The following is a 56,464-nucleotide window of genomic DNA, read 5'->3' on the forward strand; positions in this document are numbered from 1 at the left end:
AGATTTGGTGGCCAATATCTCACCAAAAGCGGATCGGGACGCTTTTGCCCGCTTTACTGAGCCTTTCTGGTCAGTCAAATGGGCGGTGATCGGTCATTTAAACAGCGAGAATATCACTTCAGCGTCTCAGCTTCGTGGTAAGCGGGTTGCTATTTTTCGTGATTATCAGCTGGCTAAAGATTTAACAGACCTTGTGCCCGGTACAGAGGTGACGACCATCACTGATTTAAGGGATGGTATCCGCTTGCTGCAGAATAACCGGGTTGATTTCGTGCTGGATTCGGTTGAAGCGGGCAGCCGGGCGTTAAAACAATCTAACGCGATTAATTTGAGGATGCAGTTAATTGACGATTTACCTGATTACCCATCATTGGTGGCGGTGCGTAGTGATTATCAGCCACTGGTGGCTATTTTAAATAAAGGGCTGCGTAGTATTGGTGACACTGAGCGGGAGCAGATTTATCAGCGCTGGTTTGATTTTGAAATAACTCAGGGAGTCGACCGCAAACGGCTGCATCAGATTATCTGGCAAGTGGTGGCTATTACCCTGGTATTTTTGATGGTGTTTGTGGTGTGGAATTTGTTTTTACGCCGTGAGGTTAACCTGCGCCGCGATGCCGAAGTCAAAATGCGCTACATGGCCACCCATGATGACTTAACGGGTTTACCCAACCGCAGCCTGCTGAAGGAGCGGATTGATCTGGCTCTGGAGCAACACGGCCGCCAGAATGAAATATTAGCCGTATTGTTTCTCGATCTTGATGGCTTTAAAGAGGTTAATGATCTGCATGGGCATGATGCTGGCGATGAGTTGTTGCTGAAACTGGCCGGTGTGCTGGAAACGTGTGTGCGTAAAAGTGACACAGTTGCCCGCTTTGGTGGTGATGAATTTGTCGTGTTGCTTACTGCACTGCTGCACCGGGATGACGCCGCCATTGTTGCAGAAAAAATTCTCTATCAGTTAAGCCAGCCATTACAGCTGTCATTTGGCAAAGTACAAGTGGGAGCCAGTATCGGTATTGCTATTTATCCGCACGACGCCACCACCAGCGGTGCATTATTAAAACAGGCAGACAAACAAATGTATCTGGCTAAACAACAGGGCAAGAATGGTTACAGTTTTACCGAACGAGAGTTTTCTTGAACGGGCAGTGACATTAAGGACTATTTCTATATAATTGGCGGTCATTTTACAGCGGCTGACCAAAGAGATAGAAGGAAGGGTTAATGCGTAGCCATTACTGCGGTTTTTTAACTGCCCAACATGCCGGGCAACAGGTTTCATTGTGTGGCTGGGTTAACCGGCGCCGGGATCTTGGTGGCGTTATTTTTATCGATTTGCGTGACAGGGAAGGCATGGTTCAGGTTATCTGTGACCCGGATTTGCCAGAACTGTTCGAGCTGGCATATACCTTACGCAACGAATTCTGTATTCAGATAACCGGTGAAGTCCGGTTGCGGCCGGCTACCCAAATTAATGCTGATATGGCGACTGGTGAAGTTGAAGTGTACGCCAGTGGCTTAACTATTTTAAATAAAGCTGCACCATTGCCACTTGATTTTAATCATGACAACAGTGAAGAGCAGCGCCTGAAGTACCGTTATCTGGATTTACGCCGGCCAGTGATGAGCGAGCGCCTGAAGTTCCGTGCCCGGGTCACCAGCTTTGTTCGTAATTTTATGGACAGCAACGGCTTCTTAGATGTCGAAACCCCCATTTTAACCAAAGCAACGCCGGAAGGCGCCCGGGATTATCTGGTGCCGAGCCGAACCCATAAAGGCCAGTTCTTTGCCCTGCCGCAATCTCCACAACTGTTTAAACAGTTGTTGATGATGTCTGGCCTGGATCGTTACTATCAGATTGTAAAATGCTTTCGTGATGAAGATTTGCGGGCCGATCGCCAGCCGGAATTTACCCAGATCGATATAGAAACCTCATTTATGACTGCAGAGCAAGTCATGGCGGTAACTGAACAAATGGTCCGTCAGTTGTTTATCCAGCAACTTGACGTTGACCTTGGCGAGTTTCCGCAAATGACCTTCCATGAAGCAATGCGCTTGTATGGCTCTGATAAACCGGATTTACGCAACCCGATGCAGTTTGTTGACATTGCTGACCTGGTAAAAGATGTTGAGTTTAAGGTGTTTTCCGGGCCTGCAAATGATCCGAAAGGCCGGGTTGTCGCGCTGAAGGTGCCGGCGGGTGCTGACAAAGTATCGCGTAAGGATATTGACAACTACACCAGTTTTGTTGGCATTTATGGTGCTAAAGGCCTGGCCTGGATGAAAGTCAATAATCGCAGTGCTGGTATTGACGGCGTGCAATCGCCGGTGGCCAAATTTTTATCTGCCGAAATTGTCAGCAATATCCTTCAACGTACCGGTGCAGCTGATGGCGACATGATTTTCTTCGGTGCTGACAGCTACAAAGTGGTGTGTGAGGCAATGGGGGCATTACGTCTGAAACTGGGGGAAGACCTGGGGCTGACGGTGCCAGGCTGGAAACCACTATGGGTAGTTGATTTCCCGATGTTTGAAGAGAATGACGATGGCAGTCATACTGCGGTGCATCATCCGTTTACTTCACCATTAGATACTAACGCGTTTTTAACTACCCCGGTTGAGCAGCTGGACCATACTAATTTATTATCAAATGCTTATGATATGGTGCTAAATGGTACTGAGTTGGGCGGCGGCTCAGTGCGTATTCACAGTGCTGAGGTGCAGGCAAAAGTATTCAAATTACTGGGCATCAGCGATGAGGAAGCAACAGAGAAGTTTGGTTTCCTGCTGGAAGCACTGAAATTCGGTACTCCGCCTCATGCCGGTTTGGCATTTGGCTTAGACCGGTTGGTAATGTTAATGACCGGTGCTACCTCAATTCGGGATGTGATGGCGTTTCCTAAAACAGCAACTGCGGCCTGTCCATTGACCGATGCACCGGGCGAAGCCAATCCTGCTCAGCTGGCAGAGCTCAGTATCCAGGTTGTCAAAAAACAATAATTCGCCAACAGTTGTAAACCTGCGGCAACACACAGTTGCCGCAGCATTTTGCCTTAAGCGAGGAGTTAAATATGGCCGGCCATAGTAAATGGGCGAACATGAAGCATCGAAAAGCCCGCCAGGATGCCAAAAAAAGTAAAATTTTCACCAAAATTATCCGGGAGTTAACCGTTTCAGCCCGCAGTAATCCGGATATCAGCGCCAATCCGCGGTTACGGTTGGCTGTCGACAAAGCCCTGTCTGAAAACATGACCCGTGACACCATTGACCGGGCAATTAAACGCGGCGCCGGTGCTACTGAAGGCGAAAATTACGAAGAACTGGTGTATGAGGGCTATGGCCCGAATGGTGTCGCTATTATTGTTGAAACCATGACCGACAATAATAAAAGAACGGTTGCAGATGTGCGCAATGCCTTTACCAAAAATGGGGGCAACCTCGGTACATCCGGCTCTGTTGCCTACTTATTTGCCCGACGTGGCGTGCTGTTGTTTGCCCCTGGGGTGGATGAAGATGCACTGCTTGAGGCAGCGCTGGAAGCTGGTGCTGAAGATGTGCAAAACCATGATGATGGCAGTATTGAAGTGTTTACCAGTCCGGAGCAATACAACGATATCAAAGACAGCTTAACGGCCGCAGGTTTCACGGCCGACAATGCTGAGATAGATATGATCCCATCCATCCGGGCACAGATAGATGCCGACAACGTCGGTCGCTTTTTTAAGCTGATTGATATGCTGGAAGATTCCGATGATGTGCAGAATGTCTATCACAATGCTGAGATCAGTGACGAGCTGCTTGGCGAGCATGGCTAACGGTGAATATTATTCTGGGCATTGACCCCGGTAGCCGCCTGACGGGTTATGGCGTGGTGCGCCAGCAAGGTAACAAGTTTGTCTATCTGGCCAGCGGCTGTATTCGGTTGGGTACTGATGAGCTGTCAGAGCGGTTATTGCGTATTTTTAACGGTATTTCAGAAATCATTAGCCAAACCCAGCCAACGGTGTTTGCCATTGAACAGGTGTTCATGGCTCGTAATCCTGACTCTGCACTCAAACTGGGGCAGGCCCGGGGCGCGGCTATCGTCGCAGCAAAGCATGCCGGGCTCGAGGTGTTTGAGTATTCAGCACGCCAGGTAAAACAGGCGGTGGTCGGTACCGGCGCTGCCGACAAAGCCCAGGTACAGCATATGGTACGCTCATTATTACAGCTAAGTGCCAGCCCGCAGGCCGACGCTGCTGATGCGCTTGCAGTGGCGTTATGTCACGGGCATACTCAGCAAAGTTTAGTGGCATTGGCGGGGCAGGCCAGTAAAACCGTGCGTCGCCGCCTGCGGTGAACCGCCCTCGTAAGTTACTACTTAATAAACTTAGAAGAAGAATCGGCTGATGATTGGACGTTTGCAAGGTGTATTACTGGAAAAACAGGCGCCTGATATCTTACTTGATGTGGCAGGCGTTGGTTACGAGGTGCAGTTACCGCTAACCAGCTTTTATCAACTGCCGGAGCCGGGCAGTCAGGCTACTATCTATACCCATTTTGTGGTGCGGGAAGATGCGCAGTTGTTGTATGGCTTTATTACCAGCACCGAACGCAGTTTATTCCGCCAGTTAATTAAAGCTAATGGCGTCGGGCCGAAGCTGGCGCTGACTATTTTATCCGGCATGACTGCCCAGCAGTTTGTCCATTGCGTATTGCATGATGAGATCACCACCCTGGTTAAGTTGCCCGGTGTCGGTAAGAAAACCGCGGAGCGATTAGTAATTGAAATGCGCGACCGTTTAAAAGATTGGGGGCAAGCCATACCCCGGTAACAGATAAACTAACGCTGGCTGGTGAGGACGCAATATTTGCGCCGCCCGCCAGTGCAGAACAAGATGCCTTAGGGGCCTTGCTGGCGCTGGGTTACAGTCAAGCGCAGGCCAGCAAAGCAGTGAAGTTAGTTAAACGCGCCGATATGAGCAGCGAACAGCTGATCATGGCTGCTCTTAAAAGTATGATATAGCCAAGATGATTGAAGCCGATCGTATGATCCAGGGCAACGCGACCCGTGAAGATGAAGTAATAGACCGGGCTATCCGGCCGAAAACCCTGGCCGACTATACCGGGCAGCAACATGTTCGGGAACAAATGGCCATTTTTATCGAAGCGGCACGTGGCCGGGGTGATCCGCTCGATCACTTACTGATTTTCGGGCCGCCCGGCCTGGGTAAAACCACCTTGGCAATGATTGTCGCCAACGAAATGGGTGTGAATATTAAAAGCACTTCCGGGCCTGTATTGGAGAAAGCCGGGGATTTGGCGGCTCTGCTAACTAATCTTGAACAGAATGATGTGCTGTTTATTGACGAGATCCACCGCTTAAGCCCGGTTGTTGAAGAAATATTGTATCCGGCGATGGAAGATTATCAGCTGGACATTATGATAGGCGAGGGCCCTGCTGCCCGCTCTATCAAGCTGGAGTTACCTCCCTTTACCCTGATTGGTGCCACCACCCGCGCCGGGGCATTAACTTCACCGCTGCGCGATCGCTTTGGCATCGTCCAGCGGCTGGAATTTTATAAAGTGGATGAGCTAAGCGATATTATTCAGCGCTCGGCGTTATATCTTAATTTACAGTTAGACAAAGCAGCGGCAACCGAAATAGCCAGGCGCTCGCGCGGTACGCCCCGTATTGCCAACCGACTGCTGCGCCGGGTACGGGATTACGCCCAGGTTAAGTCTGACGGTACGGTGTCAGTTGCGATTGCCGGTCAGGCTTTGCAAATGGTGGATGTGGATGCCGAAGGTTTCGACTATATGGACCGCAAGCTTATTCTGGCCATTATTGATAAGTTTATGGGCGGCCCGGTAGGCTTGGATAATTTGGCGGCCGCGATCGGCGAAGAAAAAGAAACCATTGAAGATGTAATTGAGCCGTTTTTAATTCAACAAGGCTTTATACAGCGCACGCCAAGAGGCCGCATTGCCTCACCTCGCGCCTATCAGCACTTCGGCTTCGACTTACCAAAATCAGACTAAATTATCGCATCGCATTCGCTAATTAGCTGGAGTGCCAAATAGGACACATCGTATTCGCTAACGAGTCGGTGCTGCAGCTAGGCGGCAAATGAGCGAGGCCCCATGAGCATAGTTACCTATGCGATTGGTGGCGAGGGAGTGAAGCCAACAACGCTGGAGTGCCAACTAGGACGCGAATAAAAAAAAAGCCCGCTCAGGGAGCGGGCAAAGCAACAAGTTGAAGGAGTGCTTCAATAAATCCAGGGAACATGCTTAACAGCAGCAAAACTAATCTTAGCTATCAGTCATACTGCTAAGTGAACTTTACTAAACAAGGTAACCCTCTTACCTTGTCTTTGCGCTAGCTCAGAACACAGGGCGTATAGTAATGAGTTCGAGTAATTACTTCAAACGAGAAAAATTAGCGCGCAGACATTAAAATAACTAATGCGATAACGAAATGGTGTTGTTGCATATTTAATCAGTTAGTTCTCTTTGATTTAAAGCACGCCTTTATTCATCTGTGATTAAGTTTAGATGTGGATGATAGCTCGGATTACTTTTTTGTGGTTAGAGTATCTTTTGTATTGGCAAAGCCGACCTGATGAACGATTGAACTTCAGCAGGGCATCAGGGTCTGCATTTTGAACACTATGCAAGGGGGCGCTGCAAATAAATATAATTGCAGTGGAGCAGGGTTAGCCATTGAGTTTGGCTATCCGGCTAATTATCATACGCAGCAACATAAGATGTGATTATCAATGCCAGAGAAAAGCTTCGAATTCCCAATACGGGTATATTATGAAGATACCGATGCCGGTGGCATCGTTTATTATGCCAATTATCTGAAATTCTTTGAAAGAGCCCGCACCGAATGGTTACGGGCCCTGGGTATTGAGCAGGATATATTGTTGTCAAATAATATCGCCTTTGTTGTTACTCAGGTTTTAATGAACAACAAAAAAGCGCGGGTTTTAATGAATTATTGACGGTATCGAGTCAAATCAGTACCTTAAAGTCAGCGAGTATCATTTTTACTCAGCAAATTTATAATGCTTCGGCCCAGTTAATTTGTCAGGCTGAAATAAAAGTCGCCTGTATCGACAAGCAGGCCATGAAAGCCCGGCCCATGCCGGCCGAAATAGCAGAGGTGTTAACGCGTGTCAGGTGAAATCTCCATTCTTCATTTATTACTCGATGCCAGTATTGTGGTACAGGCGGTCATGCTTATTTTGGTTGGTATGTCGGTTGCCTCCTGGAGCATGATTTTTAAACGCAAGAAAGTCCTGAAAGAAGCCCTGACTGATGCCAAAAAGTTTGAAGATAAATTCTGGTCCGGGGTCGATTTGTCGAAGCTTTATGCTGAAGTGAGTGCCCGCCAGAGTAATATCGGCCTGGAAGCGCTGTTCAAAGCCGGATTCAAGGAATTTGCCAGGTTGCACAAAAGCAGCCGGCAGCAACCAGCGGCCGTTATGGAAGGTGCGCAGCGGGCCATGCGGGTTGGTTTGTCGCGGGAAGTCGAACGGCTGGAAACCAATTTACCTTTTCTGGCCACCGTTGGCTCTATCAGCCCATACATTGGTTTGTTTGGTACCGTGTGGGGTATTATGAATTCATTTATCGCACTGGGTGCGGTACAGCAAGCCACACTGGCTATGGTGGCACCGGGTATTGCCGAAGCACTTATTGCTACGGCAATCGGTTTGTTTGCTGCTATTCCTGCAGTAATTGCTTATAACAAGTTTTCACATCAGGTTGAGTTGCTGGAAAGTAGTTACGTAAACTTTGTTGAAGAGTTTTCTAACATTCTGCATCGCCAGGCTGTAAACAGCATCGAGGCGGCATGATGTACGTCCGGAAGAAACGGCGGATGATGGCCGAAATAAACGTCGTACCCTACATTGATGTTATGCTGGTGCTGCTGGTTATTTTTATGGTGACTACCCCGCTTATTACTCAGGGCGTAAAGGTTGAGTTACCCAAATCGGCGGCTGAGCCTATCGCCCAGATGACGGAAGGCAAAACACCACTGGTGGCTACAGTAGACAGTGATGGCCTGTATTATTTTGAGAAAGACGGTAATCAGCAAGGCCCGTTTACGGCTGCCGAGCTGCAGGTGGAAGTTGCCAGCTGGCTGACTATAGAGCCCGGTACTCAGGTCATTGTAAAAGGGGATAAAGCGGTAAGCTACGAAGCTGTAATTCGCCTGATTAACGTTTTGAAAAATGCCGGTGCGCCGGCCGTAGGTTTAATGACTGATAATGAAGTTTAATAAGCTTAAACCAGCACTGACAACGCCATTGGCAAAATCAGTAACCTTGCATGTTGCTATTTTGCTGCTGTTGATTTTTGGCGCCAATATCAGTTTTAAACGTAAAACGGTTGAACTGTCTGTTAGTACTGAACAGGCAGTAGAAAGTAACCCGGCCCCGGTCGAAGCGGTGGCCATTGACCGCAAACAGTTGGAGCAGCGGGTTGCTGAAATTCAGAAAAACCGTGATGACGCCAAAAAAGCAGAGGAAGATCGGATTGCCGCGTTAGAACGCAGAGCTAAGCAGGCTGAGCGTAACCGTGCTGCAGAAGAAGAGCGGTTAAAACGCGTTGCTGAGCAGAAGCGCCAGGCAGACGAAGCAGCACGTAAATCCAAGGCTGCAGCTGCAGAGGCGCAAAAGCAGCAGCAGGCAGAAGCAGCGAAAGCTAAGCAGGCCGAAGACGCCCGCAAAGCCCGCGAGGCAGAGCAGAAAAAAGCAGAAGCCGATGCCAAAGCAGCTGAAGAGCGGCGGCGTTTAGCCGCAGAGGCTGAAGCTAAGGAACAAGCTGAGCGGGAGCGCAAAGCACGCGAAGCCAGAGAGCAGGCTGAACGTGAGCGACAGCTCCAGGAACAAATGGCAAAAGAAGCTGAAGCGAGGCGTCAGGCCCGGGCTCAGCAAGCCGTTACAGAAGTGCAGCGCTACACGGCGATGATCCGTGATGCCATTCAGCGTAATTTATTGGTAGATGAGAACATGCGCGGTAAAACGGCCCGGATAAATATCAGGCTGGCAAGCAGTGGTTTTGTGACAGACGTGCGTTATGTCAGTGGTGACCGTCAGGTAGCAGACGCCGCCATTCGAGCAGTGAATCGGGCAGGAACCTTGCCGGTTTCTACTGATCCTGATGTTTATAATCAACTGAAAGATATAACTTTAACGGTGGCACCAGAATTTTGATGATGACTAATTTACTTAAAAAGACCCTTATCCTGATAATCTTGTTGTTGCCAGCGCTGGCCCGCGCATCGCTGGAAATTGTTATTACCGAAGGTATCGATTCTGCCAGGCCAGTAGCCATTCTGCCATTCAGTTTTAATGGCACCACAAGGCCCAGTGAAAACCTGGCAGAGATTGTGTCTGCTGATTTAATGCGCAGCGGAAAGTTTAGCCCGTTAGCGAGTATAAAGATGCCGCAGCGGCCAGCCAGGGCCAGCGAAATAGATTTTGAAGCCTGGGCCAGAGAGGGTGTTGAAGCCATTGTCATGGGCCAGATCAATGAAATTGGAATAGATCGCTATACTGTAAGTTTTGAGCTGATCGATGTGTTAAAAGGCAACAGTGGCCCCAGCTCGCAAATGCTTAATGCCGGCAAACTGGTGACCAGCAATGAACACGTACTTGATAGCCGCGAAACCACTATTAACGGCAGCCAGTTCCGTCAATATGCCCACCGGATCAGTGACATCGTATATGAGAAGCTGACCGGGGAGCGCGGCGCTTTCTTAACAAAAATTGCTTATGTGCTGGTGCGGCCGGACAATGAATTCCCTTATCAGCTAGTGGTAGCTGATTATGACGGGGTTAATGAACAAATTTTATTACGCTCGAAAGAGCCGTTAATGTCACCGAGCTGGTCACCGGATGGTACTAAGCTGGCGTATGTTACTTTTGAACGTCGGCAGGCGCAGATTTTTATTCAGGATATATACAGTGGCCGTCGCACGGTGGTTAGCACCTTCCCAGGTATTAACGGTGCACCGGTCTGGTCGCCTGATGGCGAAAACCTGGCGTTAGTGTTGTCCAGAGACGGCAACCCTGAAATTTACACCTTAAATATTGCCAGCAAAGCCTTAGATCGGGTTACGAATCATCGTGCTATCGATACAGAGCCAAGCTGGTCACCTGATGGCAAGGAGCTGGTGTTCAGTTCGGACAGAGGTGGCAATCCCCAGCTATATAGCGTAAATTTAACAACAGGCACCACCAGACGGTTGACTTTTGAAGGTGAGATGAACCTGGCGGGCGCCTATACGCCTGATGGCAGCACTATCGTGATGGTGAACCGGACTCAGGGCCAGTATCATATTGCAAAAATGGATCGGCAAAGTCGTTTCCTGCAGGTACTGACTAAAACGAATCTGGACGAGTCGCCCAGCGTTGCGCCAAACGGTTCAATGATAATTTACAGCACTATGCATGGTTCGTCGCAGGTGCTGGCACTGGTTTCTATGGATGGACGCTTTAAAGCCCGACTGCCGGCGATAGATGGACAGGTTAAATCGCCAGCCTGGTCACCTTTTTTATAAAACAAAAACGTGGTTAACTTACTAAGGACAACAAAATGAACTTAAACAAAGTGTTAAAGGCTTTATTAATCGCAGTACCTGTGATGACATTAGCCGCCTGTAGCTCAACGTCATCAACTTCTGCTGACGATGCCCGCACCTCAGAAGCTGCTGAGCAGGTCACCGACACGGTACAGGTTGAAACGGCAGAGCCAGTAGTCAGCCCTGCTGAGCAAATGCGCCAGAAGCTGGAAGCATTACGCCAGGAAAATACCATTTATTTCGATTTCGACCGGGCTACTGTTCGTCCAGAGTTCGTTGAAGTATTGGAAGCGCACGGTACCTTTTTACGTGCCAACCCAAGCGTCCGTGTGACCATTGAAGGCCACTCAGATGAGCGCGGTACGCCAGAGTACAACATTGCGTTAGGCGAGCGTCGTGCTCAGGCAGTGGTATCTTACTTACAAAACCTGGGTGTTTCTGCCGGTCAGCTATCTACCGTTAGCTACGGTGAAGAGAAGCCAGTTGACAGATCACGCACTGAAACGGGTTTTGCTAAAAACCGCCGTGCAGTATTGGTGTACTAATAAATAATAATGAATAAGAGTGATCATGACAGTAAATAAAACACTGTGGGTTGCTCTGTCCTTAGTGAGTAGCGGTGCCTGGGCTAACCCGGCACCGGTTACTGAGCTGGGCAGAAATATCACGCCAAACCAGCAACTGGCCACCCCAGGCTCAGGTACGCTGGAGCAACGTCTGGCCACTTTGGAACGGGTAGTTGAAGCCCGGGCTCAGGGGCAGATCCAAATGCAGCAGCAATTAAACTTATTGCTGGATGAAGTCAGTCAGTTACGGGGGGTTACGGAAACTCATACCTATCAACTGGATGAAATGCTGCAACGCCAACGAGACTTATATCAGGAAATTGATCGCAGGGTAGGAGCGTTACAAAACAGTACTGCCGTCCAACCGGCTATTTCCAGTAACGATAATAACGTGCCAACTGTTTCTTATTCCTCGAATATGTCAGAAAACGATGCTTACGATAAAGCCGTTAACATGGTGTTGAAGGATCGGCGCTATGACGCTGCTATCCCGGAATTTGAAGCCTTTTTACAGAATTACCCTGACTCCGGCTATGCGCCCAATGCGCATTACTGGCTGGGCCAGCTGTTGTTTAATAATAATGACCTGGCAAAAGCCAAAACCCACTTTGAGCGGGTGGTTACAAATTTCGAAACGTCCAATAAAGTACCTGATGCCTTGTTAAAGCTGGGGCAGGTGGCCGAGCGGGAAAATAACAAAGATGCCGCGTTGCGGTTCTACCGACAATTAACCCGGGACCATGCGTCGGCAACGTCCGCACGTTTAGCGCAGGAACGAATAGACGCCCTTAAGTAAGCCCGCAAGCCAACCAACAGGTTGGCTTTGTCGTTTCATATCGCTGGCTTTTTGTGCAGTCAGGCCAGGATGGCAGCCTTTTTAACAATTTTCGGTTGCACTAACGCCGTAAATCAGTAAGATATGCGTCCGCGGTTAGGGTCATTAGCTCAGCTGGTAGAGCAGCGGACTTTTAATCCGTTGGTCGATGGTTCGAATCCATCATGACCCACCAAACCGCGCAAACAAGTATACCGAAGTGGGTCATTAGCTCAGCTGGTAGAGCAGCGGACTTTTAATCCGTTGGTCGATGGTTCGAATCCATCATGACCCACCACTTCGCGTTTATCCTGTTTGGGTCATTAGCTCAGCTGGTAGAGCAGCGGACTTTTAATCCGTTGGTCGATGGTTCGAATCCATCATGACCCACCACTTTATGTTTATCCTGTTTGGGTCATTAGCTCAGCTGGTAGAGCAGCGGACTTTTAATCCGTTGGTCGATGGTTCGAATCCATCATGACCCACCAAACACCGCCCCAACACCTCCCAAACACCTCTATGTTAAATACTGTTATTGCCGGCTTGCCAGGTGTATAATATGCGCCTTTTTACGCAACCGGTCAGGTGTTATGACGCAGTCGATGTATTTTAGTGAGCAGGATTTCAGGTTCCCCAGAAAGCCTGTGCCTTTGTCTGCAGACGAGAAACTCGCATATAAAACCCGGATTAAAGCGCTGCTCCAGCAAAAAAATGCGGTGCTGGTCGCCCATTATTACACCGATCCGGAAATTCAGGCACTGGCCGAAGAAACCGGCGGCTGCGTGTCAGACTCACTGGAAATGGCCCGCTTTGGTAATGAACACCCGGCAGAAACCTTAATTGTTGCCGGCGTTAAGTTTATGGGTGAAACTGCAAAAATTCTGACCCCGAATAAAACGGTCTTAATGCCAACGCTCGAGGCCACCTGTTCCCTGGACTTAGGTTGCCCGGCAGAGCCGTTTTCAGCGTTTTGCGACGCCCACCCTGACCGGGTTGTGGTGGTGTATGCCAATACCTCAGCAGCGGTTAAAGCGCGCGCTGACTGGGTGGTAACCTCGTCTATTGCCCTGGATGTCGTCGATTACCTGGACAGCCAGGGTAAAAAAATTCTGTGGGGCCCCGATAAACACCTGGGTGCTTATGTGCAAAAGCAAACCGGCGCTGATATGTTGCTGTGGGACGCCGCCTGTATCGTCCACGACGAGTTTAAGGCCAATGCGCTGGTCGAGCTGAAAAAGCAGTACCCGGAAGCAGCAGTGCTGGTACACCCGGAATCGCCAGACAGCGTAGTACAGCTGGCCGACGCAGTTGGTTCCACCAGTCAGCTGATTAAAGCCAGCCAGACGCTGCCAAACAGCACCTTTATTGTCGCGACCGACAAGGGCATTTTTTATAAAATGCAGCAGCAGATGCCGGATCGCACCTTTATCGAAGCCCCAACCGGCGGTAACGGCGCGACATGCCGCAGCTGCGCTCACTGCCCCTGGATGGCAATGAATGGCTTAAAAGCGATTGAGGCGGCGTTAACCGACACGACCGGCCATGAGATCTTTGTCGATGCCGCCCTGCGTGAAAAAGCCTTAGTACCGCTGAACCGGATGCTGAACTTCGCCCGCGATTTAAAAATGCAGGTAAAAGGCAACGCTTAAACAAAAACCTTTGGCAAAAAAGTACCGGCTGCTTAAAAAGCAGCCATAAAAAACCAGTTATAGATATAACAGTTGCAGCGGGCATGGAATTTCCCTAGTATAGCCGCGCTTGCAACGCAAGTTACGGAGAAGTGGCTGAGTGGCTGAAGGCGCACGCCTGGAAAGTGTGTTTAGGTTAACCCCTAACGAGGGTTCGAATCCCTCCTTCTCCGCCAATTAAATGAAAAAGGCCCATGCAACTGCATGGGCCTTTTTCATTTAACACGACAGAGATCGAGGATTTGGTTCGAACCCTGAGGTTCGACCTCTGGGCTCAATAAATCAGCGGGTTGCAAGGACATCGCAGGTTAGATTCGATGAGGTGTTAACAAAGTTCTTAAAGCCATAAGCACGTAGCAGGGTTTCGAGGTCTTGCTGCTGACTCCAGCGGCGGTTGACTTCATAAAACAAGGCTGCGGCATTGCTTAGTAAGCCAGATGCAACCAGCGCTTCAAAGACTACTTTCTCATGCCCTTCAACATCGACTTTAATAATTAAATCAGATTCTGCATGGATTAATGTTCTTAGCTTATCAGGGCCAAGGGTGGCGATAGTTTCTGTAAATCGAAACCAGCGGGGCAGCTTACGTAATGTCGCTGCGCCGCTGTGCCATGGTTTTTTAATGATATTGGTGCTGCCTGTTTCGACAGAAACAGCGGCATTAATGGGATGGACAATATCTGCAACATTATTGACGTCAAGGTTCGTCTTTAAAAGTGAAAAGGTGCTGGCGACAGGCTCGAATGCGAAGACTTTGGTGCAGTGTTTATTGTGGCCGGCAAGAATAGAATAAAGGCCTTGATTTGCGCCGATATCAACAAAAGTAAAAGGATTACGCTGGCAATTTAAGTAGTCTACCAATAGCGTATCGTATGAGCCTCTTTGGCAAAAATGGAAGGTCGCATCCAACCAGTTTTTACGCAGCAGAATGCCATAATGAGAACGGACAAAGCCAACAGGAGGCTTGGCCAATGCATTACCAGGGATAGACTTATCTAACTTGCGACACTGGACGGTATCGAGCAAGCCTTTCAATTCAGACATAGAAACTCCTATTGCCAACCACGCTAATTTAGCTCGGAATTATGACAAACTTAATACGCCTGTTATTTAACAGAAATTTTCAGTATTAAAAATAACATTTTAACTGCAAGCAGGCAGGCAAGTGGCTGTGCAGTCATCTACACTAAGATTTTTAATGCACAACCAGTGGGGATATTTATGGCAAATGAAGGCTATCACGAACCTATAGCGGAACTTAGTGATGAAACACGCGACATGCACCGGGCTATTACCTCATTAATGGAAGAGCTGGAGGCTGTTGATTGGTATAACCAGCGGGTTGATGCCTGCAAGGATGAGCAACTGAAACAAATTCTTATTCATAACCGGGATGAAGAAAAAGAGCATGCCGCAATGGTACTGGAATGGATTAGACGACGAGATCCTCACTTTGACAAGCAGCTGAAAGATTACGTGTTTACTGATAAAACAATTGCTCACGAATAATTGCGGTGCAGCCTTTTTCGTTAATCTAAAGGGCTGCTGTTACTGCGGCCTGAAGCAGGCTGCAGTTGATAGCTACTAAATTACTTTCCCATTAACTCCCCAACTGTAGTAGCGCCAAAGTCGGCATCTGTTTTGCGATCAAAGGCCACATTGCACATCGCGGTCCCACGGCCGCACAGGTTGCCCGGAATACGCGAGCCGGTATTGCCCTGATAATATAAATTTAAAGAACTAAGCTGGCTCACGATATTACTAAGTTCTGAGTTTGGATCAAACTGCTGACCCTGAACTTCGATAACTTCAATATCATTAATTTGTGTTAAGTTAGCGAGCACCGGCTGCACCAGTGCGACCAGTTCAGGTTCGGGTTGCTTTGAGACTTGCTCGAGGGCATTGATAATTTCATCTAGCCGCTGCCTGGAATCCGCATAGCCTTTTAATGCCAGATTTTTATAAAGGACGCCGGCCCGGGCCAGATCAGATTCAATACCCACACCACTCACCAGTAGCTGTGCCAGCAAGTACCGGGCCGGGCTGTAGTGTTGCTCATTTGCTGCCTCAAGCAGGGCAATCGCCTCTTTATCGGCCTGCGGCGTATCCTGTGCCAGCAATAATTTCGCTTTATCTGTTAATGCCGGGCCAAATTGTGTTCTTGCAGCCCGGTCCAGTAACTCATCCGCTTTGGCGATATCCTGCTCAAAGATAAAGCCCTGGCGCAGCCAGATAGACATCTGGTGCATCGCCATCGGCTCGTCCCAGCTCACCGCTTTTTTAATGTGACGGCGGGCTTTTTTGATATCCTGGTCGACGCCTTCGCCTTTGGCATAAGCAACGGCTACTATTGTTGCTGCCTCACCGCTGCCATAATGCGCCATTCTTTCCAGTTTTTTAAATTCTGACTGGCAGTTAGCGCTGTCACAAAAGCCAGCTGGCTGGGCTGTTGCATTGGCTGCAATGGGTGCAAAAAATAGAGCACTGCTTAACGCGAATACCAATCCGGTTCTAATCGTTAGCATGGTCGCTGTTCCTGTGTAAGCGGTTACGGTAAACGATGCAGATTATAAGCCGCATCGTTATGATTATTTTAAAAGAGCTAGTAGTATGGTCTGAACTGCAGGGCATTAAAGGTAAAGACACTGCTTCGATCCAGCAAGCCACCCATGGTATCGTTAGCAGCAACACTGCAGTTTGTAACGCCGCGACCGCATAGTTGGCCCGGGATCCGGGTGCCGGTCTGACGCCTTTCGTACAGATTCAGTGAGTCGAGCTGAGCTACGATATTAGTAAATTCAGACTTAACGCTAAATTGCTTTCCTTGTACTTTAAACACTTCAATATCATTAATTTGCTTTAAATCTGCCAGCAGTGGCTGTACCCGTGCCGCTAATTCAGAAGCGGCTTTATCCTCCGCTGACTGGCGGGTGGCCCGTTCCAGAGCGATAATAAGGTTATCCAGCTGCAGTCTGGAATCGGCATAGCCTTTTAGCGCCAGCTTTTTATACAAGCGCGCTGCACGGGCTAAATCAGACTCGACAGCCAGGCCACTGACCAACAATTGTGCCAGCAGATATTGGCCGGGACTATAGTGCTGTTCATTCGCGAGCTCGAGCAGGGCAACGGCCTCTTTATCAGCCTGCGGAGTGTTTTTTGCCAATAGCAATTTAGCTTTATCTGTTAGGGCTGGGCCAAATTCTGCCCGGACTGCCCGGTCCAGTAATATATCTGCTCTGGCTATGTCCTGTTTGAATACAAACCCTTGGCGCAGCCAGATGGACATTTGATGAATGGCCATAGGTTCGCGCCAGCTCACTGCTTTCTTAATATTACGACGGGCTTTTTCAATATTATGCTCAACGCCTTCTCCTGTGGCGTAGGCAACGGCAACGATAGTGGCAGCTTCACCGCTACCATAGTAGGCCATTTCTTCCAGTTTCTTAAATTCAGACTCACAGCTGGCACTATTACAAAAGCTTGCCTGATCAATAGCCGCAACAGCGGCAGCGGAGGTCAAAAGTAGGGTACTGCTGATGGCTAGCGCCAACCTGATTCTGGTTTTTCTCATTGTTTTAGTTCCTGTTGTTGGCCATGAGTATCACGTTGTTTTCACTATAGTACAGATGACTGAAGTCAGTAAGCTGACAATTACAGTCATTCTGCGCTGGTCGGGTTAAATGTCGGTGTTATAGGTAAGACGATCGGCCTTTTAAAAATGTGACAAATTAACTGTATTTATCCAAACTTTATTTCACAATTCAGCTTCAGCTCAGTTTGCTCGCCCTATGCTTAGCCTGTATTTGCGGTGTTAAAGGTTCACACCAGGGGCTAGGCCTTGCTGCTGTGTAACTCGTACGGCCGCTATTTTTGGGCAATGCAGGAGTCTGCTATGAGTATTTCTAAGCAAAGTGATGTGCCACAACAACAGTTTTTTTATCAGCAAAACCAGACAGTGGATTTAACCCAGCAGGAGCGCAGAGCACTGAGCCTGGTGTGGCGTGATGAAACTTGTGATGCAAATAAAGCCGGTCAGCGCGAAGCTGACACCTCACACTGTGCGGTACTGGGCTATAACTGATTTTTAGTAGTGCTTTACTTGCCTGAACCTGACTGGCTGATTAGAATCGGCGTCTCGTCGTTTAACCGCTAGTCAGAGATCAGGCATGAATAAAAATATTATTACCAACGGCTTAGCCGCATTAGTTGTTGCTGCAGCTTGGTATTGGTCACAGCCAGTATTGCTCAGTGTAGGCTTGTTTGCGTTATCAGGCGCGTTAACCAACTGGCTTGCGGTGCATATGCTGTTTGAGAAAGTGCCATTGTTATATGGCTCTGGCGTGATACCGGCCCGCTTTACTGAGTTTAAAGCCGGCATTTATCAGCTGGTGATGACGCAATTTTTCAGTCGTGACAATATCGACCGTTTTTTAACCACCAGACAACACGGCCAGCCAGGCGATGAAAAAAGTAGTCCGGCGTTCGATTTTGAACCGGTAATTGCAAAAACAGACTTATCTCCCGCTTTTGATTCCTTACTAAAAGTCGTCGAGCAATCTTCTTTTGGTGGCATGCTAAGCATGTTTGGTGGTAGCGCCGCCTTAGTGCCGTTAAAAGATCCTTTTATTGCCCGCTTAAAAGAGGCGTTAATCGATGTCTCCCGCAGTGAAGAATTTAACCAACTGGTATTAGCCCAGCTTGATCAGCCTGAACAGCTGCAAAGTATCCGTGACCAGATAGAAACCATAGTGCAGCAACGGCTGGCTGAGCTTACCCCGGAACTGGTGAAACAGATAATTCAGCAGATGATCCGCCAGCATCTGGGTTGGCTGGTGGTCTGGGGTGGAGTATTTGGCGGGTTGATAGGCCTGTTAGCCGCATTTATTCCTTAACAGAAAAGAGCAACTAAAACAGCTAACCGCCAGTGGCGCAGGACACCACTGGCTATCTGGGCCGAAGTTACTGTGCGCGTGCGTAAGTTTCTACTTCGCGCCAGACCCGCAGCAAATTGCCAGACAGAATTTTATCAATATCAGCTTCGCTGTAACCGCGCTCGAGCAAGCCGGCAATCAGGTTAGGGTAGCTCGCGACGTCTTTCAGACCCTCAGGCAGCGAGTCGCCAACGCCATCGTAATCAGAGCCAATACCAACGTAATCAATACCGACCAGTTGCACCACATGGTCAATATGGTCCAGCACAGTTTCCAGCGTAGCGAACGGGTAAGGCTGTTGCTGCCGGAAAACGTTAGCGAAGGCGGCATCATTGGCAACGCCGGCTTTTTCGGCGGCAGCTTTGCGCATAGCACCATACTGATTGGCAATGGCCGTAACGAAAGACGAGCCGAAATTAATCTGAATAACACCGCCATTTTTGGCCAGCGCTTTAATCATATCGTCATCCATATTGCGCTCGAAACCTGGCACAAAGCTGCGCAGCGACGAGTGGGAGGCAATAACCGGTACTTTGCTAAGCGCTACCGTCTGATAAAAGGCGTCGTCTGAAACATGCGAGATATCAATCATCATACCGATATTGTTCATTGCGACTACCAGCTCTTTGCCAAACGGGCTTAAGCCCTGCCAGCGGCGGCGTAAGTCGTAACTGGAGTCAGAAATATGATTACTCTCAGAGTGTGCCAGGGTAATGTAGCGAATACCGCGCTGATAGAAATGGCGTAAGTTGGCTAAGTCGCCGGCGATAGGGGTGCCGTTTTCCATGCCAAGTGCCAGGGAAATTTTACCACTGCCAAACTGAGCTACAGCATCTTCAGTACTATGAGCCATGGCAAACTTATCCGGTGCCCGGCCTGCCAGCGCTTCCATATTATCAATCAGTTGGTTCGCCAGCTGATAGCCGCCACCGCTGCGCTCGTAAGATGCCGGAATATAAATCGACATAAAGGGCACATTTAAACCACCTGTACGGGCCCGCGGATAATCAAACTCGCCACGCTCGGTAGCCCGGCTGACATCTTCCCAGTCTTTATGGAGCCGGTAAGGAACATCGATATGGGTATCGATGATCATGCTGTTTTGGGCAATTAACCGGGCGCGTTGTTCGACCGTCAGCTCGTTGGCAGCAGGCTTTGGCCCGGCTGTGGTGTTAAGCTGGCCCGGGGTGCTGCAGGCGGTAAGTCCGCTGCTTAGCAGCGCAATGCAAAGTAAAGAGAGGCGGGGAGTCATTAGTGGTTCCTTGTGGTTAATACGGCTGGCCATAATATGCTATGCTGCGCTCTGAAAATCCAGCCCGGAGTTGTCGCATATGTTTTGCCGTTTTTTATTGTGTCTGCTGCTGATGTTGCCACTGACGGTTGATGCCAATAACAATGTAGATTTAGAAGCCACTATGAAAAACATGGGGCTGGCGTTAAAACAAGCCAGAGAAGCAGCCAGCCCGCAGGCCGCTATCCCTTTTATCGGCAAATTAACCGAACTGACTGAACAGGCAAAAATGGCGCGATTTCCAGAAGATAAAGCGCAAACTTATCTGGAAGGGCTGGATAAGGTGCTGTTAACATTACAGCGCGCCCGCATCGCCGCTGACGCCGGAGATGAGCAGCAACTGCAGCAGGCGCTTACTGAAGTGGATAAGTTACGGCGCCATTATCATAAACAGCGTAAAGTCAGCTTCTGGCAACTGCTGTTTGGTTAATGCCCGTTTTTGGCGTTATAAACAGAGCTTAGCCGGCTAAACCCACATAAACGTTCTGCACATCGTCATCGGCGTCAATGGCATCCAGAAACGCCTCAACCTCTGCACGCTGTTCATCGTCTAAAGTTACCGGATTATTGGCCCGATAGACCAGTTTAGCGGTCAGCACATTGTAGCCAAATTCCGGTAGGGCCTTGGCCACCAGGTCTAAATCGGTCGCTTCCGTTAAAAATACCACTTCATTGTCTTCAGCATCATCACCCGTTTCAAAATCCTGGGCGCCGGCTTCAATGGCCGCTAGCTCAATGTCGGCATCCGGGCTGCTGGCTTCGGCTTCAATCTGACCTAAGTGTTTAAAATCCCATGATACGGCGCCTGAGGTGGCCAGCTGGCCTTTGCGGAACAACTGGCGAATACTCTGGGCGCTGCGGTTTTTATTATCAGTTAAACACTCAACAATAACCGGCACCTGATGCGGCGCAAAACCTTCATATACAACGGTTTCATAGTTGGCCGGGCCATCGAGTAAGCCGGCACCTTTTTTAATCGCCCGTTCCAGGGTGTCTTTTGGCATTGAGGCTTTTTTAGCGGTTTCGATGGCAGAACGCAATTTGGCATTCATATCCGGATCAGCGCCGTTGCGGGCGGCGACGGCTATTTCTTTTGCCAGCTTGGTAAATATCCGGCCCTTGGCGTTAGCGGCGTCTTGTTTATGTTTGGCTTTCCATTGTGCGCCCATTGTCGCGCTCCTGTATTCTTTAGGATTAAAACTAAGTATTAAAACTAAGGGGTCAATACGAACAGGGCGCTAGTCTAGCCAATTGCAGGCTTTTATAGCAAGCTTAAGCGCTAAACTGCCATTGATTTTAATAATTGACTGAAATAACGCCGCAGTTAAAACCAAAGCAGGGCACAGTACGTTTAAGCAAATTGATGAAATCGCCAGTCTGAACCGGATTATTATAATGAACGAACGCTCAGCAATAACAACAAGCCCGGCAATTAAAGCTGTGGTATTCGACCTTGATGGCACCCTGGTTGACTCGCGGCTGGATTTCAGCGCTATTTGCAGTGATATCGGCTGGCCTGCCGGCACGCCATTGCTGGAACAACTGGCGACGGTCAGCTGTCTGACTGAAAAATCGCGGGTCGAGCAGATTATTTATCAGCATGAACTGGCCGGGGCGGAGGCTGCCAGCTGGATCCCGGGAGCGCTGCAGAGCCTGCAGCATTTATCAGAGCAGGGCTGGCCACTGGCTATTCTAACCCGTAATATGCGCCAGGCCACTGAACGGGTGATCAATCGTCTGCAAATACCAATTAGTCTGGTGCTAACCCGGGAGGATTGTGCTCCTAAACCAGACCCGGCCGGGCTGCAGTTGATTGCGCAGCAGTTGCAGTTAAGCTGTGCAGAGATTTTATACGTTGGTGATTATTTATTTGATTTGCAGGTTGCGGCTAATGCCGGTAGTTTATCTTGCCTGTACCTGAATGGGGCTAATCAGCAGTTTATTGAGCAGGCTGATTTTCATATCAGCCACTTTAATCAGTTGCCAACCCTGGTAAATAAAATAAGTGGGCGTACCTAGGGCGTGTTGACGTTTGGTGGTTGTTTTTGCAGCTGAGTGGCTGGTATTTATACAAGGCAGAGCTTGTGATGTGTAGTTATTCTACATGAGCAAGCGATAACGCATTAGAAATGCCAGCCATACGCTGCCCGTAGGGTTCGTCTGGCGACGCTTTGCTCTTTGTCACTCGTCGCTTATTTAGAATAACTAAACTGCGCTCCTTGTTTCGCGATCAAAACGTCGCCAGAGCGAACAAAATCTAACCAGCAAACGTCAACACGCCCTAAATGTTTGCAGCGCCGTTAAGCATTAAGGCCTGACATGCCTGCTATTTAAGCGATTTAGTTGCATTATCGCCGTTAAAACCCCTATATTAGCGGCATAATTATAAAAAAATGCAGGGTAGACAAATTTGCTGGCAAGATTAAAAAGCAATTTTTATCTGGCGATGATAAGTCTGGTCGGGTTGATGATTACCGTCTGTGTCACGCCGTACGGCATTTACCGGCTGCTAAGCGGTAATGTTGTGGTGGGGATCGCCGATCTGGTAATGGTGCTGGTCAGTATTTTCTGTGTGCTTTATGCCTGGCGTACAGACAACACCAAAGGCCCCGGCCTGATTATGGCGATGGCGTTTTGTGTTGGCGCCATACTGGTCTGTATTAACCTGGGGATCGACGGAGTTTTCTGGGTTTACCCTTTTATTGTATTTATTTTTTTTCTGGTTTCACCCATTAAAGCCTTATTGATGTTGCTGTTGTCATTATCTGTGTTAGTGGGTGTTGCTATATTTAATCCGGGCCAGATTTTCGCCAGCACTTTTCAGTTAGTCTCGTTTACCGTTACCTGCTTTGTTACCAGCCTGTTTGCTTATTTATTTGCTTATCGCACCCAAACCCAGCGTGAGGCCCTGAAATTGCTGGCCACCACTGATAGTCTGACTGGCGCCGCCAATCGCAGAACCTTAGATGAGGCCTTAATGGCTGCGATCATTCAGCACAGAAAAAACGGTACAGAATATGGCCTGATGCTGCTTGACCTGGATTTCTTTAAAAATATTAACGATAACTACGGCCACAAAACCGGTGACAGCATATTGACCGAACTGGTGCCTGTTCTGAAAAAAATGGTGCGCCAGCGTGATACGGTATTCCGTTTTGGCGGCGAGGAGTTTGTGGTGTTGCTGGCCGATATCAAACAAGCAGACTTGCACAAGCTGGCCGATAAAATCCGGCTGGGTGTGAATGAGCAGCTGAGTTTACCTGATGGTAAGAAGTTGACTACGTCAATAGGTATCGCCGTATTGCAAACTGATGAGAGCTGGGAGAGTTGGCTGCACCGGGCTGATTTAGCGCTGTACCAGGCGAAAAGTCAGGGCAGAAACCAGGTGGTTGCTGCCCAATATCGCGCTGACGCTGAATACTCCGACGTCAGCAAACAAATGGCAGCGAATTAATAGCCTTTAGCTGCAGCTAGCTCGTTGGCACGCTCTGCCCGTTTGGGATCAGCGGTAACCTGCCAACCCTGTAAGTTTTGTTTAATCAGCTGATAAAGTGCGCTGATATGCGCCGGCCGGTCATTCAGCGCGCTGATATACTGGTACTTTTCGCCACCAGCTTCGATGAAGTACTCGTGATTCTCTTCAGCGATCTCTTCAATCGTTTCCAGGCAATCGGCAGCAAAACCCGGGCAGAACACTTGCACTGACTTTACCCCTTGGCCCGGTAAGGCTTTTAAGGTTTCATCAGTATAGGGTTTGAGCCATTCTTCCCTGCCAAAACGTGATTGAAAAGTCGTCATGTATTCATCTTTAGCAAGGCCCAGTGCTTCTGCAATCAGTCGTGAGCTTTTATAGCATTCACAATGGTAGGGGTCGCCATTCAGTAAATAGCGTTTTGGAATGCCATGGTATGAAAACATCAGTTTATCGGCGCGGCCATGTTCCGCCCAGTGCTGTTTAATGCGCTCTGCACAAGCGGCAATATAGCCATTATCATCATGATAATGTGAAATAAACCGGATGTCCGGTAGCCAGCGGCGCTGGGTAAAGTTGTTCGCCAGCTCATCAAAAGTGGAAGCCGAGGTGGACGCAGAGTATTGTGGATAAAGTGGCAGTACCAGAATTTTGCGCACACCCTGGGCAAACATTTTATCCAGCACGGAGCTAAACGACGGGTTGCCGTAGCGCATAGCAAAATCCACTATCACATCGGTCCGGCCGTCGTTGGCAAATTCGCGGGCTATGGCATCGGCTTGCGCTCTGGTATGAAATAACAGAGGCGAGCCTTGCTCGGTAAACACCGTGGCATAGGCTTTGGCAGAGCGGCGTGGCCGTATTTGTAATATAACGCCGTTTAATATAAACCACCACAACAGCCGTGGTACCTCGACCACTCTGGGATCCGATAAAAACTGTTTCAGATAGCGTTTTAACGCCTTAGGGGTCGGCTCGTCCGGGGTGCCGAGGTTAGTCAGCAACACGCCAATTTTATCTGTAGTACTGTGCTGATAGTTCGGGTTATTAATAAAAGCCATAGCTGTCACTTCAATTAGCGGGAACAAACAGCCTGAGCATACGCGCCCGGCTGCGGATTGGTTTGGTCTTCATGATCTGATGGTAACAGCTTCGCGTGGTGAACAGGAACTAAAAATGCTTTGAGTAAACCGGGTTACTGGTAAAGTAGCGACGATGCCGGTAAGCTCTATAGTCCATCAATTTAAGGCAAATTGGTTAGCAAATGCAGACAACGCCACGTTACAGAACCCACAGTAAAGTAAAAAAACTGCTGGCATTTGGTATTGCGGTGCTATTGGCGGCAGCCCTTGGCAGTATTGTCCAGAGTCAGTTCAATTTAGTCGCCATAGCAGCTTTGGTAGACCAGCTGCCGCCGGGCGACTGGTTGTACACAGTCTGGTTTGATTTACGTTCTTTTACGCCGACCATGCTGGTGATTATGGTGCCAGTTTTATTACTGGCCCTGGTGGCCGGCCGGTTATTACACAGCACTGTCGGTGTTAGCCGGCTATGGCTGGCTATGGGCTGTAGCCTGGTCGGTTTCCTACTGGCGTTGTGGGCTATTAATAATCTGGCACCAATGCCAACGCTGATTGCCGCCAGTCGTGGTTTGGTTGGCAGCCTGGCACTGGCATTGTGTGCTGCTGCTGGTGCCGCAATTTATGTCGGATTAACCAGTAGGCGTAATGAGGCGTAATATGACAAAAATTATCATACCAGCTTTGCTGTCTCTGCTGCTGTTGTCGGTAAAAGGGCAGGCGTTACCCTATCAGGTTATTACGGTGGCCGACGAGCTTAATTACCCCTGGTCGTTAGCCTTTTTGCCGGATGGCAACCTGTTGGTAACGGAGCGTACCGGCAACTTAAAGCAATTGTCGGCAGCGGGTGAGGTGACGGCCGACGTCGCAGCTGCCTTGCCAGAACTATATGTGGCCGCACAAGGAGGCCTGCTGGAAGTATTGGTACCTGCAGCGTATAGCCAGAACCAACAAATATTAGTTAGCTATGTCTGTGGCGATGGTAACGCTAATACACTTTGTTTGGCCTCAGGACGCTGGCAAGCGCAACAATTAACGGATATTCGTCAGCTATTTAAAGCTGAGCCTTACCGCAAAGGGGCGGCGCATTATGGAGGCCGGATGGTGCAACTGCCCGATGGCAGCATTTTGCTGACGCTGGGCGATGGCTTTGATTACCGGGAGCAGGCGCAAAACCCGGCTAATCATCTGGGGAAAATTGTCCGGCTGCAGCCTGATGGCAGCGTACCGGCTGATAACCCCTTTATTGATCAGCCCGGCTATGCCAGCGAAATATACAGTATCGGGCATCGTAATGTGCAGGGAATTGTCTACGATGCAGCCAGTAATCAGGTATACAGTCATGAGCATGGCCCACGCGGTGGCGATGAGCTGAATAGGATTCAGGCCGGTAAAAATTACGGCTGGCCGGTGGCCACCCGGGGTATCGATTACACGGGCGCCAGAGTATCGCCATTCAGGCAATATCCGGGAATGGCAGAACCCATCTGGCACTGGAGCCCGTCTATTGCCCCGGCCGGTATGACGTTATATCAGGGAGAGCTGTTTCCAAGCTGGCAGGGCAACCTGTTTATTACTGCGTTAGCCGGTAAAGCATTACATCGGTTGGAAATGGTTAACGGCAAGGTGGTGAGCGAACAGCTGCTGTTAACAGAGCTTAACAGCAGATTGCGGGATGTACGCAGCGGTCCGGATGGCGCTTTATATATCCTGACTGATAGTGCCAGTGGTAAGCTGTTGCGGCTATTACCAGCACCGCAGTAATTAGTGCTGATGGCCGCCTTCACCATGCGCATGGCCATGAGCAATTTCTTCGCTGGTTGCGGGGCGGACGTTTAACACCTCTACCTTAAAGGTCAGGGTTTTACCGGCCAGCGGGTGGTTAACGTCAATCTGGGCTTTAAACATACCTACTTTCACTACAGTAACCTGGCGTTGACCTTCTTCAGTCTGAACCCAGGCCTTCATGCCAGGCTTCCACTTTTTGGCACCGTGTAAGTATTTAACCTGAATGTCCTGAATGGCATTCGCCTGGATCTCACCGTAAGCATCTTCTGGCGCCAGCGTCAGCTCCAGCGTATCGCCGGCGGTCTTGCCCTCCAGCGCCGCCTCTAGCTTTGGCAGCATTTGCTGCTGGCCATGCATATAAAGTAGCGGCGTGCTGCCTTTCGAGCTTTCCAGCTCACCGCTTTCGTCGCTTAGGCTATAGTGAAACTGAACTACTGCGTTGTTACTGATTTGCATAATGCGTTGCCTGTAATTAAAAAGGGCATTATGAAAGGCAGGCATTGAAAAATCGACTGTTATTTTTATTCTGAGCAGAAAATTGCGGTTTCCTGGCTGGCTTTCTACACTAATTTCAGAAAGTGCACAAAACTCGGAGTATCGATTGTCTTTTAGCCGTTATTTATCAGGTTTAGCGATGTTGTTTAGTATGGGCGAAGTGGCGGCTATGCCGGTGCAAACCCGGTTTGTGGTCGGCACTGAAGACCTGGCATTTTATCCGCACTATGATTTTACCGCCAGTAATCGCAAAGGCTTTGCCAACGATGTGCTTGAGACCTTTGCAGAGCAATATGGTTATCAGTTCAGCTTTCAGCCGCTACCGGTAAAACGTTTATATTATGAGCTGGATAATATTGTTGATTTTATCTATCCGGATAATCCCGCCTGGCACAGTTATCAGGGTGATCTTGCAAACCGGTTATACAGTGACGCTGTCATTTATAATCTGGGCGTCACCATGGTTCAGCCAGAGCGTCAGCACCTGAGTGTTAGTCAGGTCAGGACATTAGCGGTAGTGCGGGGTTTTACCCCGGTAAAGTGGCTTACGTTGCAACAAAGCCATAAATTCCAAATATTTGAGGTAGCCAATCCACAAAGCGCAGTCAGTTTAGTGCTGCGGGGCCAGTTGGATGCAGCAGATCTTGAATATAATGTGGCAAATTATTTGCTTGGCGAGTTAAAGCAAGCCGATGGCCTGGTTGTCGCCGGCAATTTACCTTTCAGTCAGGTTGGCTTTCATTTGTCGACAACTCGTCACAATGAAGTACTGGCCCAATTTAATCGTTTTCTGGCAGAGAATCAGTTACTGCTTTCGGAGTTAAAGCTCCGTTACGGCCTGCTGGAGCAGTTACCGCAGCCGGAGCTGACAGAAATAATTGACTAAAACGCGACTAATCGCAGAGGTTAGCCGCAGTTAGTTAGTAGCTGTTAGCTGGCTGCTTTCATTTGCTGAATAAAGCTTTTCAGCTCGCTAAGCAGTTTGTCAGGTTGCTGCAGGTTTTGCTCCAGAATTTTAACAATCGCCGAGCCGCATATTGCACCTGCAGCGCCATTGGCGATGGCATCTTTAACATGGGCGGGGGTTGAAATACCAAAACCCAGCAGTGGCGGCGCCGGATTATAAGCCCGGATCCGGGCTATCAGCTCGGCGGTCGGCATCGCAGCCTGGGTTTCCGTGCCTGTTACGCCAGCCCGGCTTAGCAGGTAGGTGTAGCCACGGCCATAAGAAGCGATAGCCCGTAAGTCATCGTCATCAACATTAGGTGGCACAATAAAAATGGGTGCAATATCGTGTGCCATTGCTGCCTGGCGGAACATCTTACTTTCGTGCAGCGGGACATCGGCAATCAGCACTGAATCGACCCCGGCAGCCGCTGCCTGGCTGTAGAAGTTATCTAAACCGCGCGCCATTACCAGGTTAGAATACAGCAGTAAGCCAATCGGAATATCGGCATTGTACGCTCGGATTTTGCGGATAATTTCAAAGCTGATAGCCGGGGTAACACCTGCCGCCATCGCCCGGATATTAGCGTTCTGAATGGTCGGGCCGTCGGCAATAGGATCAGAGAACGGAATGCCCAGCTCCAGCGCATCGGCACCGCCATCTATCAGGGTTTTAATAATGTCAAACGACAGCTCCGGGCCCGGGTCGCCTACGGTAACAAAGGGCACAAAGGCACCGCGTTGCTCTGCTTTTAACCGGCTGAACATCTGTTGATATCGTTGCATTTAGTGCGCTCCCTCTGCTGTTTTGTTCGCTGTTTGCTCTGCCGCTTGTTCTGCCAGAATACTGTGTACATGGCTTAAATCTTTGTCACCGCGGCCAGATAAGTTAACCAGCAACACCATAGGTTCAGTGGCATCTTTGGCCATTTTCAGGGCGTGCGCTAACGCATGTGAGCTCTCCAGCGCGGGTATTATACCCTCAGCCATCGCCAGATGCTGAAATGCCGCTAAGGCTTCATCGTCATTTACGGCTACATACTCGGCGCGACCGGTTTGCTGTAAATGAGTATGCTGCGGGCCGACGGCAGGGTAATCAAGGCCGGCGGAAACTGAGTATGACTCTTCAATCTGACCATCAGTGGTTTGCATAATGGCGGTGTAGGCACCGTGTAATATGCCGTAGCTGCCGGTACTTAGCGCTGCGCCATGCTGATGGGTATTAATACCTTTACCGCCGGGCTCAACCCCGATTAAGCGCACGCCTTCTTCTTTAATAAAATCAGCAAAAATACCAATGGCGTTTGAGCCGCCACCCACACAAGCTATTACGGCGTCAGGAAGCTTACCTTCGGCTTTAAGAATTTGTTGTTTGGCTTCTTCACCAATCATCTTCTGAAATTCCCGCACTATCGTCGGGAACGGGTGTGGTCCGGCCGCGGTGCCCAGCATATAGTGGCTGGTGGCATAACTGGCTGACCAGTCACGCATCGCTTCGTTTACTGCATCCTTTAAGGTACCAGAGCCGGCAGTAACCGGAATTACGGTGGCGCCCATCAGTTTCATCCGGAACACATTAGGCTGCTGGCGGTCGATATCTTTGGCACCCATGTATATGCGGCATTTTAATCCCAGCAACGCACAGGCCAGCGCTGTTGCCACGCCGTGCTGACCGGCGCCGGTTTCGGCAATTACCTCTTTTTTGCCCATCCGCTTGGTTAACAGCGCCTGGCCTAACACCTGATTCGTTTTGTGGGCACCACCATGCAGTAAATCTTCCCGCTTCATATATATTTTAACTAATGGGTTGGGTGATAAATTGCGGCACAGGGTCAGCGGGGTCGGCCGGCCGGCATATTCAGTCAGCAGTTGCTGAAATTCAGCGTCAAAGGCCGGATCTTGCAGCGCATCAACAAAGGCTTGTTCCAGTTGCTTTAGCGCGGGCACTAACAGTTGCGGCACAAACATGCCGCCGTACTGGCCAAAATAAGGGTTTAGTTTAAGCTCGCTCATAATACTGCTCTCTGTGTTGTCTGCTCTGTGTGCTTTTTTTGCTCAGAGGTTAAGGCGCCCCGGTACTGAAACGCTCTGATCCTGGCAAAAGCCGCATGAATTTTTGTGCTGTCTTTAACCCCTGGTGTACTTTCCAGGCCTGAGTTCATATCGAGCCCAGCCACCGCAAGCGTCAGTGCCTGGCTGACGTTGTCAGGATTAAGCCCGCCCGCCAGCATAATAGGCAACTGGGTCAGTTTAGCCAGTGGTTGTTGCAGCAGCTGCCAGTTAAATACTTCGCCGCTGCCGCCATGCGTGCTGGGGTGGTAGGCATCCAGTAACAGCCGGTCTGCCCGTTCAGTAAATTTTGGCAATGAATCGGCAATACGATAAGCCTTCCATATCTGGCAACCCACCGGCAGCGCGGCACGCAGCGCCTCGATATCGTCATCAGTTTCACTGCCATGTAGCTGCACCGCAGCTAATTTTAATGATTTGGCGGCGTTGGCTATATCACTGATCGGCGCATCAACAAACACCCCAACAAAGTTAAGCGGCGCTGCTGCGACCAGCTCTGCCGCCTGCTCAAGACTGACGCAGCGTTTGGATGCCGGTGCGAAAATCAGACCGCCATAGAGGGCACCAGCCTGATAAGCCGCCTGCACATCTTGTTGTCGGGTTAAGCCGCATACCTTGTGTTCACCAACAATAAGCATTCGTGCCGCCGCGGCTAAGTCGCTTTGAGCCATCAGTGAACTGCCAACCAGAAACGCATCGGCTACCGGTTGTAACTGCCGCACCTGCTGGTTAGTGTAAATGCCTGACTCTGATACCACGGTAACCCCTTGCGGGATCAGTTCAGCCAACACAAAGCTGGTATTTAAATCGGTGCTCAGATCACGCAGGTTGCGGTTATTAATGCCGATAAGTTTGGCGCCAAGATTAACCGCCCGGCGGGTTTCTGCTTCGTTGCTCACTTCTGTCAGCACCGTCATATTAAGCGTCGCAGCTAAAGCAGCCAGGGGCCGGTAGGCGTCATCGCTTAATACCGATAACATCAGCAGTACTGCATCGGCACCGTGCAGGCGTCCCAGATAAACCTGATAAGGGTCAATAATAAAATCTTTGTGCAATAACGGCTTATCGCTAAGCAGACGCATCGTTGCCAGGTTCTGATAACTGCCCTGAAAAAACGCCTCATCGGTTAGCACTGAGATGCAATCAGCGTACTGATTGTAAATCTGGCTTATTTCGGCCAAGTCAAATTGCGCTCTGATCAGCCCTTTGGAAGGGGAGGCTTTTTTACATTCCAGAATAAACCGGCTGCCAGGTTGCTGCAGCGCTGCCAGAAAGTTGCGCTGACTGGGGGTAATATCTGCCTTAAATTGTTTGAGCGGCTTTGCCTGTTTAAGGCCAGCCACTTCGACCGTTTTGTGCTCAATAATTTTTGCCAGCACGCCGGTTAGCTGTTCGCCGTTTAGCTTGTCGGCTTGCAGATGATCAACCATGGCTTAACTCCTTAAATTGTTGCAAGGTTTGCATTGCCTTACCGCTGGCCAGACATTCCAGCACAGCCCGGGTATTGATTGCCAGACTATCTCCCAGGCCAGCAATTTTCAGCATAGCGGCAACGTTTATTGCCACCGCCTGGTTGTGGGCGCTGTGACCGGTGCCTGAGAGTATTGCCAGCGTGGCGGCCGCATTCTCGCTCGGCGTGCCGCCGGCAAGGCTGCTTATGGGCTGGACGCTTAAACCAAAATCTTCCGGGTTTAGGGTAAATTCGGTTATCTGGCCGTCTTTCAGCTGGCAGACATAGGTATTGCCATGCAGCGCTATCTCGTCACAGCCACTGCCGTGTACCACCCAGGCAGCTTTGGTTCCCAATTGCTGTAATGCCTCAGTCATTACCCGGCACAGTGCCGGATCATACACGCCTAATAACTGAAAATCAGGTGCGGCCGGGTTAACCAGCGGCCCCAGTAAGTTAAACAGGGTACGGCTTTTCAGCGCCTGGCGTACCGGCATCGCATGTTTAATGCCGGCATGGTACTGCGGCGCGAATAAAAAGCTGCAGTTACTGGCTTTCAGGGTTGCCAGGGCCTGCGCCGGCGCTTGCTGAATGTTAACCCCCAATTGCTCGAGCAAATCAGCCGAACCTGAACTGGACGAAACACTGCGGTTACCGTGCTTAATAACCGGCAGGCCCATACTGGCACCGACAATGGCCGCGGTGGTTGAAATATTAATAGTATTGCTGCCATCACCACCGGTACCGCAGCAGTCAATGCTGCCAGCAATGGTTTCAGGAAACGGCAGTGCCGCCTGACGCAGCGCTTTGGCTGCTCCGGCAATTTCTGCTGCAGTCTCGCCGCGCATTTTCAGGGCAACTAATAAGGCCGTTAATAATACCGGTTCTACCTCACCGTTGACCACCGCACTGAAAAAGTTTTCGCTCTGGTGCTGAGTTAACGGTTTACCGGTCAGTACCTGCTGTACCTTTTTTTGCAGCTGTTCTGTCAATTCAGTGCTAGTCATGCGTCACTCCGTAATAAATAGCTGATACTTTGTTGCAGCAGGGGCTTACCTAAGGTGGTCAGAATAGACTCAGGATGAAACTGAAAACCCAGCATGCGTTGTTGTTCATGAATAATGGCCATTGGGATATGCCGGTCTGTACCAATACAGGTCAGGGCATTGGGTAGCTCTGTTGCCATCAGCGAGTGATAGCGGGCCACGGAAAACGGATTAGGCAAGCCGGCAAAGACCGGATGTGGCGCCAGATTAATACTGGCGGTTTTACCATGTACGGTTTCGCCGGCGCGGCCAACGATGCCACCATAATGCTCGGTAATGGCCTGATGGCCCAGACAAATGCCCAGAACCGGATACTGACCTGCCACTAATTTTAATAAGGCCGGCATGCAACCTGCGTCCGCCGGGGCACCCGGGCCGGGAGACAGCACCAGCAACACCGGGCCGGCCTCCTGCTGCATCTTGGCGAATATGTAACTGGCCGGCACGGTATTGCGGTATAGCTTTAACTGATAGCCTAGCTGGGCAAACTCATCCACCAGGTTGTAGGTGAAAGAGTCGATATTATCGAGTAAATACAAGGTTGTCATGATGCTCTGCTGCTCCTGCGATGTTCCTGACTAGGCAGTTAATGGCCTGCCGCGATAATGGCGCTGATCACGGCTTGGGCTTTATTGCGGGTTTCTTCGGTTTCCAGTTCTGCTACCGAATCAAACACCACACCGGCACCGGCCTGAATATAGGCGGTATTATTGGCAACATACGCCGAACGGATCACAATACAGCTGTCAAAGTCACCATTACCGGTTAAATAACCGACCGCTCCGCCATAACTGCCCCGGCGCTGTTGCTCCACCTTGCGGATAAGCTCAGCTGCTTTGACTTTGGGGGCGCCAACCAGGGTGCCCATATTCATACAGGCCTGGTAAGCATGCAGTGCATCAAGCTCGGGTTTTAAGGTGCCGATCACTCTTGATACCAGGTGCATGACATAAGAGTACCGGTCTACTTTTAATAGCTCTTTGACATAGCGGCTGCCCGGTACACTAATTCTGGCCACGTCATTGCGGGCCAAATCGACCAGCATTAAATGCTCGGCTTTTTCTTTGTCGTCCTGGCGCAGTTCCAGTTCAATCCGGCTGTCCAGATCGCGGTCAATGCTGCCATCGGCTGCAAAACCGCGGCGCCGGGTGCCGGCAATCGGGTAAATCTCTACCTGACGGTTACTGGCGCTGAATTTCAGCGCTGATTCGGGAGAGGCCCCGAATAACTGAAACGCCGGATCTTTGAGATAAAACATATAAGGACTGGGATTAAGCTGCTTTAGTTTGGCATAGGCGGCCAGCGGGTTGGGGCAGGGTAGGCTGAAACAGCGTGACGGCACCACCTGAAACACATCTCCGCTGACAATATGCTCCTTTAACGCTTCAACCTGGCTGTTGAATTCGGTATCACTGATATCCACCTGTAGCTGGCTGCCGTCGCCTGGTTTACCCGTCGTCAGAGGTGCGTGTTCAGCTAACCGCTGTTTTAACTGCTCTAAGCGCTTGCCGATTGCAAAATAGGTAGCAGGGGCCTGCTCACCACAAAATACATTACCGATAAGCTGGCTTTGTGCTCGCTGATGGTCAAGCACCAACAACGTTTCGGCCAGGTAAAACAAATAATCGGGGCATTGGTTATTGCCATTGCCCACTGCTGGTAACTGCTCCACGTTCGCCACCATGTCATAGCCAATAACCCCGGCCAGCATAATGGTAAAATCAGTTTCGTTGTTTTGCTCGGCGCTGTGCTGACTATGACTGGTTAGTTGTTGCTGAATAACCCGCAGTACAGAAAACGGATTGGGCTGCATTAAGCGGTTTACTTCATCCAGCAAGGGGTCTGGCTGGCTGAAACTGAGGCTGAGACAGTCGTCCTTGCGCGTGACACTGGCAACGTCTGTCAGTTTCTCTGCCAGAAAAGGCAATAGGGTGCAGCCGTTCTGACTCAACGCGCAAATATCTACCTGCATACCGTTGCATTCAATGCGCAGCGCGGCATCCAGCAGCATCAGGCTTTTCAGGTTGTCTTTGCTATCTATTTCGGCTGATTCAAGCAGCACAGCGCTATCACTGTCGGCACTTAAGCTGGCAAAGGTTGCCAGTGCATCGGCATGATATGGCGCCGGCATAGTAATACTGGCCACTTCGCCTTGCTGGTCGGTAATATGACTGAAAATCATAATGTTATTCTCTTAAAATAAAAAAACCCGCTTCTTATCAGGAAACGGGCTTAGGTAATTAAAGCTAATACAACGCCTACACACGCCCGTTGGGTATGTGCCACCACCAGTTGGTCAGGTTGAAAGCGTTGGTAAATTGCATTGCGTTTAATCACTGTTTATTACAATAAAGTTGCCACATAAAACCGCGAAATGTGGCGCGCGTCAAGTGCTGTTTTGTTATAACACAGAAATAAAAGCGTATAAGCGGCCAGATGTCTTTATTTTGCGATAGCCAGACGGTGTTACTTGGCGTTAGCTTTCTCCAACTCTGTCAGTTGCTGCCAGATTTGTTCACTTTGCTCGGTTAAATCCGCATATAACCGCATATCACCATTACGCTGAGCATGCATCGCCTGTTCCAGCTTGCTGTCGTAGGCCTTGCGTAATTTTTTTGCCGGGTTGGGTTTCAAAAAGCCGAACATAGTTACACCTCAAGGTAGATTTGCAGAAGAATACGCGTGCAAAGCCATTATGGTTCAACGACTAATACCAGCGATGCTTTGCCAAACGGCTGCCCTGTGCGACAATAGCCACCCTATTAAGAGGTGCCAATGAAGTTTGATTTACACAGCCATACCCATTGCTCTGACGGCGTATTATCACCTGCCGAGCTGGTCGCCCGTGCGGTTGAACGCGGCGTGGACGCGTTGGCAATTACGGATCATGATACGGTAGCCGGTTTAGCAGCAGCCCGCCAGGCTATTGCTGAACAGCAACTGGCATTGCAGCTGATTAATGGTGTGGAGATTTCTACCCGTTGGCAGCAGCTGGAAATTCATATTGTTGGCCTGAATATTAACCCGGACTGCCCGCAACTATTAGCTCGACTCGCTTCGCAGCAACAGCAGCGGGTCGAGCGGGCCGAGGAAATGGCCCGGCGTCTGGCAAAAAGCCAAATTCCGGATGTACTGCCTGCTGTCATGGCACTGGCCAATGGCGCGGCAATTACCCGTACCCATTTTGCCCGCCATCTGGTGAATATTGGTAAAGCCAGCTCGATTAACGATGTATTTAAGAAGTATCTGGGGCGTGGTAAAACCGGTTATGTACCCAGTAATTGGGTCGAGATGGCCGATGCGGTGCAATGGATCCATGATGCTGGCGGTGTCGCCGTGCTGGCGCATCCGCTAAAGTACAAACTGACCACCAAATGGGTAAAACGGCTGGCTGAACAGTTTGCAGCGGCCGGTGGCGATGCGATGGAAATTATTTCACCGCAGCAAACCCCGGTACAAAAGCGTGAGCTGTGGGCGTTATGCCAGTTGCATGGCTTAACGGCGTCGGTAGGGTCTGATTTTCATCAACAAACCAGCTGGAATGATCTGGGAAAAAATCTATATTTAACGGATGATGTTACGCCGGTCTGGCATAACTGGGTGTTAAATTAAACAAAAATAACGATAGAAGAATAATCAATGAGCCAATTTTTTCATGTTCACCCCGAGAACCCACAGCAGCGTTTGCTAAAACAAGCGGTGCAAATTATTAAGCAAGGTGGTGTCGTGGTTTATCCAACTGACAGTGGCTATGCGCTGGGTTGCCATGTCGGTGATAAAAATGCCATGGACCGGATCACCCAGATTCGTCAGATCAGTGGCGATCATCACTTTACCCTGATGTGCCGGGATTTATCGGAGTTGTCAGTTTACGCTAAGGTGGAAAATACCGCTTTTCGGCTGATAAAAAATAATACCCCTGGTGCTTACACCTTTATTTTACGGGGTACTAAAGAAGTACCGCGGCGCTTGTTAAATGACAAGAAAAAAACCATTGGCCTTAGGATCCCGGAAAATAAAATTGCCCAGGCGCTGCTGGCCGAGTTGGCAGAGCCGCTGTTGTCTACCAGTTTAATTTTGCCTGGCCAGCAATTTGCTGAAGCCGATCCGGATGACATGCGCTCGCAACTGGAACGCCAGGTCGACTTAATTTTGCATGGCGGTGTTATAGGCGAAGATCCCACTACCGTGGTCGACTTGTCAGAAGAGGGTGCCACAGTGCTGCGCGAAGGCCGTGGCGATCCGACCCCTTTTTTGTAACGCCGTAGCTGTAATAAGCAATGAGCAGTCAGCCCACTAATTTAACCGTGCAACATCCCTTGCCGCTGGCTTTTGTCCGCGGCGAGGCGGTGCATCAACGTCCGGACGATTTATACATTCCGCCAGATGCGCTGGAGGTGCTGCTGGATGCGTTTGAAGGACCTCTCGATTTTTTACTGTATTTAATCCGCAAGCATAAGTTTGATATCGTCGACTTACCGGTGAACGAGATCACCCTGCAATATATGGAATATATTGATTTAATGCAGGGGTTGAATTTTGAGCTGGCCGCCGAATATCTGGTAATGGCCGCCATGCTGGCCGAGATAAAGTCGCGGCTGTTGCTGCCTAAACATACTCAGCACGATGACGACGAGCAGGATCCGCGGGCGGAGCTTATTCGCCGGCTGCAGGAATATGAAGTGTATAAGCAGGCCGCCAGCGAGCTCGACAGCCTGCCACGGGATGAGCGTGATTATTTTCATGCCCGGGCCGCCCTTGCCGATAATTTCAGCCCTCTGGTGGTATTGCCCGAAGTGGAGCTCAGCGAGCTGGTTATGGCGTTAAAGAGCATTATGCAGCGGGCGAAAGACTTTCAGCATCACCATATAAAACGTGAGCATTTGTCGACCCGTGAGCGGATGAGCCGGATTTTAGATTTACTGGCGCAGCATCAGGGCTATCTAGCGTTTGAACAGTGCTTTGAACTGACTGAGGGACGCGAGGGCGTCGTCGTCAGTTTTCTGGCCATCCTGGAACTGACTAAAGAAAAACTGGTTGAACTTACCCAGGTTGCGGCCTACGGCCAGATCCATGTCAAATTAGCCCGGGAACACTGCTGATGGCTCAGAAAATCAATGATATTCAACTGTTACAGCTGATTGAAGCGGCTATTTTTGCCAGCGAGCAACCGCTTGGCGTCGCCGAGCTGCAGGCTTCTGTGCTGCAACGTTTTACTGTCAGTAAAAGCCGGATAGATGCTACAATTCGCCAGTTGCAACAGGATTACAGTGCCCGGGGTATTCAGCTGCTGGAAACGGCTTCTGGTTTTCGCTTTCAGACCCGGCCTGAACTCAGTGATGATTTAGCCCAGCTCTGGCCAGAGCGCTCAGCCCGTTATTCCCGCGCCGTGCTTGAAACCCTGGCGTTGATTGCCTATAAACAACCATTAACCCGTGGCGAAATTGAAGAAGTTCGTGGCGTGACCGTCAGCACCCAGATTATCCGTACCTTACTGGACCGCGGCTGGGTAAAGGTGGTTGGCCATAAAGAAGTACCGGGCCGGCCCGGCTTGTATGCCACTACGGCATTATTTTTAGATTATTTTGGCTTAAAAAGCCTCAGCGATTTGCCGCCATTGCCGGAATTTACCGAGTTGACGGCCGATCTTCTTCCCACCGTCGAGATGACAGGAGAGTTACACTAATGAGTGATAAAATCAGCAGTGAAAAACTGCAAAAAGTATTAGCCCGTGCCGGCGTCGGTTCACGCCGGGAAATGGAAGACTGGATCAGCAAAGGCCGGGTAACTGTTGATGGTAAACCGGCCAGTCTTGGCGATCGGGTCACTACAGCCCAGGCCGTGCGGGTTGACGGCCACCCGGTGCAACTGGCCAGCGAAGAGCAGCAAATCTGCCGGGTACTGGCCTATCATAAGCCGGAAGGCGAAATTTGTTCGCGCACCGATCCGGAAGGCCGGCCGACGGTGTTTGCCCGCTTACCGAAAATTAAAGGCGCCCGTTGGATAGCCATTGGCCGGCTCGATATAAACACCTCAGGTTTATTACTGTTTACTACCGATGGCGAGCTTGCCAACCGTTTAATGCATCCCAAATTTGAGGTCGAGCGCGAATACGCGGTACGGGTATTTGGCGATATTAACGATGCGATGATCCAGCGGTTGCGAACCGGTGTTGAACTCGAAGACGGCAAAGCTAACTTTAAAAAAATTAAAGCGCTGCCAGGCGAGGGGATTAACCGCTGGTTCCATGTGGTGCTAACCGAAGGCCGCAACCGGGAAGTCCGGCGGATGTGGGAATCGCAGGGTGCGGTAGTCAGCCGGCTGATCCGGGTGCGCTACGGCGATTTACTGTTGCCAAAACATATTCCGGCCGGCGGCTATGCTGAGTACCCATTGGATGAGGTTAACTATCTGCGGAAGTTAGTCCACCTGGGTCCGGAGGAGCAAACTCTGGTAAAAAGTGAAGACCGTACTGAACGGCGCCGTCGTTTAGCCAGTATGAAGCGGGCCGTGCGTAAGCACCAGATTGCCGAGAAAACCCCGGCGAAGAAAGAGCCTAAGCCAAAACCTGCAGCCAAACCGCAGCGCGCACCGGCCAGCAAGGGTAAATCCACCCAGCGCCAGCCCACCGCTAAAAAGCCGACCCGGCAGGGCCAAAGCTGATAGCGCCATACTGATAATCCATTAAAAAAAAGCGCTGCGGCGCTTTTTTAATGCCTGGAAAATCTCAGCTAGCGGCCCGCTGCAGCTTTCATGCTAAAAATAGTGAAATTGCCGTTAACTTTTAATTACAAAAAGACAGCATTTATACGCTACAGTAGGTTTATTGTTGGCAAATGGAGTGTGTTATGACATTCAGACGGTTTTTGTTGGGTGGTAGTGTGGGCCTTGGAGTTTTGTTGGTCTCTGCTTGTGGCGGTAGCAGTAGCTCAGCGGGACAGGAGCCGCCGCCTCCACCGGTATCGCCAACGCCGCCGGTTAGTCTTAGCTATCAGGGACTGGATGGGCTGATTATTAACAAGTTGTACCAGCACAGTGGCGTGCTGGTAGCGGCCAGTGACGATGGAGTTTACCGGCAGGCCAGCAATGGCAGTTGGGCAGCAGCGGGCCTGGCTGGCTATGAAGTGATGGCGATGAGCCTGCTGACTGAGCAGCACTGGCTGGCGTCGAGTGTTCAGAGCGGTGCAGACGACATGCCAGACTATGTATTATTTGAAACGTTTAACGGCGGTAATGACTGGCACGAAGTAGATTATCAATTTGGCCAGGCGGGTGATAAGGAGGCGATTTATGCGCTGCTGTTTGATGCGGCAGAGCAGCTGGTTTATGCCACTGGCATAGATGTGCTGGCCAGTTCAACCGATATGGGCCAGACCTGGAAAACCCTGTATGGTGATTTTGGTGGTTTTGGCCAGCCGAAAACGGCTCTGACGCAATCTGCTGATGGCCAGACTATCTGGTATGGCGGCCAGGGGGCTATTGAAAATGGGGTTTTTTATCAGTATGACGTTGCCAGCAGCGAGGCTGTATTGCACAGCGATTTATTTCCTAACCCCAGCTCGATTAAAGCTATTCGCTATGCGCCTGACGACCCGCAAACGGTTTATGTCAGCGCAGAGGGCGGGATTATCCGCAGCACCGATCACGGCCAGAGCTGGCAAGCGCTGCTCGACAACGTTAACTTTCGGTTTTACTTCGACCTGATTATTGACCCTGACAACCCTGAGCGTATTTACACGGCGGGCTGGGCGAAAAACTTTACGGAGCCACAACCGCTTATTGTTGAGTGGACTGACGATGGTGGCGAAAACTGGCAGCAATATGAATACCCGGAACAAGCATTTTTTGGCGGAGTGAGGAGTATGATCCTGGTAGAGGAAAATCAGCAGCAGGTTATTTATTTTGGTTTGTTTAAAGGCGGCATTATGCGCATGCCGCTACCTTAAATTGTTTACTAAAAGTATAAGCTGGCAGATGTTGCGACGCCGCTAACTATTGGTGTAGCCATCCGGATTCTGGCTTTGCCAGCGCCAGCTGTCACGAACCATATCGTCCAGGGTTTTCTCTGCCTGCCACCCCAGTAACTTTCGCGCTTTGTCAGGCATGGCATAACAACTGGCAATATCGCCAGGCCGCCGGGGCGCTATTTGATAGGGCACCTCGACATTGTTAACCCTGCTGAACGCTTTCACCATATCCAGCACACTGTAGCCGGTACCGGTACCCAGGTTAATGGCTTCAATACCCTGATTAGTCTCAAGGTACTGCAGGGCTTTCAGGTGACCGGCAGCTAAATCGACCACATGGATATAGTCGCGCACGCCGGTACCGTCCGGGGTGGGGTAGTCATTACCAAAAATACTTAGTTTATCGCGTTTACCTACCGCCACCTGCGAGATAAATGGCATCAGGTTATTCGGTATCCCGTTCGGGTCTTCGCCTATCTGGCCACTGCTGTCGGCACCAACCGGGTTAAAATAGCGCAGCAGGGTAATGCCCCAGTCTGGTTCGGCGTTAACCAGATCCTGCAGAATATGCTCTATCATCAGTTTGCTCTGGCCGTAAGGGTTAGTGGCAGAGCGGGGTGCTGTCTCAGCGATGGGCACTGTTTTGGCATCACCATACACAGTAGCAGAGGAACTAAATACCAGTTTTTTTACGTTAAATTCGCGCATTACCCGGCACAAGGTCACGGTGCCTGCAACATTGTTATCGTAATAACTCAGTGGCATTGCCACCGACTCACCCACAGCTTTTAAACCGGCAAAATGCACTACAGCACTTACCTGGTACTGCCGGAAAACGGCACTAAGCGCCGCTTCATCTCTTATATCGCCACTGATCCTGATAAGGTCTGTACCAGCCAGTTGTTCCACCCGTTGCAAAGCGGCGGTAGAGCTGTTGCTGTAGTTATCGAAACTGATCACCTGGTAGCCTGCCCGTAGCAGAGCCAGCGCGGTGTGGCTACCGATATAACCAGCACCGCCGGTAAGCATTACGTATTGCATAACAGTCCTTGTGTATTATACCCGTCGTACTTGCAGCTGCAGCTTTGTTAACTTCGCTTGCTCGCCCCAATCACATAGGTTAACTATGCTCATGGGGTCTCGCTCTCTCGTTGCCTCACTGCAACTGCAATTACTTAGGGTATGCTTAATATGAGATCGGAATTAGGGTAGCACTTTTTTAAACGGCTTGACGGTTGATTTCACGTAAACACCGGCGGCCAGGTAGGGGTCACTGTCTGCCCAGTTTTGGGCATCTGCCAGTGAGTTAAATTCGGCTACCACCAGCGAGCCGGTAAAACCAGCACCACCTGGCTCATTGCTGTCAATGGCTGGTAGCGGGCCGGCGAGTACTAACCGGCCCGCCTCATTTAAGGCCTGCAGCCGGGCCAGGTGCGCTGGCCGGGTTGCCAGCCGGTTTTCCAGACTATTGGCCGCATCTTCAGAGTAAATCATATAGAACATGGTAAAACTCCGTTGCAATTAATCGACGCAAGATAGCAGATATAGCTGGCAAAACCAATTAGCCACGCCTTTATATAAGGTCGGGCTAGGATTTGCTGCAGCCTGCTGTTAGCATGCTGAGCGAACATTATAAAAATAGCAAAACAACAATTCTAATAAAAAGATTCAGGGAGTCCGCAATCCAATGAAACGTGAACAATTCAGCTCCAGTCTGGGGTTTATTCTGGCGGCCGCAGGGTCAGCTGTCGGCATAGGTAACCTGGTCGCTTTCCGGTAATGGCCAGTAAAAATGGCGGTGCCGCCTTTTTAATTATTTATGCCATCTTTGTGTTTTTCGTTTGTCTGCCGGTGATGCTGGCCGAAATGAGTCTGGGCCGGCATACCCGGCAAAACCCGCTGGGCGCCTATACTGAAATCGGCCAGAACCGGGCCTGGCGTGCTGTCGGCTGGTTGTCGGTGATCACACCCTTTATGATTGGGGTATTCTATCTGGTGATTACCGTATGGATTGCCGGTTACCTGGGTAAAGCGATAATGGGTCAGCTTGACCAATTAGCCAACCCGGCCGGTTTCGATGTATTTACTAATAGTAATGAGCTGTTTATTTATATGGCGCTGGTCGTTGGCCTGACCTTTTTAATTCTGCAGGGAGGGGTAAAAAAAGGCATTGAAAAAGCCACGACCGTGCTGATGCCATTGTTGTTTGTGATGCTGATAGCACTGGTAATTTACGTATTAACCCTGGATAACGCTATGCTGGGCGTTAAGTTTTTCCTGGTACCGGATTTCACCAAAATAAATGGTAATGTCTTAAATGGTGCGCTGGCCCAGGCATTTTTCTCCCTGTCGCTGGCGATGGGTATTTTAATTACTTATGGCTCCTACATTCAGAAGAACAATAATATTGTCTCTGCCGGTAAAATGGTGGCAGCGTTGTCGTTACTGGTGGCGTGTTGCTCTGGTTTATTGATTTTACCTGCGGCTTTTTCGTTTAACCCGGATATTGAAATCAGCGAGCTGTCTGAATCGAGTATTGGCATGATTTTTATGTTTCTGCCGAAAATCTTTTTAGCGCTGCAAGCTGATATTGGCTACTTTGGTGCGTCCTTTATTGCTTCGTTCTTCTTTCTGCTGGTATTTTTCGCCGCCATGACGTCCTTGGTATCGATTATCGAAGTGCCGGTAGCCAGCATTATGGACGGCAAAGGCTTAAGCCGGCGCAAGGCCTTGTATTCATTGGGTGGCGCAATGGTGGTGCTGGCAGTGATTAGTTCATTGTCGTTTGGGCGTATCGACTGGCTGAGTAATATCCTGAGTTACGGTGGTAATACCAAATCGTTCTTTGCGCTTATTTACGATATGTTTTATGAAACCATTCTGCCGCTGAACGGTTTATTACTGTGTCTGTTTGTGATTTATCGCTGGAAAAAACAAAACCTGGATGCGGAAATGAGCCAGGGCAATGCCAGTTTTGCCGGCTCATTTTTGCAAAAATACGTTAATTTCTCGCTGGGTACCTTTATTCCGGCGATTCTGGCCATTATCTTTGTCAACACCGTGCTGACCATCTATTTTGGCTATAACATGTTGACCGTGTTTTTTAGCGCTATTGGTTTTAATTAACGGCCATTGTTAACGACAGAGCCATGTCAGGATAAAAAAGAACCCGCGGATTGCGGGTTCTTTTTTTATCGGTATATTGCCCTCAGCGCGGTTAATCGTCGTTTTGCGCGCTGTTGTTCTGTTCAAACAGTTGTTGGCGCACGGTGCTAAACTGGCTTTGACACAGGGCAAAGGTAATTGGCCGGGTAATCAGCATGTAAACCGGCGCGACCAGCAGGGCATAACCCAGAATAGCCCAGCCATCAGCCCGTGCCACCAGAATAAACAAACCGAATATAATGATTAATTTCAGCGTATTTAAGCCGACTTTGGTTGGCGTTGGCAGTTTGTCGGCACTGGTCCGCACAACCTGCATCCGCTGGGCAAAATTAAGGCCTTGTAATTCCGGAATTTTCTGGCTGGAAAAATACAACATGACATGTCCTTATTTGTAAAACAGCATGGCAAAAAAAGCATGGCAAAAACGGCCGCTATTATATACCCAAAATCATTGAAATTGCAGGTAGGCGGCAAGTGAGTGACCCCCCATGAGCATAGATGTCTATGTGATTGGGCCGGGCTGGCGCACCAGTGAGTGAGCGTAGCCAACACCGCTGCAGCTTCAAGGATAACGGGTATAACCACTAATTACAGACAATGCCCATGGGTCGATCAGTTACTCTTTATTACCTGCCCATTATGTTGAAATCAGGCCTCGTTTGCTCATGCAACCAGCAATTTCGCTAAGGCTGGCCGGGTCATCAATGGTAGAGGGAATAACATAGTCTTCACCATCGGCGATTTGCCGCAGTAACTTACGCAAGATTTTGCCGGAACGGGTTTTAGGTAAGCGGGGCACGATTAATGCCTGTTTAAAGCAAGCCAGCGCGCCTATTTGCTCGCGGACCAGTTGCACCAGCTCGGTCTGCAGTTGCTGCTCAGTAATATCAACGCCGTTTTTAAGTAAAATAAAGCCAACCGGCTGCTGGCCTTTCAGCGGATCGGCCAGGCCAATGACACAGCACTCAGCTACTGCCGGGTGGCTGGCGACAATTTCTTCCATTTCGCCGGTCGATAAGCGGTGGCCGGCGACATTAATGACATCGTCAGTGCGGCCCATTACAAACAGATAACCGTCCTCGTCCAGATAGCCACCATCGCCACTGGCATAGTAACCGGGGAACTGGCGTAAATAGCCGCTGTTAAAGCGCTCCGGATTCTGCCAGATGGTGGTCAGGCAGCCCGGCGGCAGTGGCAGTTTTAGCGCAATATTACCTTGCTGGTTAGCGGCTAGCGGTTGACCATTGTGATCCAGAATAGCCACCTGATAACCTGGCACCGGTACCGTCGCCGAGCCGGCTTTTGTGGGCAGTAACTCAATACCTGCCGGGTTGGCACTTATGGCCCAGCCGGTTTCGGTTTGCCACCAGTGATCGATAACCGGTTTACCACTGTGGGCGACGGTCCAGTCATACGTGGCCGGATCGAGCCGTTCACCGGCCATATATATCCGTTCCAGGGTGTTAAGATCATAGTTTTTCAAAAGTTCAGCGTCTGGGTCTTCTTTACGAATGGCCCGAAAGGCGGTGGGCGCCGCAAACAGCGCTTTGACCTTATATTCAGCGCAAACCCGCCAGAATGCACCGGCATCCGGGGTGTAAACCGGCTTACCTTCATACAGCACGCTGGTGCATCCGGCCAGCAAGGGGCCATAGACTATATAAGAATGGCCGACCACCCAGCCAACATCTGATGCCGCCCAGAACACATCCCCGGTGCCATACCATAAATGGCCTGCATACTGTAATGCAGTGCCACCGCATGTCCGCCATTGTCGCGCACTACGCCTTTGGGCTTGCCTGTGGTGCCAGAGGTATACAGAATATACAGCGGATCGGTGCTTTTTACCGGCACGCACGCTGCAGGCTCAGCGCTTTGCAGTAACTGCTGCCAGTCATAATCACGGCCGGGCTGCAAGTCGGCGACAAGCTCAGGCCGTTGCCAGATAATGCAACTATCGGGCTGGTGCGTGGCCAGCTCAAGGGCGTTATCCAGCAGCGGCTTATAGGCGATTAGCCGGTTAACTTCAATACCGCAGGAAGCCGAGACTATGAGTTTCGGGCTGGCGTCATCTATCCTTACTGCCAGCTCGTGTGCCGCAAAGCCACCAAACACCACCGAGTGGACAGCGCCGAGCCGGGCGACGGCCAGCATAGCAATAACGGCCTGCGGGATCATTGGCATATAAATAACCACCCGATCGCCTTTTTCGACCCCACGTGCTTTTAGTACGCCGGCAAATAGCGCGACGTCGTCAGTCAGTTGCTTATAAGAAAATTGCTGTTTGCTGTTAGTGACCGGTGAGTCATAAATTAATGCCAGCTGGTCGCCACGTCCTTGCTCAACATGGTAATCAAGGGCCAAATAGGCGGTGTTCAGTTCGCCATCGGCAAACCATTGGTACTGCTCACCTTTAATATGCAGAATTTGCCCCGGCTTTTTGTACCAGGCCAGGCGGTTGGCTTTTTCAGCCCAGAATTGCTGCGGATGCTGGCAGGCGGCTTGATATTCGGTTTGGTAAGACATGCGCATTGTCCTCGTGGCTGCGGTTTTACGTACCTTACCGAAAAACCGCAGCGCTGCCACTTAGACTTATGGCTAGTCGGGTAGCAGGTTCAGCCAGTTTACTTGATACAGATCATGCCGGCGGTCTTTTAAGTTGGTGACCGAACCTTCGTTGCGAATTTGTTTTAGCCGGTCCAGATCCAAGTCAGAGAACATCAGCATCTCGGTATTAGGCGTGGTTTCCGACATCACGGCATCGTGTGGAAAGGCAAAATCAGAGGGTGAGAACACGGCTGACTGCGCATATTGCACATCGAGGTTGTCGACTTGCGGCAGGTTGCCGCAGCTGCCGCAAATGACCACATAACATTCGTTCTCAATTGCTCTGGCCATGGCGCAATGTTTGACCCGCAAAAAACCATTTTTGGTATCGGTCCAGAACGGCACAAATAACACGTCCATATCTTGCTGGGCTAACAGCCGGCTCAGTTCCGGAAATTCAACGTCATAGCAAATTAAAATACCCACCCGGCCGGCATCAGTGTCAAATACCTGCAGTTTATCACCACCCTCAATCACCCAGTCACGTCGCTCATGTGGGGTGATATGAATTTTACTCTGACTGTCTATGGTGCCATCGCGCCGGCATAGAAAACTGACATTAAATAAGCTATCGCCTTCCAGCACCGGCATCGAACCGGTAATAATATTGATGTTATAGCTTACCGCCATATCTGACATCGCGGCTTTAAAACGTTCAGTATAGCCAGCCAGAAAACGAATAGCCGCCGTTTGGTTCGATTTGTCAGGGCAAAGGCCCATCAGCGCCGCATTAAAAAACTCCGGAAACAGGGCAAAGTCACTTTGATAATCGGCCAGCGCATCAACAAAGTATTCCACCTGTTGCAATACCTGCTCGACAGAGGCCACTTCGCGCATTTGCCATTGCACCGCACCAATTCTGATTTGGCTTTTGCGGCTGTTCAGTCCGGCCTGCACCGGCTCATAGAAAATATTATTCCACTCCAGCAATGTCGCATAGCCCTGTGAACTTTCATCTTCCGGCAGGTATTTCTTTAACAGACGTTTTAACTGAAAATCGTTCGACAACTGAAAACTTAAAATGGGATCGTAAATTTCCCGGCATTTCACCGCTTCCAGATACTCAGCTGCCGACATCTCATTACTGTGTTGCTGATAATTCGGAATACGGCCACCGGCAAGGATGGCGCGCAAATTTAACTGGCGACATAACTCTTTGCGGGCATCGTACAACCGGCGGCCCAGCCGGTAACCGCGGTAGTCGGGGTGGATCATTAAATCCAGGCCATACAGTGCATCACCGGTTTTATCGTGCAAAATGGTCTCGCGTTTGCCAATTAAGTCATCATAAGTGTGGGGGTTACTAAAGCGGTCATAGTTAACCTGTACTGTTAACGCCAGGCCAATAATTTCCTCATGGTCAATCAGACAAATCTGGCCTTCGGCAAAGTCTTTGATCAGCTTATTGATGGTATGCTCTGGCCAGGCACCCCCAATGTCATGGTACACCCGATCCATTAATGCCTGTACCTGGGGGTAGTCGGCGGGTGCTAAGTGGCGGATCTTTAAATGCAGATCATCGCGCATAATAAGGCCTCCTGTTGCTCGTGTTACTAAAACCATATCACCAAATCAGCGGTGGGTAAAAGCGGCTATGCATTTGAGTTTTTACTGTATCTTCAATAGTATTGGACAGGTCAGCGCTAAAAAGGATCTTTCGGGTATGATATTTCATCGAATGACGGAAGTAACAATACTGAGCGTAATGGCGGCACTGGGGTGGGCTGCATTAAGCCAAAACCGGGGCTGGTGGTTTTTTCTGCCATTATGGTTGTTGATATTAGTCTGGCAGCACCTCACCCGGGTAACGTTGCCAGGGCTGCGCTTAACAGCCTTGCCGGGTTTTCTCTGGTTTTTTTCCAGGCAGTTAGTATTGGGTGCTTTTGACGTTGGCTGGCGGGCTCTGGCACTACAGCAGAAGCTTGTTCCAGGCTGGCAACATTATCCGCTAAGTTTATCTGAACCTGCCAGCCAGCGTCTGCTGGCCAGTATGATTAGTTTGCTGCCCGGCACCTGTAGTGCCGAAATTGAACAGCAACCAGATCACCCCAACCAATTACTGCTGCATGTGCTGGACCAGCATACTGACTGGCAGGCCGGGGTTGCCGCACTGGAGCAGCAACTTACCAGATTGCTGCGTCAGGAAGCTAAGCCAGGTATCCGGCGATGATGTTACTGGCTGTTGCCTTGTTGCTGACCATGCTGCTGGGGTTGTGGCGGGTCATTAAGGGGCCCGCATTGTTAGACCGTTTATTGGCCGTGCAGCTGTTCGGAACCACTGGCGTGGCAATATGTCTGGTACTGGCGCAGGCGCTGAACCAACCGGCGCTGCGTGATGTGGCATTGGTGCTGGCAGTGTTGGCTGCTGCAGCGCCAGCGGCCCTGGTACAGCGCTTAAAGCATAACAGTGCCAAAATTGCCGACAAGCCTGAGGAGCCAGTATGAGTTTTGGCGGGGAACTCAACATAATCAGCACCTTGCTAAGTGGCGTGTTGTTGTTTACCGGCCTGCTGTTTTTTATCGCCGGTAGCGTGGGAATGCTGCGTTTTCCGGATAGTTTCAGCCGCTTACATGCGGTAACTAAAGCCGATTCACTGGGGCTTGGCGCAATCATTGCCGGTCTGATGTTTTATTGTAGCTGGTGGCAGAACCTGTTAATGCTGCTGATTTGGTTACTGGTGCTGGCGTCCGGCACGGTATCCTGCCAGTTGCTGGCGCGCTTTTGCAAGAATAAGCAGGATCAGGCATGAGTCTGCTGTTATTTGATTTGCTGCTTTGTGGCTTGTTGTTAGCTCTGGCTCTGGCAAGCGTGTTAAGCCGGCAATTAAGCCATGCGGTTATTTTATATATCGCCTTTGGCTTGTTAATGGCCCTGACCTGGGCCAGATTAGCGGCACCTGACTTAGCCCTGGCCGAGGCAGCTATTGGTGCCGGGTTAACCGGTGCCTTATGTTTTACCGCATTGGCCCGCCAGGGCAGGCTGGCTGTCGGCCCTACGCTTGGCTGGCAGCAGCGCTGCTGGCCGGCATTATTTGTATTGGTAACATTATGCGGCCTGTTGCTGGTACTCCTTCAAATTCCAGTCAATCCCGGGCCGTTACCGGCATTGGTCAAGCAGCAGCTGGCTGCAAGTGGGGTCAGCCATCCGGTAACAGCGGTATTGCTTAATTTTCGCTCCTGGGACACCTTGCTCGAATTGCTGGTGCTACTGCTGGCGCTGCTAGGCACGCTGCAGGTCGCGCCGGCACCGGTGCGCCAAAGTAGCTGGGTATTGAGTCGCAGCTGGAGCCAGCTGCTGGCGCCACTGATTATTTTACTGGCGGGCTATTTACTATGGGCTGGTGCCCATCAGCCAGGCGGCGCGTTCCAGGCAGGTGCCTTGCTTGCTGCAGGAGCGGTAGTACTGAAGCTAAACCAACAACTCAACTGGTTAGTCTGGACTAATGGCTGGGTCCGGTTTTTTACCATTGCCGGCCTGGCGGTATTTGTTATTGCAGTACTGGCTGCCTGGTTGCTCTCAGACGCGGTAGCCGAGCCTGTCTGGCTGAGCTGGCCGCCTGAGTTTGCTAAGTACATTATTCTGCTGATTGAAATTTTTGCCACGCTGGCCATCGCAATTACCCTGACCTTGCTGGTCGTCGCCGAGCAGCCCGGGACACCCCTCAGCCTGGCCCGTCAGGAAGATAATGAGACCGCTGATGGCTGAACTTAGTAGCTCGCTTAACGTGTTTTTGGCTACCGCTGCGGCGCTGGTAGCGATTGGTGTTTATGGTTTTATTGTTGGCCCGGAGCCGCTGCGCCGGATTGTGGCGCTGAATATTATCAGTGCCGGCATATTTAAGTTAATGGTAGTGCTGGCTTATCGCGGCAGTGGCAACGGGGATGCTGAATGGCTGGCAGATCCGGTGTTGCACGCTTTGGTGCTTACCGGCCTGGTGGTGGCGGTCAGTGCTACGGCATTTGCCCTGGCCCTATTGGCCCGGCTCGGCCAGAGTATGACTGCCGGGCAGGAGGATCCCGGGCAATGATGATACTGCTACTGGTCCTGCCGTTGGCAGGGGCCTTACTGATGTTACTCTGGCCCAGAATTGCTCCGCTGCTGGCGCTGTTTTCGGCCGCTGCCTGCAGCCTGATTGCCCTGCAGCTGTTGTTGCAGGTCAGTGAGCAGGGCACCGGCTACTGGCTGTTAGCTGGCTGGCCCTCTGGCCTGGCTATTGCCTGGCAGGCCGACACCCTGAGTTGCCTGCTTATTTTACTGACTGCCGTGCTGCAGCTATTGGTCGGTTTTTATGCATTTGCTATCCGCACCCGCGATAAACTCAGTCAGGGTTTCTGGCCGCTCAGTAGCCTATTGCAGCTAAGTCTGACGGCTCTGTGGTTATCCCGGGATTTATTTAACCTGTATGTCTGCCTGGAGCTGCTGGCACTGGTTGCGGTGGCGCTGGTCAGTCTGTCCGGGCGCAAAGCGATTAAACCGGCCCTTAATTATCTGTTGTTGTCGCTATTTGGCTCGCTGTGCTATCTGCTTGGTGTGGTGCTGCTGTATGGTGCTTATGGCCGGCTGGATATCGCAGGCTTAGCCAGTGAATGGCAGCCGAACTTGTTGACTAACAGCGCCTTACTGCTGATGAGCCTGGGCTTAATGTTAAAAGCGGCGCTGTGGCCGTTGCATGGCTGGCTGCCGGCAGCCCATGCTGCTGCCCCTGCGCCGGTCAGCGCGTTGTTATCGGCATTGGTGGTAAAAGGGCCGCTGTTTATTTTGTGTTTACTCTGGCTGCAGTTGGCCAGTAGTCAGCAGGCTCAAGCCATGGCACCGCTGTTTGCCGGTGCCGGGCTGGCAGCGCTGTTGTTTGGCGGCTGGTCGGCGCTGCGTACACCCTTTGCAAAAAATCTGGTGGCGTATTCTACGGTGGCGCAACTGGGCTATGCCACTGTGGCGCTTGGCCTGATGCTGAAGTTTGACCAACCGCTGATTTTCGCCGCGTTGTGGTTGTTTGTGCTGGCCCATGCGCTGGCCAAGGCGGCCTGCTTTTTAGCGATAGGTGAAATGAGTGGCACCCTGGGAGGTAAACGGCTGACCACGTTAAAAGGCGCCAGCCAGACGATGCCTCTTGCCATGTTTGCCTTCGCTGTTGCCGGTGGCAGCTTAATAGGGCTGCCGCCCAGCGGTGGTTTTCTGGCGAAGTGGGCCTTGTTGCAGGGGTTGTGGTCGCAAGATCAGCAGCTGTTCTGGCCGCTGGCTCTGGTGCTGGCAACCTTGCTATCGGCGGCCTATGTTTTTCGGGTTGTGGTGTTGGCGTTTGACCGGGCCGATCCGGTTGCGCCGGATTTTTCGCCCCAGGTATTACCGCAGTGGTTGGCATTGCTGCCGGCCTTAGCAGTTTGGGCCATGGCCCTGTTCAGTGAACCCTTACTGTTATTACTGCGTTTGGAGGCATTATGAGCCCGTTCTGGTTAAGCTACCTGCCGCTGGCCATTATATTAAGCTCATTGTTGCCTGGGTTAATTATTTTTACCTTGAAAGAGCACCAGGTAAAACTGCGGATAGCCCTGAACCTGCTTGGCGTCACAGTGAAGCTGGTGTTGGTGCTGATCATGTGGCAGGCGGTAAAAGCAGGCGCTATTTTTTATTTCAGAGTGCCGTTTTTGCCGGGTGCCGATCTTATATTGCAAGGTGATGCCTTGTCGCTGCTGTTTGTCGTATTGTCATCGGTGCTCTGGCTGGCCACTACGATTTATGCCATTGGTTATCTGGAAAATTCGCCACTTCGCTCGCGTTTTTTTGGCTATTTCAGTTTGTGCGTCAGTGCCACGGTCGGCCTGGCATTATCGGGCAATCTGGTTAGCTTTTTACTATTCTATGAACTATTGACCCTGGCGACTTTTCCACTGGTGGTACATCGGGGCACGCCAGAAGCATTAGCTGCCGGTAGGCGCTATCTGGCGTATACCCTTAGCGGTGGCTTACTGCTGCTGACCGGGGTGGCTCTGCTGCATTCGCTGGTACAAAGCCCGCAGTTTATCCCAGGCGGCTATGTCAGTGCGGTGGTCAGAGAACACAGCGGGCTGTTGCAGCTGGCCTTTGGCCTGATGATCGCCGGGCTGGGCGTAAAAGCAGCACTATTGCCGTTGCATGGCTGGCTACCGCAAGCCATGGTGGCACCGGCGCCGGTCAGTGCCTTGCTGCATGCAGTGGCGGTGGTCAAGGCGGGCGCTTTTGGCATTATCCGGCTGGTGTACGATGTATTTGGCGTCGACAGTATGCAGCAGTTGCAACTGGCCGAGCCATTAATGTTGTTAGCTGCGACCACCATTTTATATGGTTCCTGGCGGGCACTGGCGCAGCAGGATATAAAAAAACGGCTGGCATATTCCACCATTAGTCAGGTTTCCTATATTACTGTTGGTGTGGCCATGCTGGGACCACTGGCGGCAGTAGGCGGCCTGGTGCATCTGGTGCATCAGGGGGTAATGAAAATTACCTTGTTTTTCTGCGCCGGTAATTACGCGGAAACTTTGGGTGTGCATAAAATTCGTGAATTAAACGGTGCAGGCCGGCGTATGCCACTAACATCGGCTGCTTTCACATTGGGTGCGCTGGGGATGATTGGTATTCCGCCGACTGCCGGTTTTATCAGTAAATGGTATTTAGGGCTTGGCGCTGTAGCCACCGATAATAGCATGATGTTACTGGTATTTGTGTTTTCAGGTTTACTAAATGCTGCCTACTTTCTGCCTATTGTTTATCGTTTATGGTTCTTACCTCAGCGTAGTAGCTGGCCAAAAGAGCAACGGCTGTCAGCGACCCTGGAAACCCACTGGATGTTATTGTTACCGATGCTGTTTACTGCGCTATTAATTATTCTGATGGGGCTGTTTGCCAGTACCGGCGTTAGTCCGCTCAGCTGGACCCAACTGATCGTTGAGCGGGAGTTCAGTTATGATTGATTTATCTGGCTGGCTATGGCCGGGAGCCGGGCTGGGCCTGGTGACTGAGCTGCAACAAGTCTGGTGGTATTTCAGTTTAGGGCTATGGTTAGTTGCCGCCGCATTCAGTGTGTCATTTATGGCTAAAACACCGCATGGCGGTCGTTACTGGTTGTTCTTTACGCTGAGTTTTGCCGGCAATATGTTGTTAATTATTGCGCTTGATGCCATCAGTTTTTATATCGGCTTTAGTGTGATGAGCTTATCAGCTTATGGTTTAGTCGTGCACAGTGGTGATAAATCAGCGCGCCGGGCGGGTCGCTTGTATCTGCAGCTGGCGATAGTGGGTGAGTTGTTATTGTTTGCTGCATTGATCCTGCGGGCCAGCGCTGCTGACGGCCAGTATGACTGGCACAGCTGGCAGCAAGTGCCACTGGATCATCTGACTATTCTGCTGACTATCAGCGGCCTTGGCTTAAAAGCCGGCTTCTGGCCCCTGCATATCTGGTTACCGCAGGCGCACCCCGCAGCGCCGGCCCCTGCCAGCGCTGTACTGTCCGGGGCAATGATTAAAGCCGGTGTGCTGGGGTTAGTGCTGTTTTTACCCGCCGGGGATCCGCAGCTACAACGCTGGGTGCCTTATATGATATGCTTGGGGTTTTTCTCCGCTGGTTTTGGGGTGCTGGTTAGTCTGTTGTATCGTCAGCCCAAGGTTATTCTGGCCTATTCGTCGGTTAGTCAGGTCGGTTATATATTGATATTGGTGGCACTGGCCTGGACTGACAACGCAGCAGCGGTGTTGCCGGTGCTGATGGCTTATGCTGCACATCATGCCGTAGCGAAAGGGGCGTTATTCTTATTTGCCGGCATTAATCCTAAACAACGGCTGCCCGCTTACTGGCAGTTATTATTCTGGTTGCCGGCACTGGCGTTAATGGCAATACCGTTATCTGGCGGCGCAGCAATAAAAACCGGCTTAAAAAGCTTGCTGAGTACTACAACCATGTCCGGCTGGCTGGATAGCGGCATGCTGGCCGGCTTGTTAAGCCTGGGCGCCTGGCTAACTGCAGTATTGTTTTTCCATCTGGCCGCCATGTTGCGCCAGCAACAGCAACGGCTTGGCCCGCGCACTGGCCAACCTGGGTTCGCCTTATACTGGCAGGCGGCAAGTGTGATGTTATTGCTTCTGGTACTGATTCTGTTGCCGTGGCAATGGCAGCCGCTACTGCAGTTAAGTTTAACAACGCTGGCCTGGCCGACAATCTGGACATTATGCTGGCCGCTGTTGCTGGCGCTGCTGCTGGTTGTGCTGGTACGCTGGCGGCAATGGCAACTGCCCGCGCATTATTACGACCGGAACAGTGGTGTGCTGCTATGGTCATTATGGCTTAAGCGCTTATATCAACCTCAGCAGCAATGGCAGGCGGCACAATGGCAATTAAGTTGGCGGCCTGTTGAGCGGGCGTTAAACCGGCTGGCGCCTGATAATGTGGTCGGGCCCAGTGCGTTGCTAATTATCGTGTTGCTGGTGGCAGCAAGCGCATTCTGGTAAGTAATGCAGAGGCGCTGGCAGACTGGGCTGATGTGGCTACCTGGGCAGCGCAGGGCCTTTAATCGTAATATAATCAACCATATTCTGACGAATTGCCCCTTGTAAGTCATCGGTTAGCGGTTGGCGTGCCGTTTCGTAATCGCAGCGCAGACCGGTAATGGCGTATACCTGATTGCGGCCGTTTACTTTGCTTAAATACAACGCCATATCAGCGATTTGCAGCGCCCGCTCCCAGTCAAGCTCGGATTCATCAATGCCGGCAAAGGGTAAATGAATAAAACCACCACTGGCGCTAACCGGGATCAGAATGTCATCGCATGCTACCGGTTCACTGCCAATGACTTCAAGTATACGCTGACAAAAACTGGCCACTTGCTCTGGTTGAATATTATCCAGGTATAATAAAAACTCTTCGCCACCCCAGCGGATCACTAAGTCCTGCTCTCGGCAAACGGCAATTAAGCGGGCACTGAGTTGTTTCAGTACTTCATCGCCAGCGGCGTGACCATGGCTGTCATTAATTTTTTTGAAATAGTCGATATCCAGCAGTAAAAAGCCGTTGGCATGGGTAATGTTATCACTCTGGCGCCGGCCAAATTTGCTGCGGCGCTGCATATGCTCCTGCAAAGCACGGCGATTAAACAAGCCGGTTAACGGGTCCCGTAATGACTGGTATTCCAGCTTTTTGTTAGCTTCGCGCAATTTTCGGTTTGACTGCCGTACCTTGCGATATAGCTGATACAGTAGTATGGCCGCAAAAATGAGCACTAAGGCAAACAAACCCGTTAGTTGCTGCTGTAATTTTTGGTTATCCAGTAACTGGGCTTTTAAATTGTTTTCCTGCTCCAAAATGGTAATCAGCTGACTTTTTGCTTTGGTGTCATAGCGGTTTTGCAACTCAGCGACGCTTTTTTCCCGTTCAGCGGTCAGGATCTCTGCCCGTAACGCCAGCTGCTGTTGTAAGGTTTCAGCCTGTTTCTGATACAGACCAGCCTCAGCATAGGCTTCAGCCAGCGCTTCCAATAAGGGTTCATACTGGGCCTTGGTATCGTTGTTCTTAAAATATGCCAGCGCTGTTAACATCCGCTCCAGGCCAGCGCTATGCTGACCTTCCATTACATCGATATAGCCAAGGTTATACTCCATAATCTGGCCGTTATAATCATCGTCCAGCGCTTTAGCCCGGGCGGCTGCTTCCTGAAGTATGGCTTTAGCTTCGGTGTATTTTTTCTGGTCAATGTAAATTGACCCCAGGTTATTCTCGAAGGTCAGTTCAATGCCCGGGTCGTCAGCTGCTTTCGCCGCGGCAATACCCAGTTTATTAATTGCGACCGCGCTTTCCAGATCCTGCTGTTCAGCAACAATAAACCCTAGGAGTAAATACAATTGCGGCAGTTCTTTATCGAACTGGTATTTCTTAGCATCAGCAATCAGTTCTTCAGCCAGGCTTTTAGTTTCAGTCCATTTTTTCAGATCAGCATAAACAAAGGCAATACTGAAATTTAAATAGAAACGACGGCGCAGGGTAAACTGGTCATCAGTGGCAATAACGGCATCAAGTGCCTGGGTTAAATGCTGTAAAGCACGTTCATACTGGCTGTCGGCTTTAAAAAGCTCACCGAGTAAATTATGAACGTAATAACGCACTCTGGGGATAAGCGCATGTTCAACAATCAGTTCCAGCCGGTCGGCTTTCAGTACTGCAGCTGATAACTCACGTTGATAAAAAATAAATTCAATTTCAGTAGCGTAAATCTCACTTAACGCATCAGCGCTATCGGTTTGCGCCGTTAAAGCCAATAATTCACTAAGTAACGCATCAGCCTGGAATTGCTTTTTTTGGTACAGTAAAGCCAAAGCCTGATATGACATCAGCCGCACTTTGCTGGTCAGTGGGAAATCGGTTTGCGCTGCCAGATAATAACGATTGAACACCTCCTGTAAAAACAGGTCAGCTGCAGCTTCGTCTTGGTGCAACAACACCAGATATTGGTCCAGCTGCTGCTCTAAAACCTGTTCAGTGGTTTGT

58 protein-coding genes, 5 tRNA genes and 1 pseudogene (2 of these 64 cut by a window edge) are annotated in these 56,464 nt (G+C 50.4%); 44 read left to right on the forward strand and 20 right to left on the reverse strand.

Annotation, left to right across the window (positions count from 1 at the left end):
- From KG631_RS16920 to KG631_RS17010, 20 genes are all read left to right on the forward strand, one after another.
- Positions 1-1,144 carry the final stretch of a transporter substrate-binding domain-containing protein gene (locus tag KG631_RS16920; RefSeq protein ID WP_214000826.1) on the forward strand. 1,691 nt of this gene lie to the left of the window's left edge, so only the last 1,144 of its 2,835 coding nucleotides appear in the window; its start codon lies off the left edge, out of view; it ends in the stop codon at positions 1,142-1,144.
- Positions 1,145-1,227: 83 nt separating this feature from the next.
- A complete protein-coding gene (gene aspS / locus KG631_RS16925) occupies positions 1,228-3,003 on the forward strand; it encodes an aspartate--tRNA ligase (RefSeq protein ID WP_214000827.1) in 1,776 nt (591 codons plus the stop codon).
- 71 nt (positions 3,004-3,074) lie between these two features.
- Complete coding sequence (locus KG631_RS16930; RefSeq protein ID WP_214000828.1) at positions 3,075-3,818, forward strand: YebC/PmpR family DNA-binding transcriptional regulator; 744 nt, start codon at positions 3,075-3,077, stop codon at positions 3,816-3,818.
- A gap of 2 nt (positions 3,819-3,820) precedes the next feature.
- The gene (ruvC, locus tag KG631_RS16935) at positions 3,821-4,342 is read left to right on the forward strand and encodes a crossover junction endodeoxyribonuclease RuvC (protein WP_214000829.1); all 522 of its coding nucleotides are present in this window, start codon (positions 3,821-3,823) and stop codon (positions 4,340-4,342) included.
- 49 nt (positions 4,343-4,391) lie between these two features.
- Entirely contained in the window at positions 4,392-4,817 is a 426-nt protein-coding gene (ruvA, locus tag KG631_RS16940) for a Holliday junction branch migration protein RuvA (protein ID WP_301003951.1), read from the forward strand.
- On the forward strand, positions 4,793-5,008 hold the full coding sequence (locus KG631_RS19125; protein WP_301003952.1) for a hypothetical protein: 216 nt from the start codon (positions 4,793-4,795) through the stop codon (positions 5,006-5,008). Before ruvA ends, KG631_RS19125 begins: the two co-directional genes overlap by 25 nt.
- A 5-nt stretch (positions 5,009-5,013) precedes the next feature.
- The gene (gene ruvB, locus KG631_RS16945; protein WP_214000830.1) at positions 5,014-6,024 is read left to right on the forward strand and encodes a Holliday junction branch migration DNA helicase RuvB; all 1,011 of its coding nucleotides are present in this window, start codon (positions 5,014-5,016) and stop codon (positions 6,022-6,024) included.
- A gap of 740 nt (positions 6,025-6,764) precedes the next feature.
- The gene (locus tag KG631_RS19130) at positions 6,765-6,992 is read left to right on the forward strand and encodes a YbgC/FadM family acyl-CoA thioesterase (protein ID WP_301003954.1); all 228 of its coding nucleotides are present in this window, start codon (positions 6,765-6,767) and stop codon (positions 6,990-6,992) included.
- Between the two features lie 171 nt (positions 6,993-7,163).
- Positions 7,164-7,850 (forward strand): protein TolQ, encoded by a 687-nt coding sequence (gene tolQ / locus KG631_RS16955; RefSeq protein WP_365869322.1) that lies wholly within the window; start codon positions 7,164-7,166, stop codon positions 7,848-7,850.
- A complete protein-coding gene (gene tolR / locus KG631_RS16960; RefSeq protein ID WP_365869324.1) occupies positions 7,847-8,275 on the forward strand; it encodes a protein TolR in 429 nt (142 codons plus the stop codon). The genes tolQ and tolR overlap by 4 nt, the downstream gene beginning before the upstream one ends.
- On the forward strand, positions 8,265-9,212 hold the full coding sequence (tolA, locus tag KG631_RS16965; RefSeq protein WP_214000831.1) for a cell envelope integrity protein TolA: 948 nt from the start codon (positions 8,265-8,267) through the stop codon (positions 9,210-9,212). The genes tolR and tolA overlap by 11 nt, the downstream gene beginning before the upstream one ends.
- Positions 9,212-10,561: a Tol-Pal system beta propeller repeat protein TolB gene (gene tolB / locus KG631_RS16970; RefSeq protein WP_301003955.1), complete on the forward strand. Its 1,350-nt coding sequence runs from the start codon at positions 9,212-9,214 to the stop codon at positions 10,559-10,561. Before tolA ends, tolB begins: the two co-directional genes overlap by 1 nt.
- Positions 10,562-10,596: 35 nt before the next feature.
- Positions 10,597-11,127 carry a peptidoglycan-associated lipoprotein Pal gene (gene pal / locus KG631_RS16975; protein WP_214000832.1) on the forward strand — a complete coding sequence of 177 codons (531 nt, stop codon included), beginning with the start codon at positions 10,597-10,599 and terminating at the stop codon, positions 11,125-11,127.
- A gap of 25 nt (positions 11,128-11,152) precedes the next feature.
- Positions 11,153-11,944, forward strand: a complete 792-nt coding sequence (gene ybgF, locus KG631_RS16980) for a tol-pal system protein YbgF (RefSeq protein ID WP_214000833.1) — start codon at positions 11,153-11,155, stop codon at positions 11,942-11,944.
- A 138-nt stretch (positions 11,945-12,082) separates the two neighbouring features.
- Positions 12,083-12,158, forward strand: a tRNA-Lys gene (locus KG631_RS16985).
- 26 nt (positions 12,159-12,184) lie between these two features.
- Positions 12,185-12,260: transfer RNA gene (locus KG631_RS16990), tRNA-Lys, on the forward strand.
- Positions 12,261-12,279: 19 nt separating this feature from the next.
- Positions 12,280-12,355: transfer RNA gene (locus KG631_RS16995), tRNA-Lys, on the forward strand.
- A 19-nt stretch (positions 12,356-12,374) separates the two neighbouring features.
- Positions 12,375-12,450, forward strand: a tRNA-Lys gene (locus KG631_RS17000).
- A 102-nt stretch (positions 12,451-12,552) separates the two neighbouring features.
- Positions 12,553-13,611, forward strand: coding sequence for a quinolinate synthase NadA (gene nadA / locus KG631_RS17005; RefSeq protein ID WP_214000834.1), 1,059 nt, complete (start codon positions 12,553-12,555; stop codon positions 13,609-13,611).
- Between the two features lie 125 nt (positions 13,612-13,736).
- Positions 13,737-13,826, forward strand: a tRNA-Ser gene (locus tag KG631_RS17010).
- Between the two features lie 106 nt (positions 13,827-13,932).
- On the opposite strand, the gene KG631_RS17015 is transcribed toward KG631_RS17010, so the two are convergent.
- Entirely contained in the window at positions 13,933-14,694 is a 762-nt protein-coding gene (locus KG631_RS17015) for an FkbM family methyltransferase (RefSeq protein WP_214000835.1), read from the reverse strand.
- 177 nt (positions 14,695-14,871) lie between these two features.
- On the opposite strand from KG631_RS17015, the gene KG631_RS17020 reads away from it, so the two are divergent.
- A complete protein-coding gene (locus tag KG631_RS17020; protein ID WP_214000836.1) occupies positions 14,872-15,159 on the forward strand; it encodes a ferritin-like domain-containing protein in 288 nt (95 codons plus the stop codon).
- Positions 15,160-15,239: 80 nt separating this feature from the next.
- On the opposite strand, the gene KG631_RS17025 is transcribed toward KG631_RS17020, so the two are convergent.
- Positions 15,240-16,175, reverse strand: a complete 936-nt coding sequence (locus tag KG631_RS17025; protein ID WP_214000837.1) for a tetratricopeptide repeat protein — start codon at positions 16,173-16,175, stop codon at positions 15,240-15,242.
- A 77-nt stretch (positions 16,176-16,252) separates the two neighbouring features.
- Positions 16,253-17,221: a sel1 repeat family protein gene (locus tag KG631_RS17030; protein ID WP_214000838.1), complete on the reverse strand. Its 969-nt coding sequence runs from the start codon at positions 17,219-17,221 to the stop codon at positions 16,253-16,255.
- 321 nt (positions 17,222-17,542) lie between these two features.
- On the opposite strand from KG631_RS17030, the gene KG631_RS17035 reads away from it, so the two are divergent.
- Together KG631_RS17035 and KG631_RS17040 are read left to right on the forward strand one after the other, a co-directional pair.
- The gene (locus tag KG631_RS17035; RefSeq protein ID WP_214000839.1) at positions 17,543-17,731 is read left to right on the forward strand and encodes a hypothetical protein; all 189 of its coding nucleotides are present in this window, start codon (positions 17,543-17,545) and stop codon (positions 17,729-17,731) included.
- Between the two features lie 85 nt (positions 17,732-17,816).
- Positions 17,817-18,542: a DUF445 domain-containing protein gene (locus KG631_RS17040; RefSeq protein ID WP_214000840.1), complete on the forward strand. Its 726-nt coding sequence runs from the start codon at positions 17,817-17,819 to the stop codon at positions 18,540-18,542.
- Positions 18,543-18,609: 67 nt separating this feature from the next.
- On the opposite strand, the gene KG631_RS17045 is transcribed toward KG631_RS17040, so the two are convergent.
- Entirely contained in the window at positions 18,610-19,833 is a 1,224-nt protein-coding gene (locus KG631_RS17045; RefSeq protein ID WP_214000841.1) for a dipeptidase, read from the reverse strand.
- A gap of 79 nt (positions 19,834-19,912) precedes the next feature.
- Here KG631_RS17045 and KG631_RS17050 point away from each other — a divergent pair, with 79 nt between their 5' ends.
- Positions 19,913-20,302, forward strand: coding sequence for a cytochrome b562 (locus KG631_RS17050; RefSeq protein ID WP_214000842.1), 390 nt, complete (start codon positions 19,913-19,915; stop codon positions 20,300-20,302).
- A 28-nt stretch (positions 20,303-20,330) separates the two neighbouring features.
- On the opposite strand, the gene KG631_RS17055 is transcribed toward KG631_RS17050, so the two are convergent.
- A complete protein-coding gene (locus KG631_RS17055; protein ID WP_214000843.1) occupies positions 20,331-21,041 on the reverse strand; it encodes a YebC/PmpR family DNA-binding transcriptional regulator in 711 nt (236 codons plus the stop codon).
- Between the two features lie 226 nt (positions 21,042-21,267).
- Between KG631_RS17055 and KG631_RS17060 the strand changes: the two genes are divergently transcribed.
- Together KG631_RS17060 and KG631_RS17065 are read left to right on the forward strand one after the other, a co-directional pair.
- Positions 21,268-21,891 carry an HAD family hydrolase gene (locus KG631_RS17060; protein WP_214000844.1) on the forward strand — a complete coding sequence of 208 codons (624 nt, stop codon included), beginning with the start codon at positions 21,268-21,270 and terminating at the stop codon, positions 21,889-21,891.
- A 391-nt stretch (positions 21,892-22,282) separates the two neighbouring features.
- Positions 22,283-23,326, forward strand: a complete 1,044-nt coding sequence (locus KG631_RS17065) for a GGDEF domain-containing protein (RefSeq protein WP_214000845.1) — start codon at positions 22,283-22,285, stop codon at positions 23,324-23,326.
- Here KG631_RS17065 and hemH read toward each other — a convergent pair.
- Positions 23,323-24,405 (reverse strand): ferrochelatase, encoded by a 1,083-nt coding sequence (gene hemH / locus KG631_RS17070; protein ID WP_214000846.1) that lies wholly within the window; start codon positions 24,403-24,405, stop codon positions 23,323-23,325. The genes KG631_RS17065 and hemH overlap by 4 nt on opposite strands.
- Positions 24,406-24,608: 203 nt before the next feature.
- Here hemH and KG631_RS17075 point away from each other — a divergent pair, with 203 nt between their 5' ends.
- Both KG631_RS17075 and KG631_RS17080 read left to right on the forward strand, forming a co-directional pair.
- Positions 24,609-25,082, forward strand: coding sequence for a hypothetical protein (locus KG631_RS17075; RefSeq protein WP_214000847.1), 474 nt, complete (start codon positions 24,609-24,611; stop codon positions 25,080-25,082).
- 1 nt (position 25,083) lies between these two features.
- Positions 25,084-26,187, forward strand: coding sequence for a PQQ-dependent sugar dehydrogenase (locus KG631_RS17080; RefSeq protein WP_214000848.1), 1,104 nt, complete (start codon positions 25,084-25,086; stop codon positions 26,185-26,187).
- On the opposite strand, the gene KG631_RS17085 is transcribed toward KG631_RS17080, so the two are convergent.
- Positions 26,188-26,667: a peptidylprolyl isomerase gene (locus tag KG631_RS17085; RefSeq protein ID WP_214000849.1), complete on the reverse strand. Its 480-nt coding sequence runs from the start codon at positions 26,665-26,667 to the stop codon at positions 26,188-26,190.
- A 145-nt stretch (positions 26,668-26,812) separates the two neighbouring features.
- Between KG631_RS17085 and KG631_RS17090 the strand changes: the two genes are divergently transcribed.
- A complete protein-coding gene (locus KG631_RS17090; RefSeq protein WP_214000850.1) occupies positions 26,813-27,592 on the forward strand; it encodes a transporter substrate-binding domain-containing protein in 780 nt (259 codons plus the stop codon).
- A 44-nt stretch (positions 27,593-27,636) separates the two neighbouring features.
- Here KG631_RS17090 and trpA read toward each other — a convergent pair whose 3' ends face one another.
- The 7 genes from trpA to KG631_RS17125 form a co-directional block, all read right to left on the reverse strand.
- Entirely contained in the window at positions 27,637-28,437 is an 801-nt protein-coding gene (gene trpA / locus KG631_RS17095) for a tryptophan synthase subunit alpha (RefSeq protein ID WP_214000851.1), read from the reverse strand.
- Complete coding sequence (gene trpB / locus KG631_RS17100) at positions 28,438-29,664, reverse strand: tryptophan synthase subunit beta (protein WP_214000852.1); 1,227 nt, start codon at positions 29,662-29,664, stop codon at positions 28,438-28,440. It abuts the gene before it with no gap.
- On the reverse strand, positions 29,661-31,151 hold the full coding sequence (gene trpCF, locus KG631_RS17105; protein ID WP_214000853.1) for a bifunctional indole-3-glycerol-phosphate synthase TrpC/phosphoribosylanthranilate isomerase TrpF: 1,491 nt from the start codon (positions 31,149-31,151) through the stop codon (positions 29,661-29,663). The genes trpB and trpCF overlap by 4 nt, the downstream gene beginning before the upstream one ends.
- Positions 31,144-32,178, reverse strand: coding sequence for an anthranilate phosphoribosyltransferase (gene trpD / locus KG631_RS17110; RefSeq protein ID WP_214000854.1), 1,035 nt, complete (start codon positions 32,176-32,178; stop codon positions 31,144-31,146). The genes trpCF and trpD overlap by 8 nt, the downstream gene beginning before the upstream one ends.
- Entirely contained in the window at positions 32,175-32,765 is a 591-nt protein-coding gene (locus KG631_RS17115; protein WP_214000855.1) for an aminodeoxychorismate/anthranilate synthase component II, read from the reverse strand. Before KG631_RS17115 ends, trpD begins: the two co-directional genes overlap by 4 nt.
- Before the next feature lie 38 nt (positions 32,766-32,803).
- Positions 32,804-34,399, reverse strand: a complete 1,596-nt coding sequence (locus KG631_RS17120) for an anthranilate synthase component 1 (RefSeq protein WP_214000856.1) — start codon at positions 34,397-34,399, stop codon at positions 32,804-32,806.
- Positions 34,400-34,683: 284 nt separating this feature from the next.
- The gene (locus KG631_RS17125; protein WP_097110079.1) at positions 34,684-34,863 is read right to left on the reverse strand and encodes a DUF6435 family protein; all 180 of its coding nucleotides are present in this window, start codon (positions 34,861-34,863) and stop codon (positions 34,684-34,686) included.
- A 129-nt stretch (positions 34,864-34,992) separates the two neighbouring features.
- On the opposite strand from KG631_RS17125, the gene KG631_RS17130 reads away from it, so the two are divergent.
- From KG631_RS17130 to KG631_RS17155, 6 genes are all read left to right on the forward strand, one after another.
- Complete coding sequence (locus tag KG631_RS17130) at positions 34,993-35,829, forward strand: PHP domain-containing protein (RefSeq protein WP_214000857.1); 837 nt, start codon at positions 34,993-34,995, stop codon at positions 35,827-35,829.
- A gap of 27 nt (positions 35,830-35,856) precedes the next feature.
- The gene (locus KG631_RS17135) at positions 35,857-36,477 is read left to right on the forward strand and encodes an L-threonylcarbamoyladenylate synthase (RefSeq protein ID WP_214000858.1); all 621 of its coding nucleotides are present in this window, start codon (positions 35,857-35,859) and stop codon (positions 36,475-36,477) included.
- A 20-nt stretch (positions 36,478-36,497) separates the two neighbouring features.
- On the forward strand, positions 36,498-37,319 hold the full coding sequence (locus tag KG631_RS17140) for a ScpA family protein (protein WP_214000859.1): 822 nt from the start codon (positions 36,498-36,500) through the stop codon (positions 37,317-37,319).
- Positions 37,319-37,903: an SMC-Scp complex subunit ScpB gene (gene scpB / locus KG631_RS17145; RefSeq protein ID WP_097110075.1), complete on the forward strand. Its 585-nt coding sequence runs from the start codon at positions 37,319-37,321 to the stop codon at positions 37,901-37,903. The genes KG631_RS17140 and scpB overlap by 1 nt, the downstream gene beginning before the upstream one ends.
- Positions 37,903-38,880, forward strand: coding sequence for a 23S rRNA pseudouridine(2605) synthase RluB (gene rluB, locus KG631_RS17150; protein WP_214000860.1), 978 nt, complete (start codon positions 37,903-37,905; stop codon positions 38,878-38,880). The genes scpB and rluB overlap by 1 nt, the downstream gene beginning before the upstream one ends.
- Before the next feature lie 185 nt (positions 38,881-39,065).
- Positions 39,066-40,163 (forward strand): hypothetical protein, encoded by a 1,098-nt coding sequence (locus tag KG631_RS17155; protein ID WP_214000861.1) that lies wholly within the window; start codon positions 39,066-39,068, stop codon positions 40,161-40,163.
- Between the two features lie 42 nt (positions 40,164-40,205).
- Here the strand turns inward: KG631_RS17155 and galE are convergent, their stop codons facing one another.
- Together galE and KG631_RS17165 are read right to left on the reverse strand one after the other, a co-directional pair.
- Positions 40,206-41,225 (reverse strand): UDP-glucose 4-epimerase GalE, encoded by a 1,020-nt coding sequence (gene galE, locus KG631_RS17160; RefSeq protein ID WP_214000862.1) that lies wholly within the window; start codon positions 41,223-41,225, stop codon positions 40,206-40,208.
- Positions 41,226-41,387: 162 nt separating this feature from the next.
- Positions 41,388-41,687, reverse strand: coding sequence for a YciI family protein (locus tag KG631_RS17165; RefSeq protein ID WP_214000863.1), 300 nt, complete (start codon positions 41,685-41,687; stop codon positions 41,388-41,390).
- A gap of 276 nt (positions 41,688-41,963) precedes the next feature.
- Here KG631_RS17165 and KG631_RS17170 point away from each other — a divergent pair, with 276 nt between their 5' ends.
- Entirely contained in the window at positions 41,964-43,310 is a 1,347-nt protein-coding gene (locus tag KG631_RS17170) for a sodium-dependent transporter (protein WP_301003959.1), read from the forward strand.
- A gap of 91 nt (positions 43,311-43,401) precedes the next feature.
- Here KG631_RS17170 and KG631_RS17175 read toward each other — a convergent pair whose 3' ends face one another.
- From KG631_RS17175 to KG631_RS17185, 3 genes and pseudogenes are all read right to left on the reverse strand, one after another.
- Positions 43,402-43,725, reverse strand: coding sequence for a DUF6170 family protein (locus KG631_RS17175; protein ID WP_214000864.1), 324 nt, complete (start codon positions 43,723-43,725; stop codon positions 43,402-43,404).
- Positions 43,726-43,986: 261 nt separating this feature from the next.
- A pseudogene (locus tag KG631_RS17180) lies at positions 43,987-45,881 on the reverse strand (propionyl-CoA synthetase).
- Between the two features lie 66 nt (positions 45,882-45,947).
- Positions 45,948-47,483, reverse strand: coding sequence for a bifunctional GNAT family N-acetyltransferase/carbon-nitrogen hydrolase family protein (locus KG631_RS17185; protein ID WP_214000865.1), 1,536 nt, complete (start codon positions 47,481-47,483; stop codon positions 45,948-45,950).
- Positions 47,484-47,619: 136 nt separating this feature from the next.
- Between KG631_RS17185 and KG631_RS17190 the strand changes: the two genes are divergently transcribed.
- Genes KG631_RS17190 through KG631_RS17225 form a run of 8 tightly spaced genes read left to right on the forward strand, consistent with a single transcriptional unit; the run spans position 47,620 to position 54,435 of the window.
- Entirely contained in the window at positions 47,620-48,126 is a 507-nt protein-coding gene (locus KG631_RS17190; protein ID WP_214000866.1) for a Na+/H+ antiporter subunit E, read from the forward strand.
- The gene (locus KG631_RS17195) at positions 48,123-48,401 is read left to right on the forward strand and encodes a monovalent cation/H+ antiporter complex subunit F (protein ID WP_214000867.1); all 279 of its coding nucleotides are present in this window, start codon (positions 48,123-48,125) and stop codon (positions 48,399-48,401) included. Before KG631_RS17190 ends, KG631_RS17195 begins: the two co-directional genes overlap by 4 nt.
- Before the next feature lie 20 nt (positions 48,402-48,421).
- Entirely contained in the window at positions 48,422-48,706 is a 285-nt protein-coding gene (locus KG631_RS17200) for a monovalent cation/H(+) antiporter subunit G (RefSeq protein ID WP_214001026.1), read from the forward strand.
- Positions 48,703-49,662, forward strand: a complete 960-nt coding sequence (locus KG631_RS17205; RefSeq protein ID WP_214000868.1) for a hydrogenase subunit MbhD domain-containing protein — start codon at positions 48,703-48,705, stop codon at positions 49,660-49,662. Before KG631_RS17200 ends, KG631_RS17205 begins: the two co-directional genes overlap by 4 nt.
- The gene (locus KG631_RS17210; protein ID WP_214000869.1) at positions 49,655-49,984 is read left to right on the forward strand and encodes an NADH-quinone oxidoreductase subunit K; all 330 of its coding nucleotides are present in this window, start codon (positions 49,655-49,657) and stop codon (positions 49,982-49,984) included. The genes KG631_RS17205 and KG631_RS17210 overlap by 8 nt, the downstream gene beginning before the upstream one ends.
- Positions 49,981-51,399 (forward strand): proton-conducting transporter membrane subunit, encoded by a 1,419-nt coding sequence (locus KG631_RS17215; RefSeq protein WP_214000870.1) that lies wholly within the window; start codon positions 49,981-49,983, stop codon positions 51,397-51,399. The genes KG631_RS17210 and KG631_RS17215 overlap by 4 nt, the downstream gene beginning before the upstream one ends.
- Complete coding sequence (locus tag KG631_RS17220) at positions 51,396-52,904, forward strand: proton-conducting transporter membrane subunit (protein WP_214000871.1); 1,509 nt, start codon at positions 51,396-51,398, stop codon at positions 52,902-52,904. The genes KG631_RS17215 and KG631_RS17220 overlap by 4 nt, the downstream gene beginning before the upstream one ends.
- Positions 52,897-54,435 (forward strand): complex I subunit 5 family protein, encoded by a 1,539-nt coding sequence (locus KG631_RS17225; RefSeq protein WP_214000872.1) that lies wholly within the window; start codon positions 52,897-52,899, stop codon positions 54,433-54,435. Before KG631_RS17220 ends, KG631_RS17225 begins: the two co-directional genes overlap by 8 nt.
- Before the next feature lie 36 nt (positions 54,436-54,471).
- Here KG631_RS17225 and KG631_RS17230 read toward each other — a convergent pair whose 3' ends face one another.
- Positions 54,472-56,464, reverse strand: the 3' portion of a protein-coding gene (locus tag KG631_RS17230; protein WP_214000873.1) for a GGDEF domain-containing protein. The gene runs 101 nt beyond the window's last position; only the last 1,993 of its 2,094 coding nucleotides appear in the window; its start codon lies off the right edge, out of view; it ends in the stop codon at positions 54,472-54,474.

It is taken from the genome of Arsukibacterium sp. (assembly GCF_018402695.1).
In the GTDB taxonomy this organism is placed as follows: Bacteria; Pseudomonadota; Gammaproteobacteria; order Enterobacterales; family Alteromonadaceae; genus Alishewanella.

Bases quoted from the DNA above. Each gene is read 5' to 3' on its own strand.
- aspS (WP_214000827.1), top strand. From the start codon at position 1,228: ATGCGTAGCCATTACTGCGGTTTTTTAACTGCCCAACATGCCGGGCAA.
- rluB (WP_214000860.1), top strand. From the start codon at position 37,903: ATGAGTGATAAAATCAGCAGTGAAAAACTGCAAAAAGTATTAGCCCGT.
- KG631_RS17030 (WP_214000838.1), bottom strand. From the start codon at position 17,221: ATGAGAAAAACCAGAATCAGGTTGGCGCTAGCCATCAGCAGTACCCTA.
- KG631_RS17215 (WP_214000870.1), top strand. From the start codon at position 49,981: ATGATGATACTGCTACTGGTCCTGCCGTTGGCAGGGGCCTTACTGATG.
- KG631_RS17115 (WP_214000855.1), bottom strand. From the start codon at position 32,765: ATGACAACCTTGTATTTACTCGATAATATCGACTCTTTCACCTACAAC.
- ybgF (WP_214000833.1), top strand. From the start codon at position 11,153: ATGACAGTAAATAAAACACTGTGGGTTGCTCTGTCCTTAGTGAGTAGC.
- KG631_RS17175 (WP_214000864.1), bottom strand. From the start codon at position 43,725: ATGTTGTATTTTTCCAGCCAGAAAATTCCGGAATTACAAGGCCTTAAT.
- KG631_RS17125 (WP_097110079.1), bottom strand. From the start codon at position 34,863: ATGTTCGGCTTTTTGAAACCCAACCCGGCAAAAAAATTACGCAAGGCC.
- KG631_RS17055 (WP_214000843.1), bottom strand. From the start codon at position 21,041: ATGGGCGCACAATGGAAAGCCAAACATAAACAAGACGCCGCTAACGCC.
- KG631_RS17140 (WP_214000859.1), top strand. From the start codon at position 36,498: ATGAGCAGTCAGCCCACTAATTTAACCGTGCAACATCCCTTGCCGCTG.
- trpD (WP_214000854.1), bottom strand. From the start codon at position 32,178: ATGACTAGCACTGAATTGACAGAACAGCTGCAAAAAAAGGTACAGCAG.
- KG631_RS17130 (WP_214000857.1), top strand. From the start codon at position 34,993: ATGAAGTTTGATTTACACAGCCATACCCATTGCTCTGACGGCGTATTA.
- KG631_RS17225 (WP_214000872.1), top strand. From the start codon at position 52,897: ATGATTGATTTATCTGGCTGGCTATGGCCGGGAGCCGGGCTGGGCCTG.
- KG631_RS17165 (WP_214000863.1), bottom strand. From the start codon at position 41,687: ATGTTCTATATGATTTACTCTGAAGATGCGGCCAATAGTCTGGAAAAC.
- KG631_RS17190 (WP_214000866.1), top strand. From the start codon at position 47,620: ATGATATTTCATCGAATGACGGAAGTAACAATACTGAGCGTAATGGCG.
- KG631_RS17060 (WP_214000844.1), top strand. From the start codon at position 21,268: ATGAACGAACGCTCAGCAATAACAACAAGCCCGGCAATTAAAGCTGTG.
- KG631_RS19130 (WP_301003954.1), top strand. From the start codon at position 6,765: ATGCCAGAGAAAAGCTTCGAATTCCCAATACGGGTATATTATGAAGAT.
- KG631_RS17045 (WP_214000841.1), bottom strand. From the start codon at position 19,833: ATGACTCCCCGCCTCTCTTTACTTTGCATTGCGCTGCTAAGCAGCGGA.
- KG631_RS17220 (WP_214000871.1), top strand. From the start codon at position 51,396: ATGAGCCCGTTCTGGTTAAGCTACCTGCCGCTGGCCATTATATTAAGC.
- trpB (WP_214000852.1), bottom strand. From the start codon at position 29,664: ATGAGCGAGCTTAAACTAAACCCTTATTTTGGCCAGTACGGCGGCATG.
- KG631_RS17135 (WP_214000858.1), top strand. From the start codon at position 35,857: ATGAGCCAATTTTTTCATGTTCACCCCGAGAACCCACAGCAGCGTTTG.
- KG631_RS17075 (WP_214000847.1), top strand. From the start codon at position 24,609: ATGCAGACAACGCCACGTTACAGAACCCACAGTAAAGTAAAAAAACTG.
- KG631_RS17185 (WP_214000865.1), bottom strand. From the start codon at position 47,483: ATGCGCGATGATCTGCATTTAAAGATCCGCCACTTAGCACCCGCCGAC.
- trpA (WP_214000851.1), bottom strand. From the start codon at position 28,437: ATGCAACGATATCAACAGATGTTCAGCCGGTTAAAAGCAGAGCAACGC.
- tolR (WP_365869324.1), top strand. From the start codon at position 7,847: ATGATGTACGTCCGGAAGAAACGGCGGATGATGGCCGAAATAAACGTC.
- KG631_RS17210 (WP_214000869.1), top strand. From the start codon at position 49,655: ATGGCTGAACTTAGTAGCTCGCTTAACGTGTTTTTGGCTACCGCTGCG.
- scpB (WP_097110075.1), top strand. From the start codon at position 37,319: ATGGCTCAGAAAATCAATGATATTCAACTGTTACAGCTGATTGAAGCG.
- ruvA (WP_301003951.1), top strand. From the start codon at position 4,392: ATGATTGGACGTTTGCAAGGTGTATTACTGGAAAAACAGGCGCCTGAT.
- KG631_RS17205 (WP_214000868.1), top strand. From the start codon at position 48,703: ATGAGTCTGCTGTTATTTGATTTGCTGCTTTGTGGCTTGTTGTTAGCT.
- KG631_RS17035 (WP_214000839.1), top strand. From the start codon at position 17,543: ATGAGTATTTCTAAGCAAAGTGATGTGCCACAACAACAGTTTTTTTAT.
- trpCF (WP_214000853.1), bottom strand. From the start codon at position 31,151: ATGGTTGATCATCTGCAAGCCGACAAGCTAAACGGCGAACAGCTAACC.
- KG631_RS17020 (WP_214000836.1), top strand. From the start codon at position 14,872: ATGGCAAATGAAGGCTATCACGAACCTATAGCGGAACTTAGTGATGAA.
- KG631_RS17155 (WP_214000861.1), top strand. From the start codon at position 39,066: ATGACATTCAGACGGTTTTTGTTGGGTGGTAGTGTGGGCCTTGGAGTT.
- pal (WP_214000832.1), top strand. From the start codon at position 10,597: ATGAACTTAAACAAAGTGTTAAAGGCTTTATTAATCGCAGTACCTGTG.
- nadA (WP_214000834.1), top strand. From the start codon at position 12,553: ATGACGCAGTCGATGTATTTTAGTGAGCAGGATTTCAGGTTCCCCAGA.
- KG631_RS17170 (WP_301003959.1), top strand. From the start codon at position 41,964: ATGGCCAGTAAAAATGGCGGTGCCGCCTTTTTAATTATTTATGCCATC.
- KG631_RS17120 (WP_214000856.1), bottom strand. From the start codon at position 34,399: ATGATTTTCAGTCATATTACCGACCAGCAAGGCGAAGTGGCCAGTATT.
- tolB (WP_301003955.1), top strand. From the start codon at position 9,212: ATGATGACTAATTTACTTAAAAAGACCCTTATCCTGATAATCTTGTTG.
- KG631_RS17015 (WP_214000835.1), bottom strand. From the start codon at position 14,694: ATGTCTGAATTGAAAGGCTTGCTCGATACCGTCCAGTGTCGCAAGTTA.
- galE (WP_214000862.1), bottom strand. From the start codon at position 41,225: ATGCAATACGTAATGCTTACCGGCGGTGCTGGTTATATCGGTAGCCAC.
- KG631_RS17050 (WP_214000842.1), top strand. From the start codon at position 19,913: ATGTTTTGCCGTTTTTTATTGTGTCTGCTGCTGATGTTGCCACTGACG.
- tolA (WP_214000831.1), top strand. From the start codon at position 8,265: ATGAAGTTTAATAAGCTTAAACCAGCACTGACAACGCCATTGGCAAAA.
- hemH (WP_214000846.1), bottom strand. From the start codon at position 24,405: ATGGCTTTTATTAATAACCCGAACTATCAGCACAGTACTACAGATAAA.
- KG631_RS17085 (WP_214000849.1), bottom strand. From the start codon at position 26,667: ATGCAAATCAGTAACAACGCAGTAGTTCAGTTTCACTATAGCCTAAGC.
- ruvB (WP_214000830.1), top strand. From the start codon at position 5,014: ATGATTGAAGCCGATCGTATGATCCAGGGCAACGCGACCCGTGAAGAT.
- KG631_RS17025 (WP_214000837.1), bottom strand. From the start codon at position 16,175: ATGCTAACGATTAGAACCGGATTGGTATTCGCGTTAAGCAGTGCTCTA.
- KG631_RS16930 (WP_214000828.1), top strand. From the start codon at position 3,075: ATGGCCGGCCATAGTAAATGGGCGAACATGAAGCATCGAAAAGCCCGC.
- KG631_RS17080 (WP_214000848.1), top strand. From the start codon at position 25,084: ATGACAAAAATTATCATACCAGCTTTGCTGTCTCTGCTGCTGTTGTCG.
- KG631_RS17195 (WP_214000867.1), top strand. From the start codon at position 48,123: ATGATGTTACTGGCTGTTGCCTTGTTGCTGACCATGCTGCTGGGGTTG.
- KG631_RS17040 (WP_214000840.1), top strand. From the start codon at position 17,817: ATGAATAAAAATATTATTACCAACGGCTTAGCCGCATTAGTTGTTGCT.